Origin of the sequence: Micromonospora sp. NPDC048169 (assembly GCF_040652815.1) — a bacterium.
In the GTDB taxonomy this organism is placed as follows: domain Bacteria; phylum Actinomycetota; class Actinomycetes; order Mycobacteriales; family Micromonosporaceae; genus Micromonospora.
Window position 1 is genome coordinate 114837 of record NZ_JBEZMS010000010.1, and the last position, 56626, is coordinate 171462.

Annotated in this window: 51 protein-coding genes and 2 riboswitches (2 of these 53 only partly in view); of the genes, 30 read left to right on the forward strand and 21 right to left on the reverse strand. The window is 73.5% G+C overall.

Features of this window, described 5'->3' with window-relative positions; all coding sequences use genetic code 11:
- Both AB0D28_RS11830 and AB0D28_RS11835 read left to right on the forward strand, forming a co-directional pair.
- On the forward strand, window positions 1–1857 hold the 3' portion of the coding sequence (locus AB0D28_RS11830; protein WP_357384839.1) for a penicillin acylase family protein. It extends 180 nt beyond the left edge of the window; only the last 1857 of its 2037 coding nucleotides appear in the window; its start codon lies beyond the left edge, outside the window; it ends in the stop codon at window positions 1855–1857.
- On the forward strand, window positions 1854–2411 hold the full coding sequence (locus AB0D28_RS11835) for a GNAT family N-acetyltransferase (RefSeq protein ID WP_357384841.1): 558 nt from the start codon (window positions 1854–1856) through the stop codon (window positions 2409–2411). Before AB0D28_RS11830 ends, AB0D28_RS11835 begins: the two co-directional genes overlap by 4 nt.
- A gap of 70 nt (window positions 2412–2481) precedes the next feature.
- Here AB0D28_RS11835 and AB0D28_RS11840 read toward each other — a convergent pair whose 3' ends face one another.
- Window positions 2482–3447 carry an N-acetylmuramoyl-L-alanine amidase gene (locus AB0D28_RS11840; RefSeq protein WP_357384843.1) on the reverse strand — a complete coding sequence of 322 codons (966 nt, stop codon included), beginning with the start codon at window positions 3445–3447 and terminating at the stop codon, window positions 2482–2484.
- Window positions 3447–3599 carry a hypothetical protein gene (locus AB0D28_RS11845; RefSeq protein WP_162959110.1) on the reverse strand — a complete coding sequence of 51 codons (153 nt, stop codon included), beginning with the start codon at window positions 3597–3599 and terminating at the stop codon, window positions 3447–3449. The genes AB0D28_RS11840 and AB0D28_RS11845 overlap by 1 nt, the downstream gene beginning before the upstream one ends.
- 208 nt (window positions 3600–3807) lie before the next feature.
- Here AB0D28_RS11845 and AB0D28_RS11850 point away from each other — a divergent pair, with 208 nt between their 5' ends.
- On the forward strand, window positions 3808–5055 hold the full coding sequence (locus AB0D28_RS11850) for a glycoside hydrolase domain-containing protein (RefSeq protein WP_357384845.1): 1248 nt from the start codon (window positions 3808–3810) through the stop codon (window positions 5053–5055).
- A gap of 57 nt (window positions 5056–5112) precedes the next feature.
- Here AB0D28_RS11850 and AB0D28_RS11855 read toward each other — a convergent pair whose 3' ends face one another.
- Window positions 5113–6003: an SGNH/GDSL hydrolase family protein gene (locus AB0D28_RS11855; RefSeq protein WP_357384847.1), complete on the reverse strand. Its 891-nt coding sequence runs from the start codon at window positions 6001–6003 to the stop codon at window positions 5113–5115.
- A gap of 410 nt (window positions 6004–6413) precedes the next feature.
- Here AB0D28_RS11855 and AB0D28_RS11860 point away from each other — a divergent pair, with 410 nt between their 5' ends.
- Complete coding sequence (locus AB0D28_RS11860; protein WP_357384849.1) at window positions 6414–7445, forward strand: hypothetical protein; 1032 nt, start codon at window positions 6414–6416, stop codon at window positions 7443–7445.
- A gap of 70 nt (window positions 7446–7515) precedes the next feature.
- Here the strand turns inward: AB0D28_RS11860 and AB0D28_RS11865 are convergent, their stop codons facing one another.
- Window positions 7516–8544 carry a ribonucleotide-diphosphate reductase subunit beta gene (locus AB0D28_RS11865; protein WP_357384851.1) on the reverse strand — a complete coding sequence of 343 codons (1029 nt, stop codon included), beginning with the start codon at window positions 8542–8544 and terminating at the stop codon, window positions 7516–7518.
- A complete protein-coding gene (locus tag AB0D28_RS11870) occupies window positions 8535–10844 on the reverse strand; it encodes a ribonucleoside-diphosphate reductase subunit alpha (protein WP_357384969.1) in 2310 nt (769 codons plus the stop codon). The genes AB0D28_RS11865 and AB0D28_RS11870 overlap by 10 nt, the downstream gene beginning before the upstream one ends.
- A gap of 177 nt (window positions 10845–11021) precedes the next feature.
- A riboswitch (cobalamin riboswitch) is annotated at window positions 11022–11239 on the reverse strand.
- A 121-nt stretch (window positions 11240–11360) separates the two neighbouring features.
- On the opposite strand from AB0D28_RS11870, the gene AB0D28_RS11875 reads away from it, so the two are divergent.
- Window positions 11361–12212, forward strand: a complete 852-nt coding sequence (locus AB0D28_RS11875) for a PrsW family glutamic-type intramembrane protease (RefSeq protein ID WP_357384854.1) — start codon at window positions 11361–11363, stop codon at window positions 12210–12212.
- Window positions 12213–12228: 16 nt separating this feature from the next.
- Here AB0D28_RS11875 and AB0D28_RS11880 read toward each other — a convergent pair whose 3' ends face one another.
- A complete protein-coding gene (locus AB0D28_RS11880; RefSeq protein WP_262014268.1) occupies window positions 12229–12741 on the reverse strand; it encodes an acyl-CoA thioesterase in 513 nt (170 codons plus the stop codon).
- Window positions 12742–12871: 130 nt separating this feature from the next.
- Window positions 12872–13079, reverse strand: a riboswitch (cobalamin riboswitch).
- 24 nt (window positions 13080–13103) lie between these two features.
- Window positions 13104–13691, reverse strand: coding sequence for a DM13 domain-containing protein (locus tag AB0D28_RS11885; RefSeq protein WP_357384856.1), 588 nt, complete (start codon window positions 13689–13691; stop codon window positions 13104–13106).
- A 101-nt stretch (window positions 13692–13792) separates the two neighbouring features.
- On the opposite strand from AB0D28_RS11885, the gene AB0D28_RS11890 reads away from it, so the two are divergent.
- Both AB0D28_RS11890 and AB0D28_RS11895 read left to right on the forward strand, forming a co-directional pair.
- A complete protein-coding gene (locus tag AB0D28_RS11890) occupies window positions 13793–14491 on the forward strand; it encodes a response regulator transcription factor (RefSeq protein ID WP_357384859.1) in 699 nt (232 codons plus the stop codon).
- Window positions 14488–15516, forward strand: a complete 1029-nt coding sequence (locus AB0D28_RS11895) for a HAMP domain-containing sensor histidine kinase (protein ID WP_357384861.1) — start codon at window positions 14488–14490, stop codon at window positions 15514–15516. The genes AB0D28_RS11890 and AB0D28_RS11895 overlap by 4 nt, the downstream gene beginning before the upstream one ends.
- A gap of 14 nt (window positions 15517–15530) precedes the next feature.
- Here the strand turns inward: AB0D28_RS11895 and AB0D28_RS11900 are convergent, their stop codons facing one another.
- Window positions 15531–17168: an ABC-F family ATP-binding cassette domain-containing protein gene (locus AB0D28_RS11900; protein ID WP_357384863.1), complete on the reverse strand. Its 1638-nt coding sequence runs from the start codon at window positions 17166–17168 to the stop codon at window positions 15531–15533.
- A gap of 437 nt (window positions 17169–17605) precedes the next feature.
- Between AB0D28_RS11900 and AB0D28_RS11905 the strand changes: the two genes are divergently transcribed.
- A complete protein-coding gene (locus tag AB0D28_RS11905; protein WP_357384971.1) occupies window positions 17606–18829 on the forward strand; it encodes a multidrug effflux MFS transporter in 1224 nt (407 codons plus the stop codon).
- Between the two features lie 50 nt (window positions 18830–18879).
- Window positions 18880–19437: an adenylate kinase gene (locus AB0D28_RS11910; protein ID WP_357384866.1), complete on the forward strand. Its 558-nt coding sequence runs from the start codon at window positions 18880–18882 to the stop codon at window positions 19435–19437.
- Window positions 19438–19489: 52 nt separating this feature from the next.
- On the opposite strand, the gene AB0D28_RS11915 is transcribed toward AB0D28_RS11910, so the two are convergent.
- From AB0D28_RS11915 to AB0D28_RS11925, 3 genes are read right to left on the reverse strand one after another with little or no spacing between them, the layout of a single operon-like run.
- Window positions 19490–20437 carry an acyltransferase domain-containing protein gene (locus AB0D28_RS11915; protein ID WP_357384869.1) on the reverse strand — a complete coding sequence of 316 codons (948 nt, stop codon included), beginning with the start codon at window positions 20435–20437 and terminating at the stop codon, window positions 19490–19492.
- Window positions 20438–20486: 49 nt separating this feature from the next.
- Entirely contained in the window at window positions 20487–20798 is a 312-nt protein-coding gene (locus tag AB0D28_RS11920; RefSeq protein WP_357384871.1) for a TraR/DksA C4-type zinc finger protein, read from the reverse strand.
- Entirely contained in the window at window positions 20795–21640 is an 846-nt protein-coding gene (locus tag AB0D28_RS11925) for a cell shape-determining protein MreB (RefSeq protein ID WP_357384873.1), read from the reverse strand. Before AB0D28_RS11925 ends, AB0D28_RS11920 begins: the two co-directional genes overlap by 4 nt.
- Before the next feature lie 450 nt (window positions 21641–22090).
- On the opposite strand from AB0D28_RS11925, the gene AB0D28_RS11930 reads away from it, so the two are divergent.
- Window positions 22091–22321, forward strand: a complete 231-nt coding sequence (locus AB0D28_RS11930; protein ID WP_357384875.1) for a potassium transporter TrkA — start codon at window positions 22091–22093, stop codon at window positions 22319–22321.
- Between the two features lie 7 nt (window positions 22322–22328).
- Here the strand turns inward: AB0D28_RS11930 and AB0D28_RS11935 are convergent, their stop codons facing one another.
- Both AB0D28_RS11935 and AB0D28_RS11940 read right to left on the reverse strand, forming a co-directional pair.
- Window positions 22329–23555 (reverse strand): helix-turn-helix domain-containing protein, encoded by a 1227-nt coding sequence (locus AB0D28_RS11935; RefSeq protein WP_357384877.1) that lies wholly within the window; start codon window positions 23553–23555, stop codon window positions 22329–22331.
- Window positions 23556–23670: 115 nt separating this feature from the next.
- On the reverse strand, window positions 23671–24621 hold the full coding sequence (locus AB0D28_RS11940; protein ID WP_357384973.1) for a hypothetical protein: 951 nt from the start codon (window positions 24619–24621) through the stop codon (window positions 23671–23673).
- Between the two features lie 191 nt (window positions 24622–24812).
- Between AB0D28_RS11940 and AB0D28_RS11945 the strand changes: the two genes are divergently transcribed.
- Genes AB0D28_RS11945 through AB0D28_RS11975 form a run of 7 tightly spaced genes read left to right on the forward strand, consistent with a single transcriptional unit; the run spans window position 24813 to window position 32546 of the window.
- The gene (locus AB0D28_RS11945) at window positions 24813–27647 is read left to right on the forward strand and encodes a Na+/H+ antiporter subunit A (protein WP_357384879.1); all 2835 of its coding nucleotides are present in this window, start codon (window positions 24813–24815) and stop codon (window positions 27645–27647) included.
- Complete coding sequence (locus AB0D28_RS11950; RefSeq protein ID WP_357384881.1) at window positions 27644–28102, forward strand: Na(+)/H(+) antiporter subunit C; 459 nt, start codon at window positions 27644–27646, stop codon at window positions 28100–28102. Before AB0D28_RS11945 ends, AB0D28_RS11950 begins: the two co-directional genes overlap by 4 nt.
- A complete protein-coding gene (locus tag AB0D28_RS11955; protein ID WP_357384883.1) occupies window positions 28099–29670 on the forward strand; it encodes a Na+/H+ antiporter subunit D in 1572 nt (523 codons plus the stop codon). Before AB0D28_RS11950 ends, AB0D28_RS11955 begins: the two co-directional genes overlap by 4 nt.
- The gene (locus AB0D28_RS11960; protein WP_357384886.1) at window positions 29667–30269 is read left to right on the forward strand and encodes a Na+/H+ antiporter subunit E; all 603 of its coding nucleotides are present in this window, start codon (window positions 29667–29669) and stop codon (window positions 30267–30269) included. Before AB0D28_RS11955 ends, AB0D28_RS11960 begins: the two co-directional genes overlap by 4 nt.
- The gene (locus tag AB0D28_RS11965) at window positions 30266–30529 is read left to right on the forward strand and encodes a monovalent cation/H+ antiporter complex subunit F (RefSeq protein ID WP_354873039.1); all 264 of its coding nucleotides are present in this window, start codon (window positions 30266–30268) and stop codon (window positions 30527–30529) included. Before AB0D28_RS11960 ends, AB0D28_RS11965 begins: the two co-directional genes overlap by 4 nt.
- Entirely contained in the window at window positions 30526–30924 is a 399-nt protein-coding gene (gene mnhG, locus AB0D28_RS11970; protein WP_357384888.1) for a monovalent cation/H(+) antiporter subunit G, read from the forward strand. Before AB0D28_RS11965 ends, mnhG begins: the two co-directional genes overlap by 4 nt.
- Window positions 30925–30953: 29 nt before the next feature.
- Complete coding sequence (locus AB0D28_RS11975; protein ID WP_357384890.1) at window positions 30954–32546, forward strand: amidohydrolase; 1593 nt, start codon at window positions 30954–30956, stop codon at window positions 32544–32546.
- Window positions 32547–32588: 42 nt separating this feature from the next.
- Here the strand turns inward: AB0D28_RS11975 and AB0D28_RS11980 are convergent, their stop codons facing one another.
- From AB0D28_RS11980 to AB0D28_RS12000, 5 genes are all read right to left on the reverse strand, one after another.
- Window positions 32589–34298 carry an exo-alpha-sialidase gene (locus AB0D28_RS11980; protein ID WP_357384892.1) on the reverse strand — a complete coding sequence of 570 codons (1710 nt, stop codon included), beginning with the start codon at window positions 34296–34298 and terminating at the stop codon, window positions 32589–32591.
- Between the two features lie 183 nt (window positions 34299–34481).
- A complete protein-coding gene (locus AB0D28_RS11985; protein WP_357384894.1) occupies window positions 34482–35480 on the reverse strand; it encodes a helix-turn-helix domain-containing protein in 999 nt (332 codons plus the stop codon).
- Between the two features lie 114 nt (window positions 35481–35594).
- Entirely contained in the window at window positions 35595–36089 is a 495-nt protein-coding gene (locus AB0D28_RS11990; RefSeq protein WP_357384896.1) for a hypothetical protein, read from the reverse strand.
- Between the two features lie 58 nt (window positions 36090–36147).
- Entirely contained in the window at window positions 36148–37116 is a 969-nt protein-coding gene (locus tag AB0D28_RS11995; RefSeq protein ID WP_357384898.1) for a hypothetical protein, read from the reverse strand.
- A gap of 122 nt (window positions 37117–37238) precedes the next feature.
- On the reverse strand, window positions 37239–37970 hold the full coding sequence (locus AB0D28_RS12000; RefSeq protein ID WP_357384900.1) for an FCD domain-containing protein: 732 nt from the start codon (window positions 37968–37970) through the stop codon (window positions 37239–37241).
- Between the two features lie 138 nt (window positions 37971–38108).
- Here AB0D28_RS12000 and AB0D28_RS12005 point away from each other — a divergent pair, with 138 nt between their 5' ends.
- The 8 genes from AB0D28_RS12005 to AB0D28_RS12040 all read left to right on the forward strand — a co-directional run bounded on the left by AB0D28_RS12005 (window position 38109) and on the right by AB0D28_RS12040 (window position 47339).
- Entirely contained in the window at window positions 38109–39734 is a 1626-nt protein-coding gene (locus AB0D28_RS12005) for an ABC transporter substrate-binding protein (RefSeq protein WP_357384902.1), read from the forward strand.
- 102 nt (window positions 39735–39836) lie between these two features.
- Window positions 39837–40793, forward strand: a complete 957-nt coding sequence (locus AB0D28_RS12010) for an ABC transporter permease (RefSeq protein ID WP_357384904.1) — start codon at window positions 39837–39839, stop codon at window positions 40791–40793.
- Entirely contained in the window at window positions 40793–42751 is a 1959-nt protein-coding gene (locus tag AB0D28_RS12015) for a dipeptide/oligopeptide/nickel ABC transporter permease/ATP-binding protein (protein WP_357384906.1), read from the forward strand. Before AB0D28_RS12010 ends, AB0D28_RS12015 begins: the two co-directional genes overlap by 1 nt.
- Complete coding sequence (locus AB0D28_RS12020) at window positions 42748–43815, forward strand: ABC transporter ATP-binding protein (protein ID WP_357384908.1); 1068 nt, start codon at window positions 42748–42750, stop codon at window positions 43813–43815. Before AB0D28_RS12015 ends, AB0D28_RS12020 begins: the two co-directional genes overlap by 4 nt.
- Window positions 43812–44750, forward strand: a complete 939-nt coding sequence (locus AB0D28_RS12025) for a dihydrodipicolinate synthase family protein (RefSeq protein WP_357384910.1) — start codon at window positions 43812–43814, stop codon at window positions 44748–44750. Before AB0D28_RS12020 ends, AB0D28_RS12025 begins: the two co-directional genes overlap by 4 nt.
- A gap of 2 nt (window positions 44751–44752) precedes the next feature.
- The gene (locus AB0D28_RS12030) at window positions 44753–45691 is read left to right on the forward strand and encodes an ROK family protein (protein WP_357384912.1); all 939 of its coding nucleotides are present in this window, start codon (window positions 44753–44755) and stop codon (window positions 45689–45691) included.
- Complete coding sequence (locus AB0D28_RS12035) at window positions 45688–46377, forward strand: N-acetylmannosamine-6-phosphate 2-epimerase (RefSeq protein ID WP_357384914.1); 690 nt, start codon at window positions 45688–45690, stop codon at window positions 46375–46377. The genes AB0D28_RS12030 and AB0D28_RS12035 overlap by 4 nt, the downstream gene beginning before the upstream one ends.
- Window positions 46368–47339 carry an acetylxylan esterase gene (locus tag AB0D28_RS12040; RefSeq protein ID WP_357384916.1) on the forward strand — a complete coding sequence of 324 codons (972 nt, stop codon included), beginning with the start codon at window positions 46368–46370 and terminating at the stop codon, window positions 47337–47339. The genes AB0D28_RS12035 and AB0D28_RS12040 overlap by 10 nt, the downstream gene beginning before the upstream one ends.
- Here the strand turns inward: AB0D28_RS12040 and AB0D28_RS12045 are convergent.
- Together AB0D28_RS12045 and AB0D28_RS12050 are read right to left on the reverse strand one after the other, a co-directional pair.
- Entirely contained in the window at window positions 47336–48379 is a 1044-nt protein-coding gene (locus AB0D28_RS12045; RefSeq protein WP_357384918.1) for a polyprenyl synthetase family protein, read from the reverse strand. The two genes, AB0D28_RS12040 and AB0D28_RS12045, sit on opposite strands and share 4 nt — an antisense overlap.
- Before the next feature lie 7 nt (window positions 48380–48386).
- A complete protein-coding gene (locus tag AB0D28_RS12050; RefSeq protein ID WP_357384920.1) occupies window positions 48387–48797 on the reverse strand; it encodes a hypothetical protein in 411 nt (136 codons plus the stop codon).
- A 162-nt stretch (window positions 48798–48959) separates the two neighbouring features.
- On the opposite strand from AB0D28_RS12050, the gene AB0D28_RS12055 reads away from it, so the two are divergent.
- The 5 genes from AB0D28_RS12055 to AB0D28_RS12075 all read left to right on the forward strand — a co-directional run bounded on the left by AB0D28_RS12055 (window position 48960) and on the right by AB0D28_RS12075 (window position 56025).
- A complete protein-coding gene (locus AB0D28_RS12055) occupies window positions 48960–50522 on the forward strand; it encodes a phenylacetate--CoA ligase family protein (protein WP_357384922.1) in 1563 nt (520 codons plus the stop codon).
- Between the two features lie 3 nt (window positions 50523–50525).
- Window positions 50526–50966, forward strand: coding sequence for a hypothetical protein (locus AB0D28_RS12060; protein ID WP_013285846.1), 441 nt, complete (start codon window positions 50526–50528; stop codon window positions 50964–50966).
- Window positions 50963–52045 (forward strand): hypothetical protein, encoded by a 1083-nt coding sequence (locus AB0D28_RS12065; RefSeq protein ID WP_357384925.1) that lies wholly within the window; start codon window positions 50963–50965, stop codon window positions 52043–52045. Before AB0D28_RS12060 ends, AB0D28_RS12065 begins: the two co-directional genes overlap by 4 nt.
- A gap of 2 nt (window positions 52046–52047) precedes the next feature.
- Entirely contained in the window at window positions 52048–53064 is a 1017-nt protein-coding gene (locus AB0D28_RS12070) for a nitroreductase (protein ID WP_357384975.1), read from the forward strand.
- 150 nt (window positions 53065–53214) lie between these two features.
- Complete coding sequence (locus tag AB0D28_RS12075; RefSeq protein ID WP_357384927.1) at window positions 53215–56025, forward strand: glycoside hydrolase N-terminal domain-containing protein; 2811 nt, start codon at window positions 53215–53217, stop codon at window positions 56023–56025.
- 54 nt (window positions 56026–56079) lie between these two features.
- Here the strand turns inward: AB0D28_RS12075 and AB0D28_RS12080 are convergent, their stop codons facing one another.
- On the reverse strand, window positions 56080–56626 hold the 3' portion of the coding sequence (locus tag AB0D28_RS12080) for a hypothetical protein (RefSeq protein WP_357384929.1). Its footprint extends 167 nt past the window's final position; the window shows 547 of its 714 coding nt (coding positions 168–714); its start codon lies off the right edge, out of view; it ends in the stop codon at window positions 56080–56082.

Below are 56626 nucleotides of genomic sequence, written 5' to 3' on the forward strand. Positions count from 1 at the left end.
GACCGGTTCGCCCGCCGCGTACGGCTGGACGACACCGCCCGGCGCTGCTACGAGCGGCTGGACCCGGACACCCGGCGCTGGGTCGGGGCGTACGTCGACGGGGTCAACGCCGGACTCGCCGAGGGCGCCGCGGGCGCGCCGGAGTTCGCCGCCACCGGCGCCGCGCCCGAGCCCTGGCACCCCTGGTCGCCGCTCGGCGTCTTCCTCGTCCAGCACGTGCTGTTCTCCACGTTCCCGAACAAGCTGTGGCACGCGCACGTGGCCCGGACACTAGGCCCCGACGCGGCCGGGCTGTTCGCGGTCGAGGGACCGGCGTCGGCGGGCAGCAACGCCTGGGCGCTGCCCGCCGACCCGGCCGGCGGACGCGGCCCGGTGATCGCCGGTGACCCGCACCGGCTGCTCGAACTCCCCGGCGTCTACCAGCAGGTCCGGCTGGCCTGCCCGGAGTTCGACGTGGTCGGGCTCGCCTTTCCCGGCGTGCCCGGCGTGCCGCACTTCGGCCACACCGGCCACGTGGCCTGGGCCGTCACCAACGCGATGGCCGACTACCAGGACCTCTACCGCGAACGGCTGCGCCGCGACGGTGGCCGGGTCCTGGTGCGCGACGCCGCCGGCTGGACGCCGGTCGCGCGCCACGTCGAGGAGATCGAGGTGCGCGGCGGCGCCCCGGAGACGGTCGAGGTGATCGAGACGCCGCGCGGCCCGGTGATCGACCACGACCGGGTCACCGGCGAGGCGATCGTGCTGCGCACGCCGAGCCGGGTCGAGGCCCGCCTCGGCTTCGAGGCGCTGCTGCCGCTGCTGCGCGCCCGGCGTGCCGGCGACGTCGCAGACGCGCTGCGCGACTGGGTCGAGCCGGTCAACAGCGTGCTCGCCGCCGACACCGAGGGGAGCGTCCGCCGCCTGGTCGCCGGCCTGGTCCCGGTACGCGACGAGCGGTGCCGCCGGGAACCCGTGCCGGCCTGGGAACCGGCCTACCGGTGGCGGGGCGACTACCTGCCGCTGGTCGACGAGCGGGTCGACGGCGTGGCGGTGTGCGCCAACGACCGGCGCGACGACGTGGCCGCGCACGGCGCCGACTTCGCCCCGCCGCACCGGGCCCGCCGGATCCGGGCGCTGCTCGCCGAGGGCACCGAGCCTTCCACAGTGCACACCGACGACCGGCTCCCGGCCGGCCCGCTGTCCCGGCTGCTCGACCGGCTCGACCCGGACGGGCTCGACGAACCCGCCCGCGCGCTGCTGCTGCGGCTGCGCGGATGGGACCGGGCGATGGCATCCGGCTCGGTCGAGGCCGGCGCGTACGCGGCCTGGCGGGCGGCGCTGGCCCGGCGGTTGCGCGTACACCCGAGGCTGCGTGCCCTCGGCGAGCCGTGCGGGTTCGACGAGCTGTTCGCCCCCTGGACCGACCCGGCCGCCCGGATCGGCCTGGCGCTGGACCACCTGGCCGCCGAGTTCGACCTCGCGGAACCGGCCGCCGAGGCGCTGGCCGAGGTGGCCGCCGGCCCTGCTTCCGGTGAGTGGGGCAGCCGGCACCTGTTGCACCCGGTGCACCTGGGCGTCGCCCCGGCCGTCACCGACGCGGTCGCCGCGATGCGGCGGGAGGTGGCGCTGGCCGGTGACACCGACTGCGTGCTCGCGACGTCCAGCGTGCCGGGCGTCTCCGACGCCTGCTGGCGCGGCCCGGTGGCCCGCTACGTGTGGGATCTGACCGACCGGGCGGCCAGCCGCTGGATCGTCACCTTCGGTGCCTCCGGGCGCCCCGGCGACGCGCACTTCGCCGACCAACTGACCCACTGGGCGACCGGGACGCTGATCCCGGTGCCCGCCGGCCCCCTGACGGGAGACGAGACGACGTGATCCACCTGGAGCGCATCCCCGGCCTCGGCGAGCTGGCGCTGGATCCGGTACGCCCCGACCGGGACGCCGAACTGCTGCACGGCTGGGTCATCCGGCCCCGCAACCGGTTCTGGGGCATGGGCTCGCACACGGTCGACGAGGTACGCGAGATCTACGCGTTCGTCGACGGGCTGGACACCCACCACGCGTACCTGATCCGGCTCGACGGCGAGCCGATCGGGCTGTTCCAGACCTACCGGCCCGAGGCGGACCCGGTCGGCGAGCGTTACCCGGTGCGGCCCGGCGACGTGGGGACGCACCTGCTGCTCGACGCGCCCCGGCGGTATCCGGGTTCGCTGACCGGCGCGGTCTTCCCGGCCCTGGTCCGGTTCCTGCTGCGCGACCCGGCCGCGTGCCGCGTCGTGGTCGAGCCGGACGTGCGCAACGACGCGATGCTGCGCCGGCTGCGGATCGAGGGATTCACGTTCGGCGACGAGATCGACATGCCGGACAAGCGGGCGCGGCTGGCGTTCCTGACCCGGGAGCGGTTCGAGACGGACCACCCGGCGGCCTGACCGGTCGGCCCGGCAGAGGGCCGTGTGCGGCCGGGCGGGGATGCCCGCCCGGCCGCACACGCGCGCGGGGTCAGACCTCGGTCAGCCGGACGGCGTCGGCGATGACCAGGCCGGCCGCGGAACTCCACCGGCTGACCGCGACCCGGTTGGCGTCCCCGGCGGGCAGCGTGAACGTGCCCAGCGTGCGCCACTGCCCGCCGGTCGCCCGCTGGTCGACGACGACAGTCCGGTTGCCGGTGGTGGTGGCGACGATGTACGGCGTGGCCGCGTTGTAGCCCGCGTTCGCCGGCCACCACGCCTCGACCCGGTAGTTGCCGGTGCGCGGGACGTTGAACTTGTACCAGGCCGCGTCGCTCGCGGCGACCGGGTCCGCGTAGCGGTAGTCGGCGCCGTAGCGCTGCCCGGAGTACGTCGAGGTGCCCCAGCTGGCGCTCGCGGTGAACCGGCCCGCCGTCGCGTTGTCCACCGTCGACGTCCACCCGGTGCCGCCGCCGGCCATCTTGGCGGCCACGTCGGCGCGCATCGTGTTCAGGTCGATGAAGGACGGATCGATCTTGCCGGTGGTGCTGGTCTCCCGGTGGCCCCGGGCGTAGCTGGAGTCCCGGCCGAGCCGCTTGAGCACGGCGGCGGTGGCCGCGATGCTGGCGTTGTACTGGGCGGTGGTCATCCGCTGGTCGACGCCGTTGTAGTCGATCTCCCACCCGATCATCAGGGTGTTCCCGTCCCCGGCCGGGATCGGGCCGCTGCCGCCGCTGGTGCCGGCGTGGTTGCACCGGCCGGCGGAGATCACGTGGAACACGCCGTGGTAGTCCACGAGCGCCTGGCACAGCGGACCGGCCAGGTCGGAGCGGCCGTTGATGCAGATGTTCAGCGCCGGGTGCGGGTTGGTGGCGCTGGACGTGGCGGCGGTGTGGTGCCAGAGCACGCCGATCGGGTCGAACGAGCCGGGGCGCATCCGGTTGAGCCAGTCGCCCTCGACCACGACCTGTACGCCGGCCGCCCGCAGCACGTCCACCAGCCAGGGAATGGTCGCCATCACTGCTCCCCGAGCAGGTCGGCGAGGCACTCGGCCTTCGGCGCCGCGAGCGCCGTGCCGGGACGGACGGCCACGGCGAGGGCGGCGGCCACCAGGGCGGGTACGCCGAGCAGACCTCGGCGCCGCAGACGGGGGGATCGTGACGTGGGCATGGCGCTCCTCGGGTGACGGCGCTGCACTGATCGACGGATGTGAGTGCGGGCACGCTATACCGCCGCCGGGCTCTCTGTCGATACCCTTCAATGATCGTTTCTGCGGTGAAAACTTTCGCCAGACCATCTGTCGTCATCCGTCGATGCGTGGTAGAAATCCTGCCCAGATCTCGCCGCCGGGCGAGGATTCCTTCCCAGGAGGACGCCGATGAGAGCGATCGCCACGGCCCTGACGCTTCTCGCAGTGGTCACGGCCGCGACCGTGCCGGCGACGGCCTCGGCCGCCCCGGCCGCCGCCGAGCCGTCGCCCGCCGTCGCAGCGGTCGGCCCGCAGCCCGGCACCTTCACCGGCAGGGGCTTCGACACCTGCACCGCGCCGTCGCAGGCCGCGATGGACGCCTGGCTGGCCGCGTCGCCGTACCGCGCTGTCGGCGTCTACATCAGCGGCGGCAGCCGGACGTGCGCCCAGCCCAACCTCACCGCCACCTGGGTCGCCGAGCAGACCCGCAAGGGCTGGCGGCTCATCCCCATCGAGCTGGGCTACCAGGCGCCCTGCGGCACCCGTACGCCGAAGATGTCCGCCGACCCGGCGACCGCCCGCGCGCAGGGCAGGACCGCGGCGGACAGCGCGGCCGGGGCGGCACAGGCGCTCGGCATCGGCGCCGGCAGCACGCTCTACAACGACATCGAGCAGTACCCGACGACCGCCGCCTGCCGGGCCGCGGTGCTCTCCTTCCTCTCCGGCTGGGTCGAGCGCCTGCACACGCGCGGCTACCTCGCCGGCATGTACTCAAGCGGCTCGTCTGGCATCAGGGACGTCTGCGACGCCTACCACGACACCCGGTACCTGCGTCTGGACCAGATCTGGATCGCCTGGTGGAACGGCGTCGCGGACACCGACGGGGGCACGTACTGCGCCGACGACCGCTACGCCGACCAGCAGCGCCTGCACCAGTACGCCGGTGACGTCACCGAGACGTGGGGCGGCGTGACCATGAAGATCGACCGCAACTACCTGGACGTACGGGCCGGCACGCCGCCCGCCTCCTGGAGCGTCACAGTCGACAACACCACGGCGGGCGGGTTCACCGCGGGCGCGGCCTGGGGCACCTCCGCGTACTCCGGGCAGCGCTACGGCGCCGACTACCGCTTCGCCGCTCCGGTGGCGTCCAGCGACGTGGCCTGGTTCCGGGCCACCCTGCCGGCGACCGGCGCCTACGAGGTCTCGGTCTGGTACCCGGCCGACCCCGGTTACAACGACCGCACCCCGTACCTGGTGGCCACCACGACCGGCAACCGGTCGGTGGCCGTCGACCAGCGCACCGGCGGCGGACGCTGGGTGTCCCTCGGTGTGTTCACGCTCGCCGCCGGAACCGGGGACAAGGTCGGGGTGAGCCGCTGGAGCGCCGGCACCGGCTACGTGGTCGCCGACGCGGTACGCCTCACCCGGGTCTGAGCGCGCCCGGGCCGTGAGCCGGTCCCGCCTCGGCGGGGCCGGCTCACGGCGTCCGGATCAGCTCAGGTGCGCCAGCAGGGCGGTGGCCATGCCCTGCTCGCCACGGGCGTTCGGGTGGAACGGCGCGGCGGAGTTCTGCGGCACCAGCCCCTCCACCCAGCGGGTGCCGCTGCTCTTGCACGCGTCGCGGCCGATCGAGGGGGTGTAGACGTCGGCGTAGCTCGCGCCGCCCGCCGCCGCGGTGTCGGCGAGCATCGTGTTCAGTGCCTTCTGGACGCCGCGCAGGTACGGCACGTCCTGATAGGCGATCGGCACCACGGGCCAGCAGCCGTATCCGGTGTCGGGCAGGATCGCCGGGTAGCCGAGCACCACCACGCGCGCGTTCGGCGCGGCCTGGCGGACCGCCCGCAGCACGGCTGTCACCTTGGGGGCGGTGGCGGCGATCCGGGCCCGCAACTGGTCCGTGCCGCCCGCGGTGAACCGGTCCTTGCAGGGCGATCCGAGCGGGCTGCTGACGCTCGCCTCGGCGCAGTCGCCGATGATGCCGGCGAAGCCGATGTCGTTGCCGCCGATCTGCACCGTCACCAGCGCGGTGTTCGAGGTGACGGCGTTGACCTGCGGCGGCAGCGCGATGCCCAGCGCGCCGTCGCCGCCGGACAGGATGTCCTCGGTGGTGGCCCCGGAGCAGCTCACGTCGGCGAACGACGAGGAACCGGCGGACGCCGCGACCACTGACGGGTAGTTGCGGTTGGAGCGCAGGCAGTTCAGGTCGACCTGGGTGGGCACGAGCGGGGCGGAGGTGTAGGAGTCGCCGAGCGCGACATAGCGCCCGGCGGGTGCGGCGGCGACGGCGGGTACGGCTGCGGTGAGCAGCACGCCGGTGACGGCCGCGGCGAGCGCGGTCATCTTGCCGGCGGTTCGTAGGAGCGGCAGGCGGGGACGGATCATGGCGCTCTCCCGGAGGGTCCTGGTGGTGGTGCTGGGGATTCTGTCCGCGCCTGTGATGCACGTCAATATAGACAAGCCTCACTAAATGTTGTCCCGGGATGTGGTCCGCCGCCGCCCGGCCGAGGGCTTGTTGCCCCGTCGTGATGTTGCGTGCGTCACACTTTTCGCCGATGTCGGCGTCGGGTAGAGGGTGCGTGTCGAGCGCTCGTTTCGTTGCGTCGCAACGCTCCCCGGCCCGGTCGCCCCTGGTGGGCGGCTCGGCGCCGGATCCGCGTCCGCACGCACCGGAGCGGCCCCGGCACGGCTGGTGAAGGACCGATCGAATGTCGGCGATCCTGGATTTGCGGGCGTCATTACGCTGCGAAGTGGTTGATCGCCGGAACCACGGACGACAGGTGGAAGAACCTCAGATGAGTGACAATCACCCTCCCTACGGAGGCTATCCGGACCCGAACGCCGGAGCGTGGGGCAACCAGCCCGACCCGAACGCCCCGTACGGCGCGCAGCCGGCCTCCGGCGCGCCCTACGGCTCGCCACCGGCTTCGGGTGCGCCCTACGGCGCCCAGCCCGCCTCGGGTGCCCCGTACGGCGCGCAGCCCGCGTCGGGTGCCCCCTACGGCGCGCAGCCGGCGTCGGGCGCTCCGTACGGCGCGCAGCCCGCAGCGCCCTACCCGGGCCAGCCGGGCTACGCCGGGCAGCCGTACGCGCCCACCCCGCCCCCGAGCGGTGGCAAGAGCAAGGGTCTCATCGTCGGCCTCGCGGCCGGCGCGGTCACGCTGACGCTGCTGTGCTGCGGCGGTGGCCTCGCCTACGTCGCGTTCAACGAGGACGAGGAGGACCCGAAGCCGGCCGCCTCGGGCAGCGCCACCCCCGGGCCGGACAGCAGCTCCTCCGCGACCCCCAGCGCGGGCGGGCCGGAGTCGAGCGGGCCGGACGGCCCCACCAACAACAACTCGATCACCGCGCGGTACTCCAGCGAGATGTCGGCGGTCTGCGACGGGGGAGCGATCCTCAACGCCGCGCCGTACACCGCGCCGGCGGGCTCGAAGGCGTACGTCTTCTCCAACTCCCCGGACCGGCCGTCCTTCTGGTCGCAGAAGACGGTCAGCTCGGCCAAGCCCTACTACGCCAAGTCGGCGGACTTCGCCACGGTGTCCGTCATCGGCTGCCTCAAGATGGTCGAGGGCAGCGAGGGCACGCCGAAGAAGTGCCAGTACAAGAACAGCGAGGAGAAGGTCGTCACCATCGACTACATCTCCTCGCGGTACACCCTGACCTTCCACGCGGCCAAGACCGGTGAGAAGGTCGGCGACGGCGGCACGGTGGCCGCGCCGGCCGCCCGCTGCCCGAGCTTCATCTCCTACAACAAGGCGACGATGAAGTCGTACGCGTCGCCGGACAGCGGCACCATCGAGGCCGCGCTCGACCGCTTCCTGCGGTAACCGACGCCGGTGTGTGGAGCCGGCAGGCCGGGAGTTCCCGGCCTGCCGGCTCCGTCGTGTCGCGGCCCGGTCAGAAGTCGTCGTCGAAGGTCACGCTGCCGGTCACGCCGACCTGGTACGCCGAGACCCGGCGCTCGAAGAAGTTGGACAGCTCCTGCACGTCCTGCAACTCCATGAACGCGAACGGGTTGGCGCTGCCGTACATCGGCGCGATGCCGAGCACGGCCAGGCGCCGGTCGGCCACGTGCTGGAGGTACGCGCGCATGTCCGCCGGCGACATCCCCGGCACGCCCTGCCCGAGCAGGTCCTCGGCGAAGCTCACCTCGCACTCCACCGCCTCGGCCAGCATCTCCCTGACCTGGCGTTCCATCTCGTCGTCGAACAGGTCCGGCTCCTCGGCGCGTACGGTCTCCACCACGTCGAAGGCGAACGCCATGTGCATCGACTCGTCGCGGAACACCCAGTTGGTGCCGGAGGCCAGCCCGTTGAGCAGGCCCCGGGAGCGCAGGAAGTAGACGTAGGCGAACGCGCCGTAGAAGAACAGGCCCTCGATACACGCGGCGAAGCAGATCAGGTTGAGCAGGAACGCCCGCCGGTCCGCGCGGGTCCGCAGCTCCCGCAGCTCGAAGACGGAGTCGATCCACCGGAAGCAGAACTCGGCCTTGCGGGCGATCGACGGGATGTTCTCCACCGCCGCGAACGCGGCGAACCGTTCCTTCTCGTCCGGCACGTACGTGTCGAGCAGGTTCAGGTAGAACTGGACGTGCACCGCCTCCTCGAACAGCTGCCGGGACAGGTAGAGCCGGCCCTCGGGCGAGTTGACGTGCTGGTAGAGGTTGAGCACCAGGTTGTTCGCGACGATGGTGTCGCCGGTGGCGAAGAACGCCACCAGCCGCGACACCAGGTGCCGTTCGGCCGGGGACAGCTTCGCCAGGTCGGCGAGGTCCGAGTGCAGGTCCACCTCCTCGACCGTCCAGGTGTTCCTGATGGCGTCCTTGAAGCGGTCGAAGAAGCGCGGGTAGCGCATCGGCCGCAGGGTCAGGTCCATGCCGGGGTCGAGCAGCATGTGCCGGGTCGGCGCGGTGGTGGTCACTGGCATGCCTCGCAGCTCTCGGGGTTCTCCAGGGAACAGGCCAGCGCCTCGTCGTCGCGCACGACGGAGACCGGCGCGACGGTGGCCTGCTGGATGCGGGTGGCGGGACGGGAACGCAGGTAGTAGGTGGTCTTCAACCCGGCCTTCCAGGCGTACAGGTACATCGAGGAGAGCTTGCCGATGGTCGGCGCGCTCAGGAACAGGTTCAGCGACTGGGACTGGTCGACGAAGGGCGCACGCGCGGCGGCCAGGTCGATAAGCGCCCGTTGCGGCAGCTCCCAGGCGGTGCGGAACAGCTCCCGCACCGGCGCGGGCAGCTCGGCGATGTCCTGCACCGAGCCCTCGGCCCGCTTGATCCGGTCGCGGACCTGCGGCGTCCACAGCCCGCGCGCCTTCAGCTCCCGCACCAGGTACGTGTTGACCTGGAGGAACTCCCCGGACATGGTCTCGCGCTTGAACAGGTTGGACACCTGCGGCTCGACGCACTCGTAGCAGCCGGCGATGGAGGCGATGGTGGCGGTCGGCGCGATCGCCACCAGCAGCGAGTTTCGCAGCCCGTGGGCGGCGATCCGCTCGCGCAGCGCCGCCCACCGTCCGGTCTGCGCCGGCTCCGCGCCCCACAGGTCCGGGTGCAGGTCACCCTTGGCGGCCCGGGTCTGCGGGTACGCCGGATGCGGGCCGTACCGTTCGGCCAGCCCGGTGGAGGTCTCCAGCGCGGTCAGCAGGATCTCCTCCTGCACGCGGGTGGACAGCTCCTTCGCCTCCGGGGAGTCGAACGGCAGGCGCAGCGTGAAGAACGCGTCCTGCAACCCCATCAGCCCGAGCCCGACCGGCCGCCAGCGCGGGTTCGACGCCGCCGCCTGCCCGGCCGGGTAGTAGTTGATGTCGATCACCCGGTCGAGGAAGACCACTGCCGTGCGCACCGTGGCACGCAGCCGTTCCCAGTCCACCCCGTCGGCGGTGACGTGCGCGCCGAGGTTCACCGAGCCGAGGTTGCACACGGCCGTCTCGGTGTCGTCGTTCACCTCCAGGATCTCGGTGCACAGGTTGGACAGGTGGATCACGTTGCCCGGCTCGCCGGTCTGGTTGGACAGCCGGTTCGCGGCGTCCTTGAACGTCATCCAGCCGTTTCCGGTCTGCGCGAGCGTGCGCATCATCCGGCCGTACAGGTCCCGGGCCCGGACCGTGCGGACCGCGTTCTTCTCCGCCGCCCGGTACGCGGCGTCGAACGCCTCGCCGTACAGGTCGGGCAGCTCCGGGGCGTCCGACGGGTCGACCAGCGACCACTCGCCGTCGGCCTCGACCCGGCGCATGAACTCGTCCGGGATCCAGTTGGCCAGGTTGAGGTTGTGCGTACGCCGGGACTCCTCGCCGGTGTTGTCCCGCAGCTCCAGGAACTCCTCCACGTCCGGGTGCCACGGCTCCAGGTAGACGCAGGCCGCGCCCTTGCGCCGACCGCCCTGGTTGACCGCGGCCACCCCGGCGTCGAGGGTCTTGAGGAACGGCACGATGCCGTTGGACCGGCCGTTGGTGCCCCGGATCAGCGCGCCCCGGCCGCGCACCCGCGACCAGGAGATGCCGATGCCGCCGGAGAACTTCGACAGCTTCGCCACCTGGTGGTACCGCTCGTAGATCGAGTCAAGCTCGTCGCGCGGCGAGTCGACCAGGAAGCACGACGACATCTGGGTGTGCCGGGTGCCGGAGTTGAACAGCGTGGGGGAACTGGGCAGGTAGGCCAGGCTGGACATCAGGCGGTAGAAGCCGACCGCCTCGCCCGGGGTGCGGGACAGCCCGCAGGCCACCCGCAGCAGCCAGTACTGCGGCGTCTCCACCACCAGCCGCGACAGCGGGTGCCGCAGTAGGTAGCGGTCCGCCACCGTGCGCAGTCCGAAGTACTCGAACCGCAGGTCACCGTCCGGGTCCACGGCGTCGTCGAGCTTGCGGGCGTGCCGGGCCACGAACGCGGCCGTCTCGTCGCCGATCAGGCCCAACCCGTGCGCGTACGCGATCGACTGGCTGAAGCTCGCCACGCCCTGCCCGCGAACCTCCTTGTCCACGTACGCGGCCAGCAGCCGCGCCGCCAGCTTCGAGTACTGCGGCTCCTCGCCGATCAGCTCCGCCGCGGTCTGGATCGACAACCGGTCCAGCTCGGCGGTGGTCGCACCGTCGTAGAGCCCGCTGATCGTCTTCGTGGCCACCCGCAGCGGGTCCACCTCGTCCAGGTCCGCGACCCAGCGCTCGACCGCCCGGACGATCTTGCCGACGTCCACCGGCTCGGTGTCGCCGTCCCGCTTGCGTACCCGCATCGCCGGCCGGCGGGGCTCGGACCCGCCGGCGGTGGACGGGGGACTCTCCTGCACGACAGTCATGACCTCTCCTCGCTGTCACCGTCTGGAGACGGCGGGAGACGCCAACGGGCGCGGCGCACGGCCGGCCCGGCTGCTGGCGTCGGTCGTCCCGCGCGACCTCCGACCGCCGTACGCGGGAGCGCACGGCGCGCTGGCAGGTCTTCGGACTCGCGGGCCCGACCGGCGTTTGCCGGTCGCCTACTGGCCGTCGCTTCCCAGGCCAATGGCCCAGTGCTGTTGACGGCTGTCGTTCCCACTCACCGCTGCGGGGCAGTCCCGGATTCCCACCGGGTTCCCTCTTGCCTCGGACGGACCAGTGAAGGCCCGGCCGAACCAGCTACGGGAGACACCATATATGGCGGTGATGGCTGGATGGCAACACCAGATGTCGTGTCCGCGTGTCGGCTCGATCTCACCGTCCACAGTGCCTACCCCGGTTTCCGGCACATTTCGCCGGGCGGAATACTCGGCGCCATGGGGAATGCCGGGCGCCGCTGGGCGTGGGTAGCGGTCCTGGTTGTCGGCGTCGGGCTCCACCTGCTGGTGCTGGAGACACTGAGTGGCACCGGTGCCACCACGTTCGTACCGGCGCTGATCGTGCTGGGCGCGTCCGTCGCGCCCGCCACGTTCCTGGCCTTCGTCCAGGGGCGGCCGGCCCGCCGCCCGCTCCCCGGCGCCCTCGTCGGCCTCGCCGCGCTCCTCGGCGGCGTGATCGGCGTGGTCGCCGCCGGATGGCTGGAGTACGACACGCTGAACCACCTCGGCGTCCTGCCGATGGCGCTCGTCGGGCTGGCCGAGGAGACCGCGAAGCTGATCGTGCCGGCGGGCGTCCTGCTGCTGTGGGGACGCCACCGCACCCCGGCGCAGGGGTTGGTGCTCGGTGTGGCCGCCGGCGCCGGGTTCGCCGCGCTGGAGACCATGGGCTACGCGTTCACCGCGTTCGTCGGGTCGCAGGGCAGCCTCGGCGCGGTCGAGCGGACACTGCTGGTGCGTGGGCTCACCGCGCCCGCCGCGCACCTGGCCTGGACCGGGCTGACCGCCGCCGCGTTGTTCACGTTCGCCGCCGCGCCCGGCGGCCGGAGGCTGGCGGCGTTCCTGCTCACCTTCGCCGCGGTGGTCACGCTGCACACCTGCTGGGACACGTTGGGCACGCAGCCCGCGTACGTGTTCATCGGCGGCGTGTCGCTGGGCTGGATGCTGCTGCGCCTGCATCTGGACCGCGAGCGGCCGTCCCCACCCCGGACGCCGGTCACGCCGGGGACGCCGGCCCCACCCGTGACGCCGGCCGTGCCGTCGCCCCGGGAGATGGCGGCGCAGGCCGCCTGAGCCGGACGCGGCCGGCTCAGCCCTCCCCGGCGCCGTCGAGCAGCGCCCGGCGCAGCGCCAGCCGGTGTTCGCGCCGGATCTGCGCCTCCCGGTAGCGCCGCCGGTCGCCGTCGGTCTCGGTGTGCAGCGGCGGCACCGGCCGGGGCTGCCCGTCGTCGTCCACCGCCACCATCACCAGGTGCGCGGTCGCCACGTCCACCGGCGGCACCGCGCGGTCCCACCGGTCCGCGCTGACCTTCACCGCCACCTCCATCGAGCTGCGGCCGGCCCAGGTGATCCGGGCGTCCACGTGCACCACGTCCCCGACGCGTACCGCGCGCAGGAACGCGGTCTCGTCGATGGCGGCGGTGACGGCCGGTCCGTCGGAGTGGCGGGCGGCGACCACCCCGGCGACCGAGTCGATCAGGTTGAGGATGCGCCCGCCGTGGACCGTGCCCATCAGGTTGGTGTGGTGCTGGTCCATGATCTGCGACAGGGTCAGGTGCGAGGCCGACGGTGGTCGGCCGGTGAGCGTGATGGTGTCGGGCACTGTGCGGTTCCGTCCTCGCAGAAGCGGACCGCCGACCGGCCGGGGCGTGCACGTCGAGGACACGCCGACGGCCCTGCCTGCGGCGTGTCACCCGCCCGACCCACCCGCGAGGTCGACGGCGGCGCGCACCGGTGGTACGCGCGACGCGGGCAGGTCTTCGGACTCGCGGGCGTGACACGAGGTCGCCTACTGGCCGTCGCTTCCCAGGCCGTGGCCCAGTGCTGTTGACGGCTGTCGTTCCCACTCACCGCTGCGGGGCAGCCCCGGACTTCCACCGGGTTCCCTCTTACGACACCCGGCCGTCGCCGACCGGGTGAACCAGCGCTTCCCGCAGCGTAGCCCAGTGCCGGCCGGCACGGTCATCAGGACGGCGTTGCTCCCGTCCCCGCCGGAGCCAGTGGCGCCGCGCCGAACGACACGGCGAACCGCTTGCACCAGATCGACACGCTGCGCAAGCCGTCCAGGTCCACCGACGCGGGGATGTCGTACGCCTGGTCGCCGATGTTGCCCTTGAGCCGGCCCAGTTCGACGAAGCGGCCGTCGTCGAACACCTGCCAGCCCGCCCGGCCGGACCGCACCTTCCGGTCGGTGAGCCAGACCCGCAGGTCGGGGCCGTCCGAGGTGTCCAGTCCGCGCAGGAGCAGCTGACGGCGGCCGTCGGCGAGGCGGACGAGCTGCGCCCGGCCGGACGTGTCGTGCTCGTGGGTGACGAAGTCACCGGCGGCGAGCACCACGTCGGCGGGCGTAGCGCCGGTCGGCGACGGGCCGGCCGTGCCGGAAGCCGGCGGGCCGGTCGTGCCGGCCGGCTGCGGCTCCGCCACGGTCGGCAGCGTCTCGCGTACCTCGCGGTCGGTCGCCAGCCGCCACGGCTGGAACAGGTACAGGCTCACCCCGAGACCGGTGACGGCCACCACGGCCAGCACTGACAGCACCACACGTCTTCTGCCCATGCCGTGACGCTAGGCGCGTACCCGGCGGAAAGATCTTTCCGTCCGCTTACGGCTCGCCCGCGGGCCGCCGCTCCGGGCCGCCGATGGGTAGCGTCTGGCCCATGGGGCGCTACGTGCTCGTCGTCGACGACGACCGGACGGTCAGCGACGTCGTCCGGCGCTACCTGGAACAGGACGGCTGCCGGGTCCGGCTCTCCTTCGACGGGCCGGACGCGCTCGCCGCGGCCGAGGAGGAGCCGCCCGACCTGGTGGTCCTCGATTTGATGATGCCGGGCCTCGACGGCATCGAGGTGTGCCGGCGGCTGCGGCGCCGGCTGCCCGGCCTGCCGGTCGTCATGCTCACCGCGCTCGGCGACGAGGCCGACCGCGTCGCCGGGCTGGAGGTCGGCGCGGACGACTACGTGACCAAACCGTTCTCGCCGCGCGAGCTGGTGCTGCGCATCAGGTCGGTGCTGCGGCGCACGGCCCCGCAGGACCGGGGGCCGTCGGGGGTGCTGCGCGACGGTGACCTCACCGCGGACACCGACCGGCGGGTCGCCGAGCGCGCCGGGCAGCCGCTGGCGCTCACCGTACGGGAGTTCGACCTGCTCGCCTTCCTGCTGGCGAACCCGGGACGGGCCTGGTCGCGGGCCGAGCTGCTGGACCGCGTGTGGGGCTGGCGGTTCGGCGACCAGTCCACAGTCACGGTCCACGTGCGGCGGCTGCGGGAGAAGATCGAGGAGCGGGCCGCGCAGCCCCGCCGCATCGTCACCGTCTGGGGCGTCGGCTACCGGTACGAGCCGCAGGACGCGCCCCGGTGAACGAGCTGCTGGTCATCGGGTTCTACGCCCTGCTCGCCGGAGCGGTCGTCGGCGCGCTCGGCGCCGGAGCGCTGCGGCTGGTGCGCCACCGGTCGATCCTCGCGCACATCGCGGTGCTGCTCGCGGTCACCATCGCCTCGGTGACGGCGGGCGTCACCGCCGTCGCCCAGGCCATGTTCCTGTCCGCGCACGACCTCCAGGTCGTCCTCGTGACGGTCGCGGCGTCGGCGGCGGTGAGCCTGGCCGTCGGGGTGGCGTTCGCCCGGCGGCTGGCGCAGGCGGCGGTCTGGGCCGACCAGGCCCGGCAGCGGGAGCGGCAGCTGGAGGCCGGCCGCCGCGAGCTGGTCGCCTGGGTCTCGCACGATCTGCGTACGCCGCTGGCCGGGCTGCGGGCGATGGCGGAGGCGCTGGAGGACCGGGTGGTCGACGAGCCGGGGGCGGTGGCCGAGTACCACCACCGGATCCGGGTCGAGACGGACCGGATGACGCGCCTTGTCGACGACCTGTTCGAGCTGTCCCGGATCAACGCCGGAGCGCTGCGGCCCGCGCTGTCCCCGGTGCCGCTCGGCGACGTGGTCTCCGACGCGATCGCCGCCACCGCGCCGCTGGCCGCCGACCGGCGGGTCCGGGTGCTCGCCCCCGAGACCGGCTGGCCGACGGTCCGGGCAGCCGAGGCCGAACTCGCCCGCGTCGTGACGAACCTGCTGGTCAACTCGGTGCGGTACACGCCGCCGGACGGCACGGTGCGTGTCGATGCCGGCCGGGAGGCCGACGACGCGTGGCTCGCCGTCTCCGACACCTGCGGCGGCATCCCCGAGGCGGACCTGCCCCGGGTGTTCGACGTGGCGTTCCGGGGCACCCGGGCCCGTACCCCGGCACCGGCCGGCGACGACGAGGCGGCGCCGGCCGGCGGCGGGCTGGGTCTGGCGATCGTGCGCGGGCTGGTCGAGGCGCACGGCGGGCGGGTGCACGCGCACAACGTCACCGGCGGGTGTCGGTTCGTCGTCCGCCTGCCGGCCGCCTGACCGGGCCGGGCTGGTCAGGCGGCGGCCGGGGGACCGGTCTCCGTCAGGCGCCCGTCGGCCAGGCGCAACCAGCGGCCGACGTCGATCGCGGCGAGGAACCGCTCGTCGTGGCTGACCACCAGCAACGCGCCCCGGTAGGCGTGCAGCGCGCTCTCCAACTGGCTGACGCTGACCAGGTCGAGGTTGTTCGTCGGCTCGTCGAGCAGGAGCAGCTGCGGCGCCGGTTCGGCGCCCAGCACGCACGCGAGGGTGGCGCGCAGCCGCTCACCGCCGGAGAGCACCCCGACCGGAAGGTGCGCCCGCGGGCCGCGGAACAGGAAGCGGGCGAGCAGGTTCATCCGCCGCGCGTCAGGGGCCCGCGGCGCGAACGCGGCGAGATTCTCCGCGACGGTACGGTCCAGGTCGAGCAGGTCCAGGCGCTGCGACAGGTACGCGATCCGGCCCTCGGCGCGCGTGATCCGGCCGCTCTCCGGTTCCAGGTCACCGTCGATCAGGCGCAGCAGCGTGGACTTGCCCGCGCCGTTGGCACCGAGCAGGGCGATCCGCTCCGGGCCCCGGATCGTCAGGTCGACACCGCCGGCGGCGAACAGTGGGCGGCCGCCGTGCCGGACCCGCACGCCCTCGACGGTGAGCAGCGTGCGCCCGGCCGGCACGGTGGTGGCGGGCAGCTCCACGGTGATCGTCTTCTCGTTGCGCAGCGCCCGCTCGGCCTCGTCCAGCCGCGCCCGGGCGTCGTCGACCCGCCCGGAGTGCATCTCGTTCGCCTTGCCCGCGGACACCTGCGCGTCCCGCTTCATGCCACCGGCGACGATCCTCGGCAGGCCCGCGTTCTTCAGGTTGCGGGCCGCGTTCCCGGCCCGCCGGGCCGCCCGCTCGCGGGCCTCCTGCAACTCCCGCTTCTCCCGCTTGAGCTCCTGTTCGGCGCTGCGCACGTTCTTCTCCGCCACCTCCTGCGCGGCCCGCACGGCCGCCTCGTACGAGGTGAAGTTCCCGCCGTGGAAGCGCAGCTCACCGCGTTCGAGTTCGGCGATGCGGTCCATCCGGTCCAGCAGTGCCCGGTCGTGGCTGACCAGCAGCAGGCAGCCATGCCACTGCTCCAGCACGTCGTGCAGCCGGTGCCGGGCGTCGAGGTCGAGGTTGTTCGTCGGCTCGTCCAGCAGCAGCACGTCGGGCTGCTTGAGCAGCTGCGCCGCCAGGCCGAGGGAGACCACCTGACCACCGCTGAGCGTGCCCAGGGGCCGGTCGAAGGCCAGGTCGCCGAGACCGAGCCGGTCGAGTTGCGCGCGGGTGCGCTCCTCGATGTCCCAGTCGGCGCCGATCGTGGTGAAGTGCCTCTCGTCGGCGTCACCGGCTTCGATGGCGTGCAGTGCCGCGATCAGCGGGGCGATCTCCAGCACCTCGGCCACGGTGAGGCCGGCGGCCAGCGGCAGGCTCTGCGGGAGGTAGCCCAGGACGCCGTCGACGGTCACCGACCCGGCGGCCGGGCGGTACTCGCCGGCGATCAGCCGCAGCAGCGTGCTCTTGCCGGCGCCGTTCGGCGCGACCAGGCCGGTCCGGCCGCCGCCGAGGGTGAAGGAGAGGTTCTGGAAGACCGGCGTGTCGTCCGGCCAGGAGAAGGTCAGGTTCGAGCAGACGACAAAGGAATCGGACATCGGGCGACGACCTCGACGTACGGGCGGGCGGACCGGATCCGCCCGGCGGGGGACATGGTCACGAGGGAACGACGGGACGACCACGGCGCTCGCCTGCGGTCGGTCGCGTCTCCGGGCTCACCCGGAGATGTCGTCGTCACCCGCCATGTCTGCTCTCCCTGTGCGATCTGCGCGTCTTCCCGCTGCGATCTGCGCGCTCGGACCGGTCGGGTTCACGGTAGCACCGACCGTGCCCACGGGTGGGTACGGCCGTCGTCCGGCGGTGCCGGCGACCGGCGTGACCTGCGTTACCTCTCGCCGAGACGGGAATGTGATCACCGGAGGCGCATTTGACTCAGGGTGTGAGTGCCGCACCCTCTTCCGCCCGGGCGCACGCCGACCGGGCGGAGATCCCCCAGACGACCGATGCCACCCCGACACCCACCCCGGGCGACCTGATGAGCCGGGGCCAGCGGCTCAAGCTCGTGCTGGTCCTCGGCTCGCTGATCGCTGTGGGTCCGCTGACGATCGACATGTACCTGCCCGCGCTGCCCGCCATCGTCACGGACTTCGCGACCACGTCGGCGGCGGTCCAGTTGACGCTCACCGGCACGCTCGCCGGGCTGGCCGTCGGGCAGTTGCTGATCGGGCCGCTGTCGGACGCGATCGGGCGGCGCCGCCCGCTGATCGCCGGCCTCCTGCTGCACATCGTGGCGTCGGCGCTGTGCGTGGTCGCCCCGAACATCGCCGTCCTCGGCGTCCTGCGCGTCGTGCAGGGCCTCGGTGTCGCCGCGACCGCGGTGGTGGCGATGGCGGTGGTGCGTGACCTGTTCAGCGGGGCGGCGTTCGCCACCCTGCTGTCCCGGCTGCTGCTGGTGATGGGTGCGGCGCCGGTCCTCGCCCCGACGCTGGGCGGCGGCGTGCTGCGGTGGACCGACTGGCGGGGCGTCTTCGTGGTCCTTGCCGTATTCGGGGTGCTGCTCGTCGTGCTGGCCACTGTCGCCCTGCCCGAGACACTGCCGCCCGCGCGCCGCCAGCGCGGTGGAGTCGTCGCGACCGTGATGACGTACGGCGGGCTGCTGCGGGACCGGGTCTTCGTCGGCCTGGTCCTGGTCGCCGCACTGGCCATGGCGGCGCTGTTCGCGTACGTCGCGGGGTCGTCGTTCGTGCTGCAGGACGGGTACGGGCTCGACGAGCAGCAGTTCGGCCTGGCGTTCGGCGCGGGCGCGGTGGGCCTGATCGGCGCCACCCAGTACAACGTGCGGCTGCTGCGCCGCTACCCGTCGCAGTGGATCCTGCTGACCTCGCTGGTGGCGGGCACGGTGGCCGGGCTGGCCCTGGTGGTGTTCGCCGCGACCGGCTTCGGCGGGCTGCCCGCCCTGCTGGTGTCGCTGTGGCTGGTGCTGGCGGCAGCGGGCCTGGCCATGCCGAACGCCCCGGCGCTGGCCCTGTCCCGCCACGGTGAGGCGGCCGGCACCGCGTCCGCCCTGCTCGGCGCCGTGCAGTTCGGCGTGGGCGCGGTGGCGGCGCCGCTGGCCGGTGTGCTCGGCACCGGCGCGGTGGCGATGGCCCTGGTGGTGGCCGGCGGGATGGTGGCGGCACTGGTGGTGCTGCTGGTCGTCGTCCGGCCGTCCCGGCTCGCCGGTCTGGAGGCGGCTCCGGCGGTCGCTGTCGCGCACTGATCGGACGGCCCGGATCGGCGGCGGGTGCGCGCGGTGCCTACGCTGCTGCCATGACCGTCCCGGCCCGCATCCTGGTCGAGGGGATCCACGGTTCCGGCAAGTCGACGCTCGCCGCGCATCTGGCGCAGCGGTTCGGCCTGCCCTGGTTTCCGGTCGACGATCTGCTGTGGGAGCCCGGCTGGGTCGAGGTGCCGGTCGCCGAGCAGCGACGCCGGATCGAGGCGATCTGCCGGCGCGACAGCTGGATTCTCGACGGCGCGTACCACGGGTGGCGGGACGTGGTCCTCGGCCGCGCCGACCTGGTGATCGGCCTGGACTATCCGCGTGGGGTCTCGTTCCGCCGGCTGCTGCGGCGCACGCGGCGGCGGCTGGCGAGCGGCGAGGAGATCTGCAACGGCAACCGGGAGTCCTGGGGGAGCGTGCTGTCCCCCGACTCGGTCCTGGTGTGGCACGTCACCGGGTTCAGCCGGGCGCGCCGGCGCATGCGGGCCTGGGCGGCCGACCCGGCCGGTCCGCCGGTGCTGCTGTTCGACGACCCGGGCGCCCTCGACGGCTGGCTGGCCCGGGGCGCGCCGGCAGGACCGCGGGTGCCGCGGCCCGGCGCCTAGCGTGAACGACCTGCCCGCTCGCGGGGCCGCTCACCCGAAGCCCTCGGTCCACTTACATCGGGAAGCGGCCCCGGCGCCACTGCCAGTGGCGTCCCGCCCGGATGTGGTCGACGACCGCGCGCTGGAGCACGGTGCGGCGCGGCAGCCGGTCCAGCGGCGTGTCCAGGGTGCGGAACACGAACCGCAGCATCTCGGTGTCGCCGTCGAGACCGGGCAGTTCCTGGTAGGGCTCCACTGTGAACCGCCGCTGGAACCGGACGATGTTGGAGTCCTCCGGCAGGTATTCGCGCAACTGCGGGTCGAGCAGCCAGGAGCCGCAGGAGAACGCGGTGTAGCGCTCGTCGGGGAAGTGGCGCGGGAAGAACGCGCGGGCCCGCTCCAGCGACGCGTCGACCGCCTCCGGGGTCAGCGGTCCCGAGTCCGGGACGTGCAGCTCGATCGCCTCGGCGTCGCCGCGCTGGTGCTGGAGCCGGCCCAGTTCGTAGATGCCGCCGCGCGCGTGCAGCGTCAGCCAGCACTGGATGACCGGCCAGCCCTCACCGCTCATCCGCCGGTCGACGGCGAGGTTGCTGCCCAGGTCGGCGAGCGTCGTCCAGGACACCTCGTCGGGCACGCCGTGGTCGGTGTGGTAGGCCCGGGCCACGTCGACCAGTGCCAGGTACGCGTAGGCGTACAGGTGCCGCCAGGCCGGACCCCGCTCGCGGGGCAGCGCCGGGCCCGGTGGCAGCCAGGCGAAACCACCGAGGTCGGCGCGGACCAGGGCGATCGAGCGGTCGAGCAGCCAGCGCAGCTCCGGCGTCCACAGTGGCGACCCGGGCTCCGGCCAGCCCGCCAGGATCTCGGCGGCGTCGTCGGGACGGACCGCGAGCCGGTCCAGCAGCGCGGGCGCGTCCGCCCGGGCGGGCAGCGGCGCGGAGGGCAGGTCACCGGCGAGCCGGCGCACCCGGTCGACCTCCTCGGCGGGCACGCCGAGCCGGCCGGCGACGTCGTCGACATCCATGGCGACGACGCTACCGGCCGGCGCCCGCTCTAACAGCCCCGTGCGGTGCTCAGCGCCGTTGCTGGCACGGCACGCAGAAGCGGGCCGAGGGCAGGATCTCCAGGCGGGCGGTCGGGATGTCCTGCCCGCAGCGTTCGCAGACGCCGTACGTGCCCTCGGACATCCGCTTGAGCGCCTGTGCGGTGTCCGCGACGCCCTGGCGGGCGACCTCGATCAGCCGGCGCAGCGTGTCCGGGTCGTGGCCGCCGTGGCCGGGCTGCCGCGTGTGCAGCGTCAGCTCGGTGAGCTGGTCGGTGTACTCGCCGAACTGCCGGTCGAGCAGTTCGCGCAGGGTGTCGGTGCGGTTGAGGGCGTGCGTCATGATGTGGCGCTCCTTTCCGGGCGGCGCTGGGTGTCGTGCGGGTGGCGCAGGGCCGAGATGGCGGCCATGCCGGCGCCGGTCAGCGCCGCGGTACGGGGTGACGCGGCCCGGTGGACCGTCGCGCCGAGCGTGGCCACCAGGCGGGCGGTCACGTCGGGCCGGGTGGCGCCGTCGCCGATGACGACCGGGCCACGGGCCAGCGCGGCGCGGGCCAGGGGCCGCAGCGCCGCGTCCTGCCGCAGCTCGCGTACCAGCCGGGCGGTGGTGTCGGCGAGCATGACGGCGGTCGTCGCGTGGTTCAGGTCCCGGGTGCCGACGTCGGCCCGCCGGGCGGCGACCACCCGGCCGTCCTCCAGCAGCGCCACCTCGCTGAGCTGGGCGCCGATGTCGGCGACCAGCAGCGTGCCGGCGGCGGCGCCGGCGCCGATGGCGCCCGCCCGGACGCTGTCGAGGAACAGCAGCCGGGACGGCGCGAGGACGGCGGTCAGCACCCGGCGCGCCGCCTCCTGCTCGGCCGGCGCGGCGAGCACCGGACGGCAGGCCACCACCAGCGCGCCGACCGGGACCGGGGTGCGGTGGTCGCGCAGGATCCGGCGCAGCTCGGTGACGCAGGCCGGACCGTCGACGATCCGCCCGCGCCGGACGACCGGGCTGCGCAGGCCGTGCCCGACCGGGACGCTCAGCGTCCGGCCCGGTCCCAGCCAGATCCGCAGCAGGCTGCTGCCGAGGTCCACGGCGATCGGCGCCGCGTCGACGGTCACCGACGGGCGGCTGCCGTGGGAACGGCCGATCAGCATGCCGGTACGGGCCGGCGGGCGAATGGCGGTGACAGGGTGCGGCATACCGACCTCTTTCGGATCAGGGTGCCCAACCGGGCGGTGGACGGTGCGGGGAAGGGGCGTGGCCGGGGCCGCGGGCGTCGGATTCACTCGACGACGCCGGTGGCCGGGGGCTTCAGACGCGCTTCTGGTCGCCGCTCGCAGGTCGGGACGCGACGAGAACGGCGAACGCCGGTGGTGGAGCCATCGACGTGCGGGTCATGCTCACCACCTCCTCGCTGCTCGGGTACCGCCTCGGACCTCCAGCGTCGCCGGGAACAGCACGCGCGGCACTGCACGCCACCGGCCAACAACGGGCGCGATGATTGCCGGTCGCCGGAACCCGGATCTCCCCATCCCCCCTGGCTATGGTTGACACATGGAGAACGCGAGCTCAGCTCGAACGTCTTCCGCGTCGCCCTGACGCCGGCTGTGCCGGCGGGCCCGCGGCGACCGCGTCCGAAGGAGGTCCCCGTGATCATCGAACGTACGACCCTCCCCGGCATCGGGGTCCGGCACACGCTGGTCACCGAGGAGGGCCGTCGCATCGGGGTGATCGACTACCAGGTGGGCGGCCGGCGCGACGTCGTCCACGACGACCCGGACGACCCGGACCGCATGGTCACGCTGACCCTCACCCGCGACGAGGCGTCGGCCCTGGCCAACCTGCTCGGTTTCCCGGAGCTGGTCGCCGTACCGGCCTGAGCCGGCCCTACGCCGGCAGCGGCCGGCGCGGCCAGTCCAGCGCCCGCGCCCCGAGCACGGCGGCGTGCAGCGTGAACCGGTCCCGCGCGTCGGCGGGGTCGTAGCCGCTCAACGCCCGGATCCGGGCCAGCCGGTAGGTGACGGTGCGCACCGACACGTGCAGCCGCCGGGCGGCCTCGGTGGCGACCTCGCCGCAGGCGAAGTACTCGTTGAGCGTGTCCAGCAGCGGCTCGGCGCCGCCACGTGCCTGGGCCAGCGGCGTCAGCACCGCCCGGACCAGGTCGACCATGGCGGGCTGGTCACGCAGCAGCACCCGGTAGATCAGCAGGTCGTGCGCGTCGATCACGGATGCCTCACTGTGCAGGCGGCGTGCTGTGGTCAGCGCCTCCCGGGCCTCCTCGTACGAGCGGGCGATGCCGTAGACGCCGGGATGCGGGCGGCCCACCGCCACCTGCCACGGCCGGCCCCGCACCAGGCGGTCCAGCTCGCCGTGCATCAGCGTGCCGAGGTTCGCGGACGGGCCGGCGTCACGGCCCCGGTCGGCGGTCACCGGGTCCGCCGGGGCGATCACCACGAGCAGGCCCTCCTTGGTCGCCACCAGCACGTCCCGGTCACCGAGCCGGTCGAAGATGACCCGCTCCAGCGCGCTGATCGCCGCCTCCGTGTCCGGCAGCCGGCGGCCGGGCGCGGCGAGCGCGACCTGGTGCACCCGGGCCAGGTCCAGGCCGAACGGCTCGGCCCGCTCCACCAGGCCGCCCAGGTCGGAGTCGCCGCGCAGCAGGTCGTCGACGAGTTCCCGGCGCAGTGACTCCTCGCGCCGGACGAGTTCCCGGCGGGCCACCGCGTACCCCTCGGCGAGCGTGGCCACCGCGGTGTCGACCACGTGCAGGACGGCGTCGGCGGCGGCGCGGACCGCCTCGCTGTCGTCGGACCGGTCCAGGTGCGGCAGTTGCCGCCAGACGCGCCGCGCCGCGGACAGGTAGAGGCGTACCGCGCGGCCGGCGGAGATCCCCTGCTCGGCCGCGCGCCGGCCCAGCGCGCCGACCGCGTCGAGTTCGGCGCGGCGCGGCCGGCGGCCGGTCACCGCCGCGTCGGTGAGCAGCCGCAGGTAGTCGCCGAGCAGCTCCACCGGCACGCCACCGGCGTCGGCGCCCGCCTCGCGGGCCACCTCGGCCAGCCACTGCTCGTCCTCGCCGCCCGCGACCGGACCTGGCCGGCGGACGCTGTCGGTCATCGCGATCCCCCCGTGCGGGGCCCGCGCCGGAGGCCGGCCCACCGCGCCCAGCGTAGGCCGCGGGGCCGGCGTCGGCGGGCGTGACCGGCCCGTCCGGGGGCGGGCGCGCCCGGCGTCATGCCCGCGACTGCGGGCCGGGGTCGATCACCAGCGCCGGGCCGATTCGCCGCTCACCCCGGGGACCCCGGGTCAGCCGCCGCGCCGCGACCGCCGGGTCGTCGTCGGCGGCGGTCACCTGATCGGGTACGCGCACCCAGTGCCGGCGGTGCGCGTCGGCGTACGCGGCGCCGAGGACGGCGATCCGGCGGCCCTCGACCGGTGCCGGCCGCAGGTCCCCGCCGGGGGCGGTGGCGCCGAGCGCCGGACCGGCCGGCACCGCCGCGAGTTCGCCCCGGTCACCGGCGACGGTGATCAGGTCGGGGGAGCCGCAGCGCACCGCCGCCACGGCGCCGGCCCGGTCCACCCGCACGATCGTGGCGCGCAGGTGACCCGCCGGGGCGAGATCGCGTACCGCCCGGTCGAGCACGCCGGCGAGGTCCGGCAGCGTGCGTCCCGGCCGGGCGTGGCGGCGGAAGGTCTGCTCGACGGCCCGGCGCCCGGCGGGGGTGTCCAGTGCCGCGCCGGTGACCGTGCCGATCAGGGCGAGCAGGCCGCCGCCGCGCAGCGGAACGGCGGCACCGATCTCCCCGGGTGTGCCGCAGATCGCCAGCGCGGCGCGTCCGGGGCCGGCCGGCACGGTGAACACCGCGACGTCCGGCGGGCCGGCGGCGCGCGCCACGGTCGCGGTCCGTGTCCGGCGGCGGGCCCAGGCCAGGGCCGGCACCGCGGCCAGGCTGACCGCCGAGGCGAGCAGCGCCTGCGGATCGCTGCGGTGGCCGGGGATGACCGGTACGACGACCGACAGCACTACCAGCGCGCCCGCCCAGGCCGACACCAGCACCGCCACCCGGGGCCGGGCCGAGACGCCGAGCAGGCCCGGTAGGAGCACCCAACCCAGCGGCGTGCTGACCTCGGCGAGGCCCATCAGCATCGCGTTCCCGGTGGTGCCCGCCAGGGCGGCTCGCATCGGCAGCACGCCGACCACCCTATCGGGGCGCCCGCCGGACGCCGACCGGTGTACCGGGCAGACCAAACCTCACTCCTTACCCGAAACAGAGCGGAGCTGACACGACACGTTCGCGTGATTCTCTCGACATACCGTCTCGCGGCCTGGCCGGTTAGGGTTGACGTACCGCAGGTCGATCTTGAGGAGTGTGTGTGCTGGTTCTGGTGGCGGTCCATGCGTTCGCAGCCGTGACCGCCCCCGTGCTGGTACGCCTCCTCGGTAGACGTGCGCTCTACCTGCTGGCCGCCGTCCCGGCCGCGGCGCTGGTCTGGGCGCTGACCCGGACCGAGGCGGTCCGCTCTGGCCGGCCCGTCGTCGAGACGGTCACCTGGGTGCCGCAGCTCGGGCTGGACCTCGCGTTGCGGATGGGCACGCTGTCCTGGCTGCTGGTGCTGCTCGTCGGCGGTGTCGGCGCGCTCGTGCTGGTCTACAGCGCGCGTTACTTCGACTCCGACGATCCCAGCCTCGGCCGGTTCGCCGCGGTGTTCGTCGCGTTCGCCGGCGCGATGCTCGGCCTGGTGGTCTCCGACGACCTGCTGCTGCTCTACGTGTTCTGGGAACTGACCACCGTCTTCTCGTACCTGCTGATCGGCAGCGATCCCACCAAGCGGGAGAGCCGGCGGGCCGCGATGCAGGCGCTGCTGGTGACCACGCTCGGCGGCCTGGCGATGCTCGCCGGGTTCGTGATGCTGGGCCAGCACGCCGGCTCGTACCGGTGGTCCGAGATCTCCGGGAACCTGCCCGAGGGCGGCTACCTCACCGTCGCGCTGGTGCTCGTCCTGCTCGGCGTGACGAGCAAGTCGGCGATCTTCCCGTTCAGCTTCTGGCTGCCGCGCGCGATGGCCGCGCCCACGCCGGTCAGCGCCTACCTGCATGCCGCCGCCATGGTCAAAGCGGGTGTGTTCCTGGCCGCGCTGATGGGCCCGGCGGTCGGCCAGGCCACCGTGTGGCGGGCGGTCCTGCTCGCCGGCGGCCTGATCACACTGTTCCTCGGCGGGTGGACGGCGCTGCGGCAGGTCGACCTCAAGCTGCTGCTGGCGTACGGCACCGTGAGCCAGCTCGGCCTGCTCATGGTGATCCTCGGCGCGGGCACCCGGGACACCGCGCTGGCCGGCGCCGCGATGCTGCTGGCACACGCCCTGTTCAAAGCCACCCTCTTCCTCGTCGTCGGCGTCGTCGACCACGTCACCGGCACCCGTGACCTGCGCGAACTGAGCGGTCTGGGTCGCCGGGCGCCGGTGTTGGCGGCCGTCGCCGGCCTCGCCGCCGCCTCCATGGCCGGCCTGCCGCCGCTGTTCGGCTTCGTGGCCAAGGAGGCCGCGCTGGAGGCGTTCCTGCACGGCGGGACCGTCGAGCTGCTGGTGCTCGCCGGGGTGGTCGTCGGCTCGGCGCTGACGGTGGCGTACACGCTGCGCTTCCTCTGGGGCGCGTTCGCCGCCAAGCCCGGCGTCGCGGAGACCCGGCCGCACCGGATCGAGCCGGCGTTCATCGGCCCGGCGGCGGTGCTCGCCCTGGCCGGCCTCGCGGTCGGCATCGGCGCCCCGGCGGTGGACCGGGTGCTCGCCCCGTACGCCGACCAGTTCCCGACCGCCGACCCCGGCTACCACCTGGCGCTCTGGCACGGGCTGACGCCCGCCCTCGGCCTGTCCGCGCTGGCCGTCACCGGCGGCGTCGCGCTGTTCCTCCTGCTGCACCGCCGCCGTCCGTACCTGGCCCGGCTGCCCTTCGACGGCGCCACCGGCTACGACCGGCTGGCGAGCGCCGTCGACCGCGCGGCGGTGGAGCTCACCGGCGCCACCCAGCGCGGATCCCTGCCGTTCTACCTCGGCGTCATCCTGCTGGTGCTGGTGATCATGCCGGGCGGCGCGCTGCTGGCCGGCGTGCCCTGGGCACAGCGGTTCCAGCTGTGGGACACGCCGTTGCAGGCCGTCGCGGGCGCGGTGGTCGTCGTCGCCGCGCTGGTGGCCGCCCGCGCCCGCCGCCGGCTCACCGCGATGATCCTGGTCGGGGTGACCGGCTACGGCACGGCGCTGCTGTTCATCCTGCACGGCGCGCCGGACCTGGCGCTCACCCAGTTCCTGGTGGAGACCGTCACGATCGTGATGTTCGTGCTGGTGCTTCGCCGCCTGCCGCGCCGGTTCTCGGCCCGCCCGATCCGCGCCACCCGGCGGTTCCGCGTCGCGCTCGGCGTGGCCGTCGGCCTGGTCACCGCCGGCATGGCGTACGTCGCGGCGGGCAGCCGGACGGCCACGCCGATCTCGGCCGGCTTCCCGGACGAGGCGGTGTCCTACGGCGGCGGCAAGAACGTGGTGAACGTGACGCTCGTCGACATCCGCGCCTGGGACACGATGGGCGAGATCGCGGTGCTGGTGGTGGCCGCCACCGGCGTGGCCAGCCTGATCTTCCGCGGCACCCGCGCGCTGGACCTGCGCAGCGGCATCCCCGGCGCCGGCCGGCAGCAGTCGTCGCGTCCGCGCTGGCTCACCACCGGCGCGACCTCCCGGCAGCAGTCGGTGATCCTCCAGGTCGTCACCCGGCTGCTCTTCCACGCCATCCTGCTGTTCGCCATCTACCTGCTCTTCTCCGGCCACAACGCGCCGGGTGGCGGGTTCGCCGCCGGGCTGGTCGCCGGCCTCGGCCTCGCGGTGCGATACCTGGCGGGCGGGCGTACCGAACTCAACGGCGCCGCGCCGGTGGACGCCGGGTTCGTGCTCGGCGCGGGACTGTTCGTCGCGGTCGGCACCGGCGTCGTCGCGATGCTGCTGGGCGGCGAGTTCCTGCAGAGCGCGACGCTCGACTTCCACCTGCCGCTGCTGGGCCACGTCCACTTCGTCACGTCCGTGTTCTTCGACGTCGGCGTCTTCCTCATCGTGGTCGGCCTGGTGCTGGACATCCTGCGCAGCCTGGGCGCCGAGATGGACCGCCAGGAGGAGGACGACGAGCAGGAGAACGAACCGGCCGGCGTACGGGAAGAGGAGCTGGTGTGAGCCCGAACATCCCCAACCTGGTCTACATCCTGGTGATCGGCGTCCTGTTCGCCACCGGGGTCACGCTGCTGCTGGAACGCAGCCTCACCCGCGTCCTCATGGGGGTCATCCTGCTCGGCAACGGCGCGAACCTGCTGCTGCTCACCGGCGGCCGGGCGGGCGGCCCGCCGATCGTCGGCACCTCCGCCGAGGAGGACATGTCCGACCCGCTGCCCCAGGCGATGGTGCTGACCGCGATCGTCATCACGCTCGGCATGACCGCCTTCCTGCTCGCCCTCGCCTACCGCAGCTGGCACCTCAACGGCCACGACGAGGTGCAGGACGACGTCGAGGACCGCCGCATCATGGAGCTGGCCGACCGGGACGAGGGCCCCGGCACCGCCGACGCCGACGTGGCCGACGGCAGTCCCGAGGCGCGGGTCCTGGCCGCCGCCGAGGCGGAGGGGGGCCGATGACCTGGCTCGTTCCGCTGCCGGTGGTGATGCCGCTGCTCGGCGCGGCCCTCACCCTGCTGCTCGCCCGGCGGGCCCGCATCCAGCGGTGGGTAAGCATCGTGGTGCTCGCGGCCACCGTCGCGGTCGCGGCTCTGCTGCTGGTCCGCTCGTCGCTGGACGGCCCGCTGGTGGTGGAGGTGGGCGGCTGGGCCGCGCCGATGGGCATCGTGCTCGTCGCCGACCAGCTCGCCGCGCTGATGCTCGTGGTCTCCGCCTCGGTGACGCTGTGCGTGCTCGTCTACTCCATCGGGCAGGGCATGGCCGACGGCAACGAGGAGACGCCGCTGTCGGTCTACCACCCGACCTACCTCGTGCTGACCGCCGGCGTGTGCAACGCGTTCCTCTCCGGCGACCTGTTCAACCTCTACGTCGGCTTCGAGATCCTGCTGGTGGCCAGCTACGTGCTGCTGACGCTGGGCAGCACGGAGACGCGGATCCGGGCCGGCACCACGTACGTCGTGGTCAGCCTCCTGTCGTCGCTGATCTTCCTGGTGGCGATCGGCCTGGTCTACTCCGCCACCGGCACGCTGAACCTGGCCCAGCTCGCCGACCGCCTGGACGCGCTCCCCGACGACCTGCGCCTGGTCCTGCAGGGCATGCTGCTGCTCGCGTTCGGGATCAAGGCGGCGGTGTTCCCGCTGTCGGCGTGGCTGCCGGACAGCTACCCGACCGCGCCCGCGCCGGTCACAGCGGTCTTCGCCGGCCTGCTCACCAAGGTCGGCGTGTACGCGATCATCCGCACCGAGACGCTGCTGTTCCCCGGCGGCCGCACCGCCGACCTGCTCATGGTGATAGCGGCGTTGACCATGGTGGTCGGCATCCTGGGCGCGGTGGCCCAGTCCGACATCAAACGGCTGCTGTCGTTCACGCTGGTCAGCCACATCGGCTACATGCTGTTCGGGGTCGGCCTGACCACCCCGCTCGGCCTGTCCGCGGCGATCTTCTACGTGGTGCACCACATCACCATCCAGACCACGCTGTTCCTCGCCGCCGGCCTGGTCGAACGGCGCGGGGGCAGCACCGCGCTGGACCGCCTCGGCGGGCTGGCCCGGCTGTCGCCGCTGCTGGCGCTGCTGTTCTTCGTGCCCGCCCTCAACCTGGCCGGCATACCACCGTTCTCCGGGTTCCTCGGCAAGCTCGGTCTCGTGCAGGCCGGCGTGGACGACGGCGGGTTCCTGGCCTGGGCGCTCGTCGCCGGTGGGCTGCTGACCAGCCTGCTCACGCTCTACGCCATCGCCCGGGTGTGGAACCTGGCGTTCTGGCGGGCCCCGCACCCGGACATGCCGGGGCCCGGCGACGCCGACCGGGCGGCCCGGACCGAGGGCGCCGAGCAGCCGCACGAGGGCGCCTCGCCGGCCGGTGCCGTACTGCCCCGGCTGATGACCGTGCCGACCGCCGCCCTGGTGGTGCTCGGTCTGGCGCTGACAGTGGTGGCCGGGCCACTGTTCGAGATCAGCACCGACGCCGCCGACGACCTGTTGCGCCGTGCCCCGTACGTGGAGGCCGTGTTCCCGGAGGGACCGCCGTGACCAGTCAGCCGAAAGCGCCGCTGACCGCCCGTGACCGCTGGCGCAACCGAGCGATCGCCGTGACCGGCCTGGTCACCGTCTGGGTGCTGCTGTGGGGCACCTTCAGCTGGGCGAACGTGATAAGCGGCCTGGTCGTCGCCGCGGTGCTGCTCGTGGTCTTCCCGCTGCCACCGGTGACGTTCGCCGGCCGGATCCGGCCGGTGCCGCTGCTGAGGTTCCTGGCGCGCTTCCTGCGCGACCTGGTCGTGGCGTCCGCGCAGATCGCCTGGCTGGCCGTCCGGTCCAACCACCCCCAGTCGGCGATCATCGGGGTGCCGCTGCGGGTGAACACCGACCTCAACCTGACCCTCAACGCCGAAGCCCTGTCGCTGGTGCCGGGCAGCCTGATCGTGGAGGCCGACCGGAGCACGGGCACGCTCTACGTGCACGTCATCGGCATCCGCAGCCGCGACGAGGTGGAGCGCTTCCGCCAGAGCGTGCTGGAACTGGAGCAGCGCATCGTGGCGGCCGTCGGCTCGCCCGAGGAACTGGAGCTGGTCCGCCGATCCGCACCCGCCGGGCCGTCCCGGTCGGTCGACCTGGAAGGGGCACCGACGTGACAGTCGTCGCCGTGATCGTCACCCTGTTGCTCGTCGCTGCCGGTGGGCTCACCCTGGTCCGCATCATCCGCGGCCCGTCGATCCTCGACCGGGCGGTCGCCACCGACGTGCTGCTCGCCGTCGCTGTCGCGGCGATCGCGACCGAGGCGGCCTACAGCCGGGACGCCACCGCGCTGCCGGTGCTCGTGGTCCTGGCCCTGGTCGGTTTCGTCGGCTCGGTGAGCGTCGCCCGCTTCGCCGCGCGGAGGAACCCGAAATGAGCCTCGACACGGTCCTGGACACCGTCGCCGGTGCCTGCCTGATCGCGGGCGCGCTGCTCTGCCTCGCCGCCGGCATCGCGCTGGTCCGGTTCCCGGACGTGCTGTCGCGCATGCACGCCGCGGCCAAGCCGCAGGTGCTCGGACTGCTGCTGGTGCTGCTCGGTTGCGCGCTGCGGCTGCGTACCGGGGTGGACATCACCACGCTGGTGCTGGTCGGCCTGTTCCAGCTCGCCACCGCCCCGGTGGCCGCGCACATGGTCGGGCGGACCGCCTACCCGCACGACGACATCCGTCGGGACCTGCTGATCACCGACGAGCTGGCCGGTCACATCGACCGCATCCGCGCCGACCGGGCCGGTGAGCCGTGGGAGACGTCGCCGGTCCACACGCCCTGACGATCGCGAGCGCCGGAACAGGGGAGCCCATGAGCGGCACTGTCTACGAGAACGCCCGCATCCACACCCTCGACCCGGCCCGCCCGTACGCCGAGGCGATGCTGGTCCGCGGCGAGCGGATCGTCGCCGTCGGTGATCTCGCGGAGTGCCGGGACCGGGCCGGCGGCGGCGCACGCCGGGTCGACCTCGACGGGATGGCCGTGCTGCCCGGCCTGATCGACAGCCACATCCACGCGGCGTCCTACGTGCGCGGGCTGGACCAGGCGGACCTGCGCGGCACGGCGAGCCTCGACGAGGCGCTGACCCGGATCGCGGGACACGCCGCCACGCTGCCACCGGACGCCTGGCTGCTCGGCGGCGGGTGGGACAGCAACAGATGGACCCGGCCGGTGCAGCCGGACCGCATCGACCTGGACCGGGCCTGCCCGGACCGGCCGGCGGCGCTGCCGAGCATCGACGGCCACACCATCTGGGTGAACAGCGCGGCCCTGGCCCGGCTCGGCATCGACGCGGCCACCCCCGACCCGCCCGGCGGGCAGATCGCCCGGGACGAGCACGGCGAGCCGACCGGGATCCTGCGCGAGGCGGCGGCGGACGCGGCGTACGCGGTGGTGCGCTCCCCGCACGCCGGTGACCTGGTCGCACAGTTGCGTACCCACCTGCCCCGGCTGCTCGCCGCCGGGCTGACCAGCATCCACGACCTGGACGGGCAGGATGCCCGCGCCGCCTACGAGACGCTGTACGCGCGGGGTGAGCTGCCGCTGCGGGTGCACAAGACGATTCCGGCCACGGCGTTGGACGAGGCGATCGACAGCGGCTGGGCCACCGGGGACGGGGACCGCTGGCTGAGCACCGGCCCGGTGAAGATCTTCACCGACGGCGCGCTCGGCTCGCACACCTGCCTGATGACCGAGCCGTACGACGGTGAACCCGGCAACCACGGCATCGCTGTCACCCCGGCCGAGGAGTTCGAGCGGCTGGTGGCGCGCGCGGCCGGGGCCGGGATCGCGGTGGCGGCGCACGCCATCGGCGACGCGGCGAACCGGATGGTGCTGCGGGCGTACGCGCGCTGGCGCGAGTCGGCGCAACCCGGTCCGGCGGCCCGGCTGCGGCACCGGATCGAGCACACCCAGCACCTGCTGCCGGCCGACGTGCCGCTGCTCGCCCACCACGGGGTGATCGCCTCGATGCAGCCCACGCACTGCACCAGCGACATCCCGCTCACCACCCGGATGCTCGCCGGCCGGGGCCTGGCCTCGTACGCCTGGCGCAGCCTGCTGGACGCCGGCGCCACAGTGGCGTTCGGCTCGGACGCCCCGGTGGAGGATCCCGATCCGTTCTTCGGCATCCACGCCGCGGTGACCCGGCAGCAGCCCGACGGCACCCCGCCGGGCGGCGTCGACCCGCACGAGCGGCTCGACCTGGACTCGGCGCTGCGCTGCTTCACCGAGGCCGGGGCGTACGCCTCCTACGAGGAGCACCTGAAGGGCCGGCTGCGCCAGGGCATGCTCGCCGACTTCATCGTGCTGCCCACCGACCCGTACCGGGTGGAGGCGCAGCGGCTGCGCGACCTGACAGTGGCGCTCACGGTGGTCGGCGGCGTGGTCCGCTGGCAGCGCTGACCGGTCCCGCCCGGACGCTGTTGTCCGGGCGGGACCCGGCGGTCAGGCGCCCTTCACCCAGTCGAGGCTGAACCGGGCGAAGTAGATGCCGCCGGTGTTGCCCACCTCGTACAGGTTGCCGACAGTGCCGTCGGCCAGCACCGCCATCGTCGAGTAGCCGGCGCCGCCGGGCTTGACCAGCGCCCGCGCCGGCCAGCTCGCGCCGTCGTCGGTCGACAGCCGTACGGTGAGGTCGTTGCGCGCGGTCGGGTGCGCGTTGTTGCTGAACAGCGCCGTGCGGGTGCGCACCGGCGCCCGGTTCGCGCCGACCTCGGACGGGCGCAGGTAGGACATCTCGTCGGCGTTGCAGAGCGGGTCGGGCAGCAGGGCGCTCGCCGTCGCCGCACCGAACGTCGCGGCCCCGTCGGGGGACGTGGCGTAGAACCGGCTGCGGGTCGAGTTGTGCCGCATGTTCTGCACCACCGCGCCCGTGCCGCGTTCGATCGCCTTGCTCTCGTTGATGTTCCCGCCGGCGGATCCGCCGCGCCGCCAGGTCACGCCGTGGTCGTCGCTGTAGATGTTCGCGGCGTGGCTGGTGCCGGCCGAGTCCCGGTAGGCGATCGGCTGGATGAGGCGGCCGGTGCTGGTCTGGATGCCGTGGCCGGAGGAGAAGAACACCTGCCGCCAGGTGGGGTCCTTGACGGCCGGGTTCAGCTCGACCGGGGCGCTCCAGGTGGCGCCGTTGTCCCGGCTGGTGATGTAGCGCAGGTGCATGCTGTTCGGGTCGTCGGCGGTGTTCAGGCCGGAGCCGCCGGACCAGAAGCTGATGCCGGGCCGGGGGGAGTAGGTGAAGAAGCAGTAGACGACGCCGGTGGCGCGGTCCACGAGCAGGCTGGGGTCGCCGACGCCCTCGCTGGTGGTGGGCGGGGCGTGGATGACGCGGGGCTGCTCGAAGGTCCGGCCGCCGTCGGTGCTGCGGATCATCACGATCTGGATGTTGTTGGTGCCGCCGCCGAGGTCGTACGAGCCGTTGACCCGGGCGTCGGCCACGGCGATCACGGTGCCGTTGTTGGTGACCGCCAGGCCGGGGATGCGGACCGAGGCGACGGTGCCGTCGTACCGGCCGCCCGCGCCGTTGAGGTCGCGGATCACGGTCTGCGTGGTGAGCAGCGTGGTGCTTGTCATCTGCGGGTTGCCGGTGGCCAGGTCGCAGGAGGTGGTGCCGCGCAGCGTGGTGTCGAAGCCGGGCGCGGTGACGCGCAGCGTGTACGGGGTGCCGGCGCCGACGGTCCAGTAGTGCGGGTAGTTGCCCCCGGCGGCGATCGTCCGGGTCCACGGTGAGCCGGTGCGCCCGGCCCATGTGACGGTGAAGTCCCGGGCGGTCGTGGTGCGGTTCTCCAGCGCGAGCTGGAGGCGGCCGTTGGTGCAGTCGAAGCTGGTGAGCGCGGACATGCCGGTGCCGCAGTGGAAGATGCCGCTGGTGGTGTCGTCCAGGCCGGTCGGGGTCGTGGTGCGCAGCGTGTACGGCGTGCCGGGGGACAGCGTCCAGTACAGCTCGGCGCTGCTGCCGGCGGCGACCGTGCGGGTCCACGGCGAGCCGGTGCGACCGGGCCAGGTGACGGTGTAGGTCTGCGCGGTGGTGCTGCGGTTGTCGAGGTCGAGCAGCAGCCGGCCGGTGGTGCAGTCGGTGCCGGCGGTGGCCGTCACTCCGGCCGGGGCGGCGGCCTGGGCCGCCGTGGTGGGCAGTACGGAGAGCAGGGTCAGGGCGGCCACCGCGAGGACGGTTGCCCGGCGCGGCATGGCGCGGCGAGGGGACACGTGGTTCCTTCCGGGACGGGGGAGGGGGATCGGATCGACTATCTGACGTCAGATGTCCGATGTCTGCACGCTAGGCGGATCCGCCCCGGCCCGTCAAGGATCGGTTCCGGTCGACGTCCGATACGGCGCCGAGAGCCCTCAGCGATCGCGCCCGGGCGCCTCGCCGAGCAGCGCCTCGCCCAACGCGGTGAGCCGGTGCAGCATCAGGTTGCCGTGCCGCTGGCTGACGATCAGGCCGGCCTCGCGCAGGATGGTGGTGTGATGGCTGGTGGTGGCCGGCGAGATGCGAGCGCGCCGGGCCAGCTCGCCGGTGGTGGCGCCGCCGGCGGCGGCGCGCAGCACCGCCACCCGGGTGTGGCCGAGCAGTGGGCCGAGCCGGCGTTGCGGGCCGGTCGGCGGCGTCGGTTCCGATCGTTGCCGGCACGCCGGGTAGACAAGCGTGGGCGGCAACTCCGGGTCGGCCAGCGTGATCGGCGCATGCCAGCAGAAGTACGACGGGACAAGCGTGATCCCCCGGCCGTCGAGACGCATCTCCCGGTCCTCCGGGTAGCCGTGCACGGACAGCACCGGGGGATCCCAGGAGGTCTCCGGGCTCAGGTCGTCGAGGATGCGCCCGGCGCCGTCGTCGAGGACCCATGCCCCGCGCAGGGCCCGGTCACCGGAGACGGCGGAGGTGACCTGCGTCCAGTGCGGAGCGAGTGCGACCCGGAAGTAGGCACGCAGCGCGTCGCCGAGGCAGTGCCGGGCGGCGGGTCGGCCGGCGGCCAGATCGACCAGCCAGGGGCTGTCGACGGGAGTCACCATCCGCCCCAGTTCGGTGCGGATCCGCCGGGCCGGGGTGTCGAGAACCAGGTCGATGCCCTCGTCGGGGTCGGTGACCGGGCCGGGGGTGAGGAAGTCCGGGAAGTACCGCCTGAGCGGCGCGATCGGCAGCAGCCGCTCGCGGAGGACCGGGACGAGGCCGGCTCGTTGCAGGTCGGGGCGCACCTGCCGGTGCCAGCGGGCGTAAGCCGCGTGGCCGGCCCGGGTCTGGAGGCGGTGCAGGCTACAGATGATCTCCCACAGTGGATCCGGCCGGGCCGCCAGCCGGGTGCGGCTGAGGTCCCCGGCCGTGAAGTGGATGCGTAGCGTCCCCATGACGCACAGTGTTCCCGCATGCGCCACCGCGCTCAGTCTCGTCCCTGACATTGATGTCCATCACCGAATGACGGCGATGGGGCGGCAGCCGTACGGCTGCCGCCCCGAGGTGTCTCAGCCGGCGCCGCAGCTGGACCGCCAGCGGTGGGAGGCGATGTTGTCGTTGGCGTTGGCCATGTAACCGTCGCGGTTGGAGCCCCAGGTGAACCAGACGCCGGTGAGGTTGTCCCACGCGTCGCCGGCGCCGAGACAGGCGTACGCGCCGGTGTAGTCGGGGTGGATGTAGAGGGCGACCGGCCGGCCGCTGTTGGAGTCGTTCCACGCCGACGACGCCAGGTTGCGCATGCTGGCCCGGTTGTTGTTGTCGCAGTTGGCGTTCTCCGCCGTGTTGATCGTGTCCCAGTTGTTGTCGGCGTTGTACCACCAGCACCACCGGCCCGCCCAGCCGGCGTCCTGGCTGACGTAGAGGTACCCGCTGCCCGCGGCGGCGCGCTGCGCGGTGTCCGCGTGTGGGGTCGGCCGGGGCGCGGCCTGGGCGGCGGTGGCGGTGAAGGCCAGCGCGGCTGCCGCCGCGACCACTGTGGCCAGCACGGCGCGTACTGCTCTCATGGTGTTTCCCTCCGGTCGGTTCCTTCCGTGGCGGGCTGCCACGGACGTCGTGGGTGGGTCAGCCGGCGGCCAGCGCGGCACGGGCCCGTGGCAGCGCGTCGGCCTCCAGGCGGAGCCGGTCCGCGATCTCGGTGCGGAACCGGGAGTCGACGGCCCGACGGTGCTCGGCGTCGAGCCGCCGGGCGAGCCGGCCGAGCCCGGTCCGCGTGGCGCAGGTCGCCTCCGCCACCGCCAGCCTGATCTCGCCGGGCGTGACGGAGCCGGGCGTGACGGGAGTCGGCTCCGGCGCCGACGCGCGGGCCGACGCCGGGTCCGCGACGTCGTGTCCGGCGGCCCGCATGCACCGCCGCCACGCCCGCACGCCGTCGGCGTAGCGGGGGTCGGCGAGCACCCGCCCGACGCGCGGGCCGGCGAGGTTGTCGGTGATCCGGGTGACGCGGTACCAGCCCGGCAGGTCGCGATAGAGCTGTCGCTCCGCCTCGGAGGTACAGCTGTGACTGCTGCGGCGCAGCACCCCGCCCGCCGGCAGCGTCACGCGCAGCGCATCCGGCTCGCCCGGGTCGCCGTTGCGCGCGCGTACGGCGGCGGCGCCGCGCTCCGGTGGCAGCTCCCGGGCGTACCGCACGTTCGGGTCGGCCGCGATCGTCTCCTGGAGCCGGCGTTCCAGGGCGCCGCCGTATCCGTACCGGCGGGCGTAGGACACGTCGTCCAGGACGTACGGGAACTCGCGCAGTTCCGGCACCGGCTGCCGGGGGACCGGCCAGTAGCGGAACCCGCGCCGTTGCATGCAGTCGCGGATCAGCACCTGCTCGGCGGCGTACAGCACCTCAGCGGGCGGGGCGGACGCGGCCGGAGCGGACACGGCCGGCGCGCTCGGGTCCGGTGGCAGTGCGGTCGCGCCGTGGTCAGCGGGCGGCGGCGCGGCGTCCCGGCTCGCGCCCAGCGCCCCGGCCACCGCCGCCGCGAGCACGGCCGGCACCGCTACCGCGTACCACCAGGACCGCGACCGGCGCGACACCACCGCCATGACACCCACCTCGGCCGTCCGGGGCGCCCGACGCGCCCGTCACAGACAGCTTCGGCACCGGGGGTGCCCCGGGACAGGGGGCTTCGATCAGGCTCGAACGACAGGTCCCGGCGTACGGCGGATCAGGGCTGCGCGGCGCGGGCGATGCTCGCCCGGATGGGCGCGTAGTGCTCGGCGATGGCCGAGCGCAGCGCCGCCGCGTCGGCGGCGGTGAGGGCGGCGACGATCGCCTGGTGCCGCTGGGCGGTGATGACCCGGTCCTCCGGCTCGGTGCGCAGGGTGGGCGCGACGATGGCCTGCACCTGCCAGAACGCCTCTGTCAACTGGACCAGCAGGTCGTTGCCGAGGGGTTCCATCAGCTTCAGGTGGAAGGCGCGGTCGACGTCGAGGAAGTCCTCGCCCTGGGCGGCCCGGCTGTGCATCTCGTCGGCGAGCGCGGACAGCTCCGACCGGTGCTGCTCGTCCAGCGCGTCGATGACGGTGGCGGCCAGGCCCTGCTCCAGCGTCTGGCGGACGTCGACTACCTGGGCCAGGACGTGATGGTCGTCCTCGCCACTGAGCAGGCCCCGGAACGTCAGGCTCTCCACCAGGGCGTTGAGCGACATGCGGCCGACGAACGTGCCGTGGCCGTGGCGTACCTCCACGATGTCGAGCGCGGAGAGGATCTTGACCGCCTCGCGGACGCTGGACCGGCTGGCACCGACCGCCTCGCACAGTTCCGTCTCGGTGGGCAGGAGGTTTCCCGGCTTCAGGCGGTTGCGCAGGATGTACTCCTTGATCCTGGTCGCCACCTCCTGCCGGCGAGGGCTGGGCCGCTCGGCGCCGCGTAGCGGACTGGCGTCAATGGTCGTCATCTGCCCCTTGCCCTTCGTTCCCGAATCTGTCACTCTCACCCTACCGGCATCAGACGTCAGACGTCATACACCTTATGCTTCACATCCCCGAGCGCGAGCGGTCACGCGAGCGCATGAAGAGCCTATGGAGGCAGCTACGTGAGCACCACCGGTAAGCCGTCGAGGAGCCGGCGCGCCCTGCGCGGCCGCGTCCGCTCCCTGACCGTCGCCTCCCTCGCGGGCGGCCTCGCGGTCGCGCTGGCGGCCTGCAGCGGCGGTCCCGCCTCGACAAACGCCGTGGGCGACGGGAAGGGGGGCACGTCGATCGAGGCGACGCTGGCCTTCACGCTCTCCAGCGGTTTCGATCCCAGCAACGCCTCCTCGGCCGTGGCGACAGCGGTCAACCAGCACGTCTTCGAGGGCCTCGTCGACCTCGACCCGATCACGCGGGAACCCTACAACGCCCTGGCCAAGAGCGACCCGACCCCCGGGGCCGACGGCCGGACCTACACCGTGACGCTGCGCGACGGCGCGAAGTTCTCCGACGGCACCCCGGTCACCGCCGAGGACGTGGCCTGGTCCTTCACCCGCGTGCTCAAGCCCGCGGACCCGAAGGCGCCGCCGCTCATGCAGGGCTTCGTCTCCTTCATCGACACCGTCACCGCCAAGGACGCCTCGACCGTCGAGTTCACGCTGAAGTACCCGTTCGCGCTGTTCAGCGAGCGGATCGCGGTCATCAAGATCGTCCCCAAGGCGAAGACCGGTGACGCGGCCGCGGCCAAGGCGTTCGACACCGCGCCGATCGGCTCCGGCCCGTTCAAGGTGGACAGCGCGTCCAAGGAATCCGGCATCAAGCTGAGCAAGAACGCGAACTACAACGGCCCGCGCGCCGCCAAGGTCGAGACGATGACGTGGAACACCACCACCGAGGCGTCGGCCCGCGTGTCGGACCTCCAGGGCGGCCGGGTGCAGGCCATCGAGGCCGTGCCGTACCTGAACGTGGACTCGCTCAAGGACAAGTACACGATCGACGTGAAGCAGGCCTTCAACCAGGTCTTCCTCATGTTCAACAACTCCGCCGCGCCGTTCAGCGACAAGCGCGTACGCCAGGCCCTGCACTACGCCATCGACAAGGAGGCGGTCATCAAGACCGCGCTCAACGGCTACGGCAGCCCGGCGACCAGCTACCTCGACGAGGGCAACAAGGCCTACCAGAAGGCCGGCACCGTCTACGACTACAACCCGGACAAGGCCAAGGCCCTGCTCCAGGAGGCCGGCGTCACCAACCTGTCGTTCCGGCTCGACACCACCGACAGCTCGGTGGTCAAGGACGTCGCCCCGCTGGTCATCGAGCAGTGGAAGAAGATCGGCGTCACCGCCACGCTGAACACCGTGCCGTCCTCGGCCATCTACGGCGACATCGTGCCCAAGGACACCTTCCGGGTGCTCATGGCCACCGGTGACCCGAGCGTCTTCGGCGTCGACACCGACCTGCTGATGCGCTGGTACTACTTCGGCGAGACCTGGCCGGGCCAGCGTTACCGCTGGAGCGACGCCGACCGCAAGGCCATGGGCGACCTGCTGGACAAGGCCGCGCAGACCTCCGACGAGGCGGCCCGCAAGGCGCTGTGGAAGCAGGCCCTGGACATGGCGGCGGACCAGGTGCCGCTCTACCCGATCCTGCACACCAAGGTCGTCACCGCGTACGACCCGGCCAAGGTGGACGGCTTCTCCGGCGCCTCCACCACCGGCCTGTACTTCCTGGGCACCGGCCGGACCGGCTGAGCCCACGCGCGGGGTTCCGGCCCCGCAGACGTCCCGCCCGGCCCACGTGACCCGTGCGGCCGGGCGGGCGTCCCGGCGCCCCCGCCACGAGAAAGAGAATCCATGCTGACCGTCCTGAACCTGGTCGCACGACGATTCCTGACGCTGATCCCCCTGGTGCTGGGCATCACGCTCTTCGTCTTCGTGATCATGCAGTTCTCCCCGATCGACCCGGCGCTCTCAGTCCTCGGTGACCAGGCCACGCCGGCGCAGGTCGAGGCGTTCCGCGCCGCCAACGGCCTGAACGACCCGCTGCCGCTGCGCTACCTGCACTTCCTCGGCGACCTCGTCCGCGGCGACCTCGGCATGACGTTCCCGCCGTCGGTCCCGGTCGCCGAGAAGATCGCTATGGCGCTGCCGCTTACCATCCAGCTCACCGCGCTCGGCGTCGTCGGCGCGCTCGTCATCGCGCTGGCCCTCGGCATCCCGGCCGCCCTGTACCGGGACCGCTGGCCCGACCAGGTCATCCGGATCGTCTCCATGGCCGGCATCGCCACGCCCTCGTTCTGGCTCGCCCTGCTGTTCATCCAGGAGTTCTCGGTCCGCCGCCCGATCTTCCCGACCGGCGGCTACGTCAACCCCGCCGACTCGGTCGGCCTGTGGTTGCAGTCGCTGACCATGCCGGCGCTGGCGCTCGCCGTACCGGTCGGCTGCTCGCTGGCCCGCATCGTCCGCACGTCGATGGTCGAGGAACTCGACAAGGACTACGTCCGCACCGCGATCGGCGCCGGACTGCCGCCGCGCGTGGTGATCGGCCGCAACGTGCTGCGCAACGCGCTTGTCAACCCGCTCACCGCGCTCGGCCTGCGGATCGGCTACCTCATCGGCGGCACCGTCGTCATCGAGGCGATCTTCTCGCTACCAGGCATGGGCACCCAGATCATGAGCGCCGTCCAGCAGAACGACACGGCGCTCGCCCAGGGCACCGTGCTGACCATCGCGCTCGGCTTCGTCCTGGTGAACCTGGTCGTCGACATCCTCTACCTCTTCGCCAACCCCCGACTGCGCGGAGGCCACTGATGCGCCGCTCCCTCGCCACGCGGCTGTCCCGCCCCGGCATGGCCTTCGCCCGGCTCGGTCTCGCGGCCCGGTTCGCGCTCGGCTTCGTCGCGCTCATCGTCGTGGTCGGCGTGCTCGCCCCGCTGCTGCTGCGCCACGATCCCACCCAGACCGGGCTCGGGCCGGCGTTGACCGGCCCGAACGGCGACTTCTGGTTCGGCCTGGACAAGCTCGGCCGCGACGTCTTCTCCCGGCTGGTCGCCGGCACCCGGCGCTCGCTGATCGTCGGCTTCGGCGCGGCCGGCATCGCGCTGGTGCTCGGCGCGATCCTCGGCGCGATCGCCGGAAGCAGCCGCACCGCCGTCGACGAGATCATCATGCGCTGCCTCGACGTGGTCATGGCGTTCCCGGCGATCGTGCTCTCCGCGCTGCTGATCATCTCGTTCGGCAAGAACAGCCTGCTGGTCCTCGTCATCGCGATCGGCTTCGTGTTCACCCCGTCGGTCGCGCGCATCGTCCGCGCCAACGTGCTGTCCCAGTACGGTGAGGACTACGTGGCCGCCGAGCGGATCATCGGCGCCCGGCGACCGCACATCCTCTGGCGGCACGTCCTGCGCAACTGCGCCGCCCCGATCCTCGTCTTCGTCACCGTCATGGTGGCCGACGCGATCGTCTTCGAGGCGTCGCTGTCCTTCATCGGCGGCGGACTCGCCCCGCAGGAGGCGGCCTCCTCGTGGGGCTCGGTGATCGCGTTCGGCAAGGAGATGGTGCAGATCGGCGGCTGGTGGGCCACGTTCTTCCCCGGCCTGCTGATCCTGCTCACCGTGCTGGCGCTCAACGTGCTCTCCGAGGGCATGTCCGACGCGTGGGCCGCGCCGGCGGCGCGCCGCGCCACGTCCACCACCAGCGGTGACGCGCTGGAGCAGGCGAAGCCCGGCACCGGCGAGGTGGTCGAGCTGCCAGGTCTCGCCGAGGCGGCACAGCGGCTGCGCGAGCGCGCCCGCCCGCTGCCGCAGGGCAAGCCGGTCCTTCAGGTCAGCGACCTGTCCATCGGCTTCGCCGGCCGCCACCGCGGCGTGGACATCGTCGACGGGCTCTCCTTCGACGTCCGCCCCGGCGAGGTCGTCGGCCTGGTGGGGGAATCCGGCTCGGGCAAGTCGCTCAGCGTCCTGGCCGTGATGGGCCTGTTGCCCCAGGGCGCCCGGGTACGCGGCGAGATCCGCTTCCAGGACACGAACCTGCTGACGCTGAACGCCAGGGGCCGCCGCGCCCTGATGGGCCGCGAGATCGCCATGGTCTACCAGGACGCGCTGTCGGCGCTGAACCCGGCGCTGCGCGTCGGCGCCCAGCTCGCCCAGATGATCCGCCGCGGCGGCACCCGCTCGGCCGAGGAGCTGATGCGGCTGGTCGGGCTGGACCCGCGGCGCACGCTCGCCGCGTACCCGCACGAACTGTCCGGCGGGCAGCGGCAGCGCGTCGTGATCGCTATGGCGCTGTCCCGCGACCCGAAGCTGATCATCGCGGACGAGCCGACCACCGCGCTCGACGTCACCGTGCAGGCCCAGGTGATGAAGCTTCTGCTGGACCTGCGCGAGCGGCTCGGCTTCGCCCTCATCCTGGTCAGCCACGACCTCGCCCTGGTCAGCGACGTCTGCGACCGGGTCGTGGTCATGTACGGCGGGCAGATCGTGGAGACCGGCGTGACCGCCGACGTGATGGAGGCACCCGCCCACCACTACGCCCGCGGCCTCCTCGGCTCCGTCCTGTCCCTGGAGACCGGCGCGGAACGGCTCACCCAGATCCGCGGCGTGGTGCCGTCACCGGCCGACTTCCCGAAGGGCTGCCGGTTCTCCGACCGCTGCCCGATGGCGACCGAGATCTGCCGGGACACCGCGCCCGCCCTGGCCGGCACGGACGGTCACGGGTACGCCTGCCACCACCCCGCCGTCACCGTCAGCGAGAAGGAGCCGGCCCGATGAGCGCCACCGCCGAGCACCGGCCGATCGCCGAACTGAGCGGCGTGCACGTGGTGCACGCCGCGCGCGGCGGCGGCATGTTCAGCCGGGAGAAGGTCTACGCGCTCACCGGCGCCGACCTGGTCATCCGGGCCGGTGAGACGGTCGGCATCGTGGGCGAGTCCGGCTGCGGCAAGTCCACGCTCGCCAAGGTGCTCGTCGGCCTGCAACGGCCGACCGCCGGCACGGTGTCGTTCGCCGGCAAGGACGTGTGGTCGATGAGCGCCGCCGAGCGGCGCGAGCACATCGGCGCCGGCGTCGGCATGATCTTCCAGGATCCGGCCACGTCGCTGAACCGCCGCATGCCGGTACGCGACATCCTGCGCGACCCGCTCGACGTGCACCGCCGGGGCACCCGGCAGCAGCGCGAGCAGCGGGTGGCCGAGCTGATGGCCCTGGTGGGCCTGCCCCGCTCGGTCGCCGACGTGCTGCCCAGCCAGCTCTCCGGCGGGCAGCGCCAGCGGGTGTCCATCGCCCGCGCGCTGGCCCTGGAACCGGGGCTGGTGATCGCCGACGAGCCGACGAGCGCGCTCGACGTGTCGGTGCGGGCCCAGATCCTCAACCTGCTGCTGGACCTCAAGGACCGGCTCGGCCTGGCGATGGTGCTGGTGTCGCACGACATCCAGACCGTCAAGCGGGTCAGCGACCGGGTGGTCACCATGTACCTCGGCCGCATCGTCGAGCAGACCCCCGCCGACCTGCTGCCCGAGGGCGGCCGGCACCCGTACACCCGGGCTTTGTTCTCGGCCACGCCGGGTCTGCTGTCACCGATCGAGCCCATTCCGCTGGTCGGCCCGGTCCCGTCGGCGACCCGGCCGCCGAGCGGCTGCCCGTTCCGGACCCGCTGCTGGGCCGCCACCGAGGGCTGCGCCGTGGACATGCCGGCGCCGCGCCCCGCCGAGGGCGAGGGCCACGAGTTCCGCTGTCACCACCCGGTGCCCGCCGGCACCGCGAACACCGAACTGGTCGCGCTCGCCACCTCGGCGACCGGCCGCACCACATCTGAGTCTGTCGAGGAGAACCTGTGACCACCCCAGCCCCGCGGTTCGCCGGAGTCGTGCCGCCGGCCGTGACCCCTCTGACCGAGGAGGGCGAGGTCGACGTCCGCTCCCTGGAACGGCTGGTCGAGTGGCTGCTCGACGCCGGTGTCGACGGCATCTTCGCCCTCGGCAGCTCCGGCGAGACGGTCTTCCTCACCGACCGGCAGCGGGACCTGGCACTGGAGACCATCGTGAAGACCGCCGGCGGTGCCGTGCCGGTCATCGCCGGCTGCATCGAACCCACCACCCGCCGGGTCGTGGAGCGGGCCGAGGCGTCCACCCGCCTCGGCGCGGACGGCCTGGTCGTGACCGCGCCGTTCTACGCCATCGTCGGCCCGCACGAGATCGAGCGGCACTTCCGCGCGGTCGCCGCGGCGGTCGAGCTTCCCCTGCTGGCGTACGACATCCCGGTCTGCGTGCACAGCAAGCTCTCCGTCGACCTGCTGACCCGGCTCGCCGCCGACGGCGTGCTTGCAGGCGTCAAGGACTCCAGCGGCGACGACGTCGCGTTCCGCCAGCTGGCGCTGGCCGTCGCCGAGCACGCACCGGAACGGGACTTCAGCCTGCTCACCGGCCACGAGGTGGTGGTCGACGCGATGATGCTCGCGGGCGGCTCCGGCTCGGTGCCCGGACTGGGCAACGTGGACCCGGCCGGGTACGTGCGGCTGCACCGCGCCTGTGTGGCCGGCGACTGGACCGCCGCCCGCCGGGAGCAGGACCGGCTGACCCGGCTGTTCCGCATCGTCGACGCCGCCGACCCGGCCACCTCGGCAGGCGCTACCCGGGGCGTCGGCGCGTTCAAGACCGCGCTGTCCCTGCTCGGCGTCATCGCCGGAAACGCGGTGTCGCTGCCGCTGCGGCCGCTGGACGCCGCCGAGACGGGCCGCGTGCGTACCCAGCTGGAACTGGCCGGGCTGCTCTGACCATGCCCGACCTGAGCACCACGGGCGCGGCCGACCTGGTCGCCGCGCTCGACATCGGCGGTACCAAGACCACCGCCGCCCTGGTCACCGCCGGGGGAGCGGTCGTCGGCCGGCGCACCGCACCGACGCCGGGTCGCTCCGGTGCGGTCGCTGTGCTCGACACCGCCGCCGGCCTGGTCGAGAAGCTGCGGGCGGACGCGCCGGGTGTCGTACTGGCGCTCGGCGTCGGCAGCGCCGGAGTCATCGACAGCGGCTCCGGCCTGGTGCTGTCCGCCACCGACGTGCTGGCCGGGTGGACCGGCACGGACCTGCGCGGCGACCTGAGCCGGCGCCTGGGCGTGCCGGTCACCGTGGTCAACGACGTGCACGCCCACGCGCTGGGCGAGGCGCGTCACGGCGTCGCGGCCGGGTACGACACGGTGCTCTACGTCGCCGTCGGCACCGGCGTCGGCGCGTCGTTCGTCCTCGGCGGCACCGTGCTCGCCGGTGCGCACAGCGCAGCCGGGCACGCCGGGCACCAGCCGTCCCCGTACGCCGGATCGCTGCCCTGCACCTGTGGCGGGCGCGGGCACCTGGAGGCGATCGCCGCCGGGCCGGCGCTCGCCGCCGAGTACGTCCGGCGTACCGGGCGGCCGGTGGCCGACCTGCGGGCCGTCGCCGCGCTCGCGGCGGACGGCGACGAGACGGCCCGCGAGGTCGTCCAGCTCGGCGGCGCGGCCGTCGGGTCCGCCGTCGGCGGCCTGGTGAACGTGCTCGACCCCGCCGCCGTGGTGATCGGCGGCGGCGTCACCGGCCTCGGCGAGCCGTGGTGGCGGGCGCTGCGCGACGCGGTGCCCGCCGAGACGCTGCCCGCGCTGGCCGGCGTACCGGTCCTCGCCTCCACCCTCGGCCCCGACGCGCCGCTGCTCGGTGCCGCCTCGCTCGCCTGGAAGGTCTCATGAACGCGCTCGTCGACCAGCTCCGTGACCGCCTGGTGGTCTCCTGCCAGGCGTACCCGGGTGAGCCGATGCGCGACCCGGACACCATGCGCCGGGTCGCGCTCGCCACCGCCCGGGGCGGGGCCGCGGGTATCCGCGCCCAGGGTCTGGCGGACATCGCCGCCATCCGCGCGGCGGTGGACCTGCCGCTGATCGGGCTCTGGAAGGACGGCGACGACGACGTCTTCATCACCCCGACGCTGGAGCACGCGCTGGCCGTCGCCGACGCCGGGGCGCACGTCGTCGCGCTCGACGGCACGTCCCGGCCCCGGCCCGACGGCCGGACCCTCGCCGAGACGATCGCCGCCGTGCACGAGCGCACCGGCGCGCTGGTGATGGCCGACTGCTCCACACTTGACGAGGGCGTCGCGGCCGCCGCCGCCGGCGCCGACCTGGTCGGCACCACGCTCGCCGGCTACACCGCGTACACCACAAAGGGCGACGGGCCGGACCTGGGCCTGGTCGCCCGGCTCGCCGCCGCGGTCGACGTACCGGTGGTCGCCGAGGGACGCATCCACACCCCGGAGCAGGCCGCGCGGGCGCTGCGGGCGGGCGCGTGGACGGTCGTGGTGGGCACCGCCATCACCCACCCGAGCACCATCACCGGCTGGTTCGCCGCCGCCGTCCAGGAGGCTGCGTCGTGCCGCTGACCGACCTCGACCTGGCCGGCTGCCTCGCGTACCGGCCGGAGCTGGACGTGCCGGCGGACCTGGACGCGTTCTGGGCGCGCACGCTCGACGGCGGCGGCGACCCGGAGGCGGCGGTCTACGAACCGGTCGACACCGGGCTGACCCAGATCCGGACGTACGCCGCCACGATCCCCGGTTTCGGCGGCGAGCCGGTACGCGGATGGCTGCACCTGCCCGCCGGAGCCGACGGGCCGCTGCCCTGCGTGGTCGAGTACCTCGGCTACGGCCGGGGCCGCGGCCTGGCGCACGAGAAACTGTTCTGGGCGGCGGCCGGCTTCGCGCACCTGATCATGGACAGCCGGGGTCAGGGCTGGAGCGCCGCCACCGGCGGCACGCCCGACCCGCACCCCTACCCGGCCGGCACCGTGCCCGGCTTCCTCACCCGGGGGGTCGCCGACCCGGCGGAGCACTACTACCGGCGGCTGATCACCGACGCGGTGCGCTTCGCCGAGGCCGCCCGGCGGCACCCGGCCGTCGATCCCGCGCGGGTGGCGGTGACCGGCTTCAGCCAGGGCGGCGGCCTCGCCCTGGCCGCCGGCGCGCTGTGCCCGGACGTCGTGGCCGTCATGCCGGACGTGCCGTTCCTGTGCGACATCCGCCGGGGCGTGCGCGTCGCCGGGCCGGACAGCCCGTACGCCGAGGTCGTGGAATACCTCGCGCTGCACCGCGACCGCGCCGACGAGGTGTTCCGCACCCTGTCCTACCTGGACGCCGCAGTGCTCGCGCCGCGCGCGACCGCGCCGGCGCTGTTCTCCATCGCCCTGCGGGACCAGGTCTGCCCGCCGTCCACCTGCTTCGCCGCCTACCACCGCTACGGCGGCGACAAGGACGTGCGGGTGTACGAGTTCAACGACCACGAGGGCGGCGAGGCCGCACACCAGCGCGAACAGCTCACCTGGCTGCGCGGGATCCTGGGTGCCTAGCTGACGCGTTCCACCACGTAGTCGGTCAGCTCCAGCAGGAAGCGGCCGTCCTCGGTGTCGGCCGCGGCGCCCAGCGCCCGCTCACCCGCACGCCGGGCGGCGAGCGCGAGTTCCCGGGCGCTGCGCCGCGCCGACTCCACGCAGTCGTACGCGAGCAGCCGCCCGTGCAGCCAGCGCACCTCGGCGTCGGTGCGCTCCGCGCGAGTCCGGCTCAGCAGCCGCACGAGCCGTTCGCGTTCCTCCGGTGTGCACCGCCGCATGAAGTCGATCAGGATCAGCGTGCGCTTGCCCTCCCACAGGTCACCCGCGATCTCCTTGCCGTACCGGGCGTAGTCGCCGGTGAGGTTGAGCGCGTCGTCCTGGATCTGGAACGCCGCACCCAGATACCAGCCGTACCGGTCGAGCACGTCGACGGCGTTCTCCCGGCCGGTCGCCACGAGGATGCCGGTGCGGCACGGGTAGATGCACGTGTACCAGGAGGTCTTCTTCAGGCACATCCGGTAGTAGTCGTCGGCGTCCAGGTCGCACACGTTGTCGCGGATCCAGCCGATCTCGATGGCCTGCCCCTCCAGCGAGTGGCGCATCATCAGCTCGGTCTCGGTGAACAGCCGCCAGGCGATCCCGGAGCCGAGTGCCGACCGGTTAGCGGCCAGCCGCCGCAACGCCAGCAGGTTCGTCATGTTGCCGACGTTCAGTGCCACGCCGACGCCGTACTCGGCGTGCAGCGTCCGCCCGCCGCGCCGCTGTTCGCTTTCGTCCTGGATGTCGTCGTGGATGAGGAACGCGTTGTGGAACAGCTCCACCGTCACGGCGGCGTTGAGGCCCACCGCGTCGCCGCCGCCGAACGCCCGGCACGTCGCCAGGCACAGCGCGGCGCGCAGCCCCTTGCCCCAGCGCCGCGGGTACTCCGCGACCAGGTCGTAGAGGTAACGCGGGCCGCCGTCGGGCACGTCGTCGAGCAGCGCGCCGAGGGCGAGCCCGCGATAGCGCTCCAGCATCCGTTCCACGTGCCCGCCGGCCACCCCGGCGGTCGGCGCCATCGCGCGGCTACCGGCCCGCCGGCCGCTTCGGGGCCGGCGACGCGAGCCGGTCCGCGAGCCCGTTCGCGACCTCGGGGGCCAGCCGCGCCAGATTGAGTACGGTGTCCAGCGCGTCGTGCGTGTCCGAGGTGTACCGCCGGATCACCTCGCCGCGCTGGTCGTCGGCCATCTTCAACTGCCCGACCACAGTGTCGATGAGGGCGTGCCCGTCGGTGCGGACCCGCGCGACCAGTTCGTCGAACGCCTCCGGGTCGACCCGGCGGCTCTCGGTCAGCTTCTCCTCGAGCCGCCGTGCGCCGGCCAGCCCCGCCGCGAGTTCCTCCTCCAGCACCGTGGCCGCGTGGGTCACGGTCTCCGAGGTCTCCTCGGCCACCTTCTCGAAGCGCTCGTTCGTGCGCTCACGCTTGCCGTCTGTCATGGGCGAAGTGTCACCGGACCAGGGACGACACACCAGGCGAGTGTCGCCATGGTGACTGAGCGTGGCCAGCCCGGGCAGCCTTCGCGACTGGGTACGGGTACTCAGCGCGGTACCGTCTCGTCGCTCATGTGCCGGCGTTGCGGCGTCGACAGGATGCTTGTCATGGCCGAGACGCTGCACCGACACGCCGCCTTGCGTACCGTCGACACGCCGCTGCCCGCCGAGGCCGCGCTGGCCCCCGCCGGCCGCGCGGTCGCCGCGCTGGCCCGGCTCGTCGCCCACCACCCGGCCGGCTGGCGCTGGCTGGCCCGGCGCCACCACCCGGTCCTCGATCGGCTCGCCGCCGCGAACGCGCGGTCGACCTGCGTGCGCGCCGCCCGGCGGGTGCCCGCGTACCAGGCGTTCCTGCGGGCCCGCCCCGGCGGCCTGCGCCGGCGGCTGCGGGACTTCCCGGAGACCGACAAGCGCGGGTACGTGATGGCGTACGACGCCTCCGCCCGGTGCCGGGACGGGCGGATGCCGGAGCGGGGCGTGGTGGTCGACGAGTCGGCCGGCTCGTCCGGGCGGCCGTTCAACTGGCCGCGTGGCGAGCGGGAGCTGCGGGGGGTGCACCGGGACATCGCCGGCTACACCGGGCTGGCGTTCCCGATGCGTCGCCCGTTCGTCATCAACGCGTACTCGATGGGCGCCTGGGCGACCGGCACCACCACCGGCGCGGCGATGGCCCGGATCGCGACGGTGAAGAACACCGGCCCGGACCTCGGGAAGATCGTCGACACGCTGCGCGAGTTCGGCCCCGGCCACGACTACCTGGTGACCGCGTACCCGCCGTTCCTCAAGCACCTGCGGGACCGGCTCGACGCGGAGGACTTTCCGTGGTCGCGGTACCGGATCTTCGCCAGTTGCGGCGGCGAGGGCATGACCGAGGCGCTGCGCGACTACCTGGAGCAGCGGTTCGTGCGGGTGCGGTCGGCGTACGGTGCGTCGGACCTGACCATCGGCATCGGTGCGGAGACCCGGTTCACGGTCTGGCTGCGGCGGCGGCTGCGCACCGACGCGGGGCTGCGCGCGGAACTGCTCGGGCGCGGCGAGCAGCGGCTGCCGATGGTGTTCCAGTACAACCCGTTCGCCACCTACCTGGAGACCAACGAGCGGCGGGAACTGCTCTGCACGGTGACGAGCCCGCACGTGCTCCAGCCGCGGCTGCGCTACAACGTCGGCGACGAGGCGCTGCTCGTGCCGTACCGGCGGATCGTCGAGCTGGCCCACGCCGACCCGGTGCGCCGCGCCGAGTTCCGTACCGCCGCGGCCGAGGAGCGGATGACGCTGCCGCTGCTGCTGCTGTTCGGCCGCAGCGACTCCACGGTGTCCTACCTGGGCGCGAACCTCTATCCGCAGGACGTCGAGTACGGCCTGTACACCGGGAACCCGTACGCCGCCGAGATCAACAGGTTCTGCCTGACGCTGCACGAGGACGCGGCGCTGGAGACCCGGCCGGTGATCCACGTCGAGCTGCGCCGCCCGCTGGACACCGCGGCCCGCGCGGCGCTCGCCGACGCCTGCCGCGACGGGGTACGCGCGCACCTGACCTCGGTGTCGCGGGACTTCGCGCAGTCCCTGGTGGAGGACCCGACCGCCGGTGACCTGCGGGTGGAGCTGCACGAACCGGACGGCGGCCCGTTCGCCGCCATGCAGAAGATCAAGAACGTCTACCTGGTGAGGTGAACGATGCGTACCCGTGACTTCTCCCGCGCCCCGGCCCAGGCCCGCGCCGGCGCCATGTTCATCGGCGGCACCCGGTACGCGAACCCGCTGGTGCTGCTGCGCCTGGCACCCGACTGGATCCGGATGGTGCGCGACATGCGCCGGATGTCCGGCTACTGCTGGCACACCGTCTACTGGCAGTTCCCGCTGACGCTCGGCACGATCGCGTTCTTCACCGACCGGGACGCGCTGCTGCGCTTCGCCCGGACGCGGCACCACCGCAAGCTGATGATGTGGCTGACCGACGGCGACCGTAACGCCACCGCCGGGTTCATCCGGCTCTACACCGCGTCCCCGGACGGCTACTCCAACGGCGCGTGGCGGGCCGAGGACGGCGCGATGGGCCACATCGAGCGGTTCACGCCGCTGGGCGCGGAGACGACCGGACCGGCGGTGCGCCGGTGACCGGCCACCGGTTCGAGCGCGTCACCGGCCGGCGCGGCCTGCGCGACTTCCTCGCCCTCACCGACCGGCTGTACGCGGGCGAGCCCCGGTACGTGCCGACGCCCCGGCAGCAGATCCGCCGGTGGTGGCGCGACGGCGTGCCGATGTACGTGCTGCGCGACGCCACCGGCGCCGTGGCCGGGCGGACCACGCTGCACACCGACGCCGACCTCGACGCCAAGCTGGGCCGCCGGTGCCAGCTGTTCGGGCTCACCGAGTTCACCGAGCCCGCCGCCCGGCCGCTGTTCGACGCGATCGCCGCGCACGCCACACCCGGCCGGGACCTGCTGTTCGGGCCGGTGGCGCTGCTGCCCAACCAGGCCGGCGGCGTGATCACCGCCGGGTACGCCGACCGGGGTTTCGTGGACAGCGCGTGGAACCCGCCGTACTACCCGGACGCGTACGAGGAGAACGGGTTCACCGGGCGGTTCGTCTCCGACACCTGGATCTGCCCGGTCCCGCCGCCGGCCGGGCCGCCGCCCGCGCTCGGCGTGCAGCCCGACGGCTCCCGGCTGGAACTGCACCGGGGGAACACCCGGCGGCTCGACGAACAGCTCGACCTGCTGCGCGGGATGCTCAACGACTCCTTCGCCCAGCTCGGCTACTACACGCCGATCTCGGCGGCCCAGCTGCGGCGGCAGACCGACGGCCTGGCGTACCTGCTGGACGAGTCCCTGCTGCTCTACCTGACCCGCGACGGGCGCCCGGTGGCGTTCGTGCTCTGCGTGCCGGACATCAGCGACTTCCTGGTCGCGGTGCGCGGCGACCTGAACCCGGTCAACCAGCTGCGGCTGCTTGCGACCCGCCGCCGCTACCGCCGGGAGGCGGTGCTGATCGTCAAGGGCGTGGTGCCGGAGTTCCAGGGGCGCGGCTATCAGCGGCTGCTCTCCGCACACCTGCACCACAACCTGCACGACGGCGGCTACGCGGCGCTGCGCAGCACGTACGTCGGGCGGGACAACCCGGCCTCGGCCGCCCAGTACCGGCGCCTCGGCGGGCGCCCGCTGCACGGCTACACGTTCTACGCCAAGGAGCGGTGACCATGGACCTCGCCGCGTTCCGCGCGCTGGAGCCGCTGTGCTGGCGGGCACCGAGCGCACACAACACCCAGCCGTGGCGGCTGCGCTACGAGCACTGGGCGATCACCGTCGGCTGGGACCCGGCCGACGCGCTGCCCGCCGGCGACCCGGCCGGGCGGGACCTGCGGCTGTCACTGGGCGCCTTCGTGGAGACCTGCCTGATCGTCGCCGCCGACGCGGGGCTGCGGCTGGACTGGGCCGCCGACCACGACGAGTCCGAGCGGCGGGTGGGGCGGCTGCGACCGGCACGGCAGCCGTACCGGACGCCGTTCCGCACCGCCGACGTGCGGGACCGGCGTACCCACCGGGGCCGGTTCACCGGCGGCCCGGACGCCGACCTGGTCGCCGCCGTGGACGCGGTCGCCCGCCGGGCCGGTGGCGCGGTCCGCGCGGTGCCGGCGGCCGGGCGGCTGCGCGCGTTGCTGCGCACTGCGGACCGGCAGGTGTACGCCGACCCGGCGGTGGTCGCGGAGCTGCGCCGCTGGCTGCGCCTGGACCGGTCGGGCCCGCGCTACCGGGCCGACGGGCTCAGTGACAGGTGCCTCGGGCTGGGCCGGGCCACGGCCACCGGGCTGCGGGCGGCGCTCGCGGCGTACCCGGCGTTGCGCCCGCTGGGGCTGCCCCGGTTGCTCGCCGCCGCGGGCGGTGATCCGCTGGCGCAGGGCGGCGGGGTGCTGGCGCTCGTCGCGCCGCCCGGTCTGGACGCGGCCGGGCAGGTCGAGTTCGGACGGGTGCTGATGCGGATGTGGCTGACGCTGCACACGGCCGGGCTGGCCGCCCACCCGCTCAGTCAGCTCGTCGACGTGGCCGCCACCCGGGACGCGCTCGGCACGCTGCTGGACGTGGCGCCGGAGCGGATCGTGCACGTGGCCCGGGTGGGCCGGCCGGCCGGCCCCGCGCCCCGGTCGGCCCGGCGAGTGGAGCGCGGATCGGATCTGTTAGCGGTAACACCCCTTGACGCGGTGTCACTCCATACATGAGAGTCCATGTTGGCTGATGTGTCGCCCGGTCGGGAGCCCTGGGCGCGTAGTGGCAGGAATGCGGCGTCCGGGTGCGCGCGTGTGCTGTTAGCGATAACAGCGCCGCCGCGCACCCGGGCCCATCTCTGATCTGCGCGGTTGGGAGCAACCATGTCCGAAGTGACACGACGAAACATCATCAAGGCCACGGCGGCGGGTGCCGGTGCCGCGCTGGTGCCGGCCGCTTGGAGCGCGACCGCGCGCGCCGGCTCGGCGGCGCCACCACAGGTGCTGGCCGCGAACGACCTGGCGCTCTGGTACGACGAACCGGCCGGCACCGACTGGCTGCGCGCCCTGCCGATCGGCAACGGGCGGCTCGGCGCGATGGTGTTCGGCAACGTCGACACCGAACGGCTCCAGCTCAACGAGGACACCGTCTGGGCCGGCGGCCCGTACGACTCGGCGAACACCCGGGGCGCGGCCAGCCTGGCCGAGATCCGCCGCCGCGTCTTCGCTGACCAGTGGACCTCTGCACAGGATCTGATCAACCAGACCATGATGGGCAGCCCGGGTGGGCAGTTCGCCTACCAGACCGTCGGGGACCTGCGGCTCGCCTTCGGCTCGGCGAGCGGGGCGACGCAGTACAACCGGACCCTCGACCTCACCACCGCCACCGTCACCACGACCTACGTCCAGGGCGGCGTACGGCACCAGCGGGAGGTGTTCGCCAGCGCGCCCGACCAGGTGATCGTGCTCCGGCTGACCGCCGACCGGGCGAACGCGATCACCTTCTCCGCCACCTTCGACAGCCCGCAGCGGACCACAGCGTCCAGCCCGGACGGCGCGACCATCGCCCTCGACGGCATCTCCGGCTCGATGGAGGGGGTGAACGGCTCGGTGCGCTTCCTCGCGCTGGCCAACGCCGCCGTCACCGGAGGCACGGTCAGCAGCTCCGGCGGCACGCTGCGGGTGTCCGGCGCCACCAGCGTGACGGTGCTGATCTCGATCGGGTCCAGCTACGTCAACTACCGCACCGTCAACGGCGACTACCAGGGCATCGCCCGCAACCGGCTGAACGCGGCAAAGGGCGTCGACGTCGACCAGCTCCGCACCCGCCACCGCGCCGACTACCAGGCGCTGTTCAACCGGGTCACCATCGACCTGGGCCGCACGGCCGCCGCCGACCAGCCGACCGACGTGCGGATCGCGCAGCACGCGAGCACCGACGACCCGCAGTTCGCCGCGCTGCTGTTCCAGTTCGGGCGGTACCTGCTGATCTCCTCGTCGCGGCCGGGCACCCAGCCGGCGAACCTCCAGGGCATCTGGAACGACTCGCTGACGCCGTCCTGGGACTCGAAGTACACGGTCAACGCCAACCTGCCGATGAACTACTGGCCGGCCGACACCACGAACCTGTCCGAGTGCTTCCTGCCGGTCTTCGACATGGTCAAGGACCTCACCGTCACCGGCGCGCGGGTCGCCCAGGCGCAGTACGGCGCCGGCGGCTGGGTCACCCACCACAACACCGACGCCTGGCGGGGCGCGTCGGTGGTGGACGGCGCGTTCTGGGGCATGTGGCAGACCGGCGGGGCCTGGCTCAGCACGCTCATCTGGGACCACTACCTGTTCACCGGCGACAGCGGATTCCTCCAGGCCAACTACCCGGCACTGAAGGGCGCCGCCCAGTTCTTCCTCGACACCCTGGTCGCCCACCCCACGCTCGGCTACCTGGTGACGAACCCGTCGAACTCGCCGGAACTGGCGCACCACGCGAACGCCAGCGTCTGCGCGGGGCCCACGATGGACAACCAGATCCTGCGCGACCTGTTCGACGCGGCGGCGCGGGCCAGCGAGGTGCTCGGCGTCGACGCCACGTTCCGGTCCCAGGTGCGCACAGCAAAGGACCGGCTGCCGCCGAGCCGCGTCGGCTCCCGGGGCAACGTGCAGGAGTGGCTGGCCGACTGGGTCGAGACCGAGCGCACCCACCGGCACGTCTCCCACCTGTACGGGCTGCATCCCAGCAACCAGATCACCAAGCGGGGCACCCCGGCGCTGTACGAGGCCGCCCGCAGGACGCTTGAGCTGCGCGGCGACGACGGGACCGGCTGGTCCCTCGCCTGGAAGATCAATTTCTGGGCCCGGCTGGAGGACGGCGCCCGCGCCCACAAGCTCCTGCGTGACCTGGTCCGCACCGACCGGCTCGCGCCGAACATGTTCGACCTGCACCCGCCGTTCCAGATCGACGGCAACTTCGGCGCCACCTCCGGCATCGCCGAGATGCTGCTGCACAGCCACACCGGCGAGCTGCACCTGCTGCCCGCGCTGCCGACCGCCTGGCCCGCCGGGCGGGTCGCGGGCCTGCGCGGCCGGGGCGGCTACACGGTGGCGCTGGCCTGGACGGTCGGCCAGGCCGACGAGATCACCGTCCGGGCCGACCGTGACGGCACGCTGCGACTGCGGTCCCGGCTGTTCACCGGGAGCTTCACCCTCGCCGACGTCACCGACGGCAGCACACCGGCCACCACCCGCCCGGAGTCCGACGTCGTCGCGCTCACCGTCCGCGCCGGCCACACCTACCGCGCGGCCCGGCCGGGCGTGACACCCTCGCCGACGGTGACAGCGACGCCTACCTCCACGCCGTCACCGACCCCGACGCCGACCACCAGTTCCCCGGCGCCGTCCGGCGCGCGTGCCACGTACTCGATCACCGGCTCCTGGTCCGGCGGCTTCCAGGCCGAGGTCACGGTGACCGCCGGCGCCACCGCGATCCGTGGCTGGACGGTGTCCTGGACGTTCCCGAACGGTCAGGTCATCAACCAGATCTGGAGCGGCACGCACACCCAGAACGGCGCGAACGTGACGGTGCGCAACGTCGACTACAACGGCTCACTGCCGGCCGGCGGCTCCACCACGTTCGGCTTCATCGGCTCGGCGGGCGGCGCCAACAACCCGCCGACGAACATCACCTGCACGACCACCTGACCACCGCGCGCCCCGCCCGGCCACCCGGCCCGGGCGGGCGCGTCGCACAGCCGATCAGGCCAGCAGCGTCTCGCGCAGCCGCGCACCCAGGTTCAGCTCGCCGACCACGCGGGGACCGGCCGGGTCGTACACGGCGATGCGGTGGTTGCGGCGCATCATCTCCCGTACCGCCGGCGGCAGCCGGGGCGGGTCGTCCATCGTCGCGAGCACCCGCGCGCCGGTGCCCATCAGCCGTTCCACGAGCGTCGCGCTGTCGGTGTCCACACGCACCCGGCCGAACTCCCAGCCGACGGTGGTCAGGTCGAGCACCTCGAACAGTCGCGTCACGAACGGCTGCGGGTCGGTCACCCGGTCCAGCCGGTCGGCCCGCCCGCCGACCACCGCCACGGCGGCGGTGACCTGAGCGTACGGGTGCAGCCCGCTGGGCAGCGCGCCGAGCGGCCAGCGCAGCGCCGGCCCGGCCTCCTTCCACAGGGGACGGTAGTTGCGGCGGTGCACCAGCAGCCGCCGCCCGGTACGCCGGAACACCTCCTGCGCCTGCCCCTGGAGGTCGGCGTGCGCCTGGTCGGCGGCCTCGCAGACGATCCCGGCGGCCACCACG

Coding starts and splice junctions, on each gene's coding strand:
- AB0D28_RS12015 (WP_357384906.1), top strand. CDS start 40,793: ATGCGCCGCTCCCTCGCCACGCGGCTGTCCCGCCCCGGCATGGCCTTC.
- AB0D28_RS11885 (WP_357384856.1), bottom strand. CDS start 13,691: ATGGGCAGAAGACGTGTGGTGCTGTCAGTGCTGGCCGTGGTGGCCGTC.
- AB0D28_RS12075 (WP_357384927.1), top strand. CDS start 53,215: ATGTCCGAAGTGACACGACGAAACATCATCAAGGCCACGGCGGCGGGT.
- AB0D28_RS12020 (WP_357384908.1), top strand. CDS start 42,748: ATGAGCGCCACCGCCGAGCACCGGCCGATCGCCGAACTGAGCGGCGTG.
- AB0D28_RS11905 (WP_357384971.1), top strand. CDS start 17,606: ATGAGCCGGGGCCAGCGGCTCAAGCTCGTGCTGGTCCTCGGCTCGCTG.
- AB0D28_RS12030 (WP_357384912.1), top strand. CDS start 44,753: ATGCCCGACCTGAGCACCACGGGCGCGGCCGACCTGGTCGCCGCGCTC.
- AB0D28_RS11990 (WP_357384896.1), bottom strand. CDS start 36,089: ATGAGAGCAGTACGCGCCGTGCTGGCCACAGTGGTCGCGGCGGCAGCC.
- AB0D28_RS11845 (WP_162959110.1), bottom strand. CDS start 3,599: ATGCCCACGTCACGATCCCCCCGTCTGCGGCGCCGAGGTCTGCTCGGC.
- AB0D28_RS11955 (WP_357384883.1), top strand. CDS start 28,099: ATGACCTGGCTCGTTCCGCTGCCGGTGGTGATGCCGCTGCTCGGCGCG.
- AB0D28_RS11995 (WP_357384898.1), bottom strand. CDS start 37,116: ATGGCGGTGGTGTCGCGCCGGTCGCGGTCCTGGTGGTACGCGGTAGCG.
- AB0D28_RS12050 (WP_357384920.1), bottom strand. CDS start 48,797: ATGACAGACGGCAAGCGTGAGCGCACGAACGAGCGCTTCGAGAAGGTG.
- AB0D28_RS11840 (WP_357384843.1), bottom strand. CDS start 3,447: ATGGCGACCATTCCCTGGCTGGTGGACGTGCTGCGGGCGGCCGGCGTA.
- mnhG (WP_357384888.1), top strand. CDS start 30,526: ATGAGCCTCGACACGGTCCTGGACACCGTCGCCGGTGCCTGCCTGATC.
- AB0D28_RS11985 (WP_357384894.1), bottom strand. CDS start 35,480: ATGGGGACGCTACGCATCCACTTCACGGCCGGGGACCTCAGCCGCACC.
- AB0D28_RS12035 (WP_357384914.1), top strand. CDS start 45,688: ATGAACGCGCTCGTCGACCAGCTCCGTGACCGCCTGGTGGTCTCCTGC.
- AB0D28_RS11910 (WP_357384866.1), top strand. CDS start 18,880: ATGACCGTCCCGGCCCGCATCCTGGTCGAGGGGATCCACGGTTCCGGC.
- AB0D28_RS12055 (WP_357384922.1), top strand. CDS start 48,960: ATGGCCGAGACGCTGCACCGACACGCCGCCTTGCGTACCGTCGACACG.
- AB0D28_RS12070 (WP_357384975.1), top strand. CDS start 52,048: ATGGACCTCGCCGCGTTCCGCGCGCTGGAGCCGCTGTGCTGGCGGGCA.
- AB0D28_RS11865 (WP_357384851.1), bottom strand. CDS start 8,544: ATGCCAGTGACCACCACCGCGCCGACCCGGCACATGCTGCTCGACCCC.
- AB0D28_RS11860 (WP_357384849.1), top strand. CDS start 6,414: ATGAGTGACAATCACCCTCCCTACGGAGGCTATCCGGACCCGAACGCC.
- AB0D28_RS11915 (WP_357384869.1), bottom strand. CDS start 20,437: ATGGATGTCGACGACGTCGCCGGCCGGCTCGGCGTGCCCGCCGAGGAG.
- AB0D28_RS11850 (WP_357384845.1), top strand. CDS start 3,808: ATGAGAGCGATCGCCACGGCCCTGACGCTTCTCGCAGTGGTCACGGCC.
- AB0D28_RS11900 (WP_357384863.1), bottom strand. CDS start 17,168: ATGTCCGATTCCTTTGTCGTCTGCTCGAACCTGACCTTCTCCTGGCCG.
- AB0D28_RS11920 (WP_357384871.1), bottom strand. CDS start 20,798: ATGACGCACGCCCTCAACCGCACCGACACCCTGCGCGAACTGCTCGAC.
- AB0D28_RS11935 (WP_357384877.1), bottom strand. CDS start 23,555: ATGACCGACAGCGTCCGCCGGCCAGGTCCGGTCGCGGGCGGCGAGGAC.
- AB0D28_RS11855 (WP_357384847.1), bottom strand. CDS start 6,003: ATGATCCGTCCCCGCCTGCCGCTCCTACGAACCGCCGGCAAGATGACC.
- AB0D28_RS11875 (WP_357384854.1), top strand. CDS start 11,361: ATGGGGAATGCCGGGCGCCGCTGGGCGTGGGTAGCGGTCCTGGTTGTC.
- AB0D28_RS12060 (WP_013285846.1), top strand. CDS start 50,526: ATGCGTACCCGTGACTTCTCCCGCGCCCCGGCCCAGGCCCGCGCCGGC.
- AB0D28_RS12045 (WP_357384918.1), bottom strand. CDS start 48,379: ATGGCGCCGACCGCCGGGGTGGCCGGCGGGCACGTGGAACGGATGCTG.
- AB0D28_RS11940 (WP_357384973.1), bottom strand. CDS start 24,621: ATGCGAGCCGCCCTGGCGGGCACCACCGGGAACGCGATGCTGATGGGC.
- AB0D28_RS11870 (WP_357384969.1), bottom strand. CDS start 10,844: ATGCGGGTACGCAAGCGGGACGGCGACACCGAGCCGGTGGACGTCGGC.
- AB0D28_RS11975 (WP_357384890.1), top strand. CDS start 30,954: ATGAGCGGCACTGTCTACGAGAACGCCCGCATCCACACCCTCGACCCG.
- AB0D28_RS11925 (WP_357384873.1), bottom strand. CDS start 21,640: ATGCCGCACCCTGTCACCGCCATTCGCCCGCCGGCCCGTACCGGCATG.
- AB0D28_RS12010 (WP_357384904.1), top strand. CDS start 39,837: ATGCTGACCGTCCTGAACCTGGTCGCACGACGATTCCTGACGCTGATC.
- AB0D28_RS12000 (WP_357384900.1), bottom strand. CDS start 37,970: ATGACGACCATTGACGCCAGTCCGCTACGCGGCGCCGAGCGGCCCAGC.
- AB0D28_RS11890 (WP_357384859.1), top strand. CDS start 13,793: ATGGGGCGCTACGTGCTCGTCGTCGACGACGACCGGACGGTCAGCGAC.